The organism is Paeniglutamicibacter sp. GQ140, from assembly GCF_059759235.1.
The window spans coordinates 56,806-113,819 of record NZ_JCAXDW010000005.1 but is presented as its reverse complement, the minus strand read 5'-3'; the positions used below and the strand labels follow the sequence as shown (position 1 = coordinate 113,819).

The following is a 57,014-nucleotide window of genomic DNA, read 5'->3' as shown; positions in this document are numbered from 1 at the left end:
GACAGGACGAAGCGGTGCCCGGCGGGGATGGAACCGAACCCCAGTTCCGCCACCTCCCGCCCCCGGGAAATGCCCACCCCGCGGGTGATCGGCACCCCGGCTTCTAGTGCCGCGGCGCCGACGCCGAGGCGGTCCAGGACCGCAAGACCCGGAGGATGGATCCCGATGGCCCGCGAATGCTCCCCGATGGCGGTGCGGGACTCGAGCACGCGCACGCTGCGGCCGGCCTCCAGCAGCAGGATCGCCAGTGCCATCCCGCTGGGTCCGGCCCCGACCACGACGACGTCGATCATCTGTCCGCCGAATGTTCCCCGTGCCAGATGGCCAGGTTCCGGTACAGCCCCGCGGCGTGCGCATGCCAGCCGGGCGGCAGCACCCGGGCGAGCTCGTCGCGGGTGAAACTGCGCCTGATGGAGGTGAGCCCGTCGCGCCTGATGAACGAGCTGCCGGCCAAGGGCAGGGTGGCCAGCCCGAAGAACAGCAACGCGCTGCTGCGGCGCCGGATGTCGCTGTGGATCGCCAGCGAGCGGGCCAGCCGCCGGCTGTCGGCGAAAATGCCTGCAAGCGCGGGCGGGTCCAGGTGGTGCAGGACGTGGTTGGAGATGACCACGTCGAACACCTCGCCCCCGGCCACCAGGTCGGCACTTGCGGCCCGCCGGAATTCCAGCTCGCCGGGGCCGAACCCGGCTGCCGCGCCGGCCCGGGAGGCGAAGTCGTGGGCGCGCGGGTCCGGGTCGATGCCCGTCACCTTGACCCTGTAGCCGTCAGCCTGCGCCCAGCGCAGCAGCGCCAGGGCGATGTCCCCGCCGCCGCAGCCGATGTCCAGGATCGTGGCGGTCCGCCCGCGGGGCAGCGCGGGGCGCACCAGGCGCAGGTACACGTCCCGCCAGCCGGACACGCAGCGGTTCACCAGCGGGAACTGCGCGTACGTCCGCTCCAGCAGCACGGGGTCGGCATCGGGCCTGTCCATCTGCTCGATTGCCGCGATGTCCCGTTGCATGGCCGCCGCGCTCAGCCCCGCCGGCCGGAGACCAGGGTCATCAGGGAGGTCTCGACGGTCAGGCCGGGGCCGAAGGCCATGGAACACACGCGCTCGCCGGTGGCTGATGCGCGTCCGAGGTGCTCGTCCATGATGTCCTTGAGCACGAACATCACCGTGGCGCTGGACATGTTCCCGTAGTCGTTGAGGATCCGGCGCGCGGGCATCAATTGGCCGTCGCCCAGCCCGAGGCGTTTTTGCACGCGGTCAAGGATGGCCCGGCCCCCGGGGTGGATGCCCCAGTGCGGGATCTGAGCATAGTCCGCGCCCAGGGTGTCGTCGCGGGCCAGCAGCGGTTCCAGGGCGCCGACGATGTGTTCGTCGATGATGTGGGGGACATAGGTTCCCAGAACCATTTCAAAACCCTCGTCGCCGATGTTCCAGGCCATGGCCTCCTCGCCCACCGGGGTCAGCACCGTCTCGAAGTGGTCAAGCCGCAGGCCGGGCCCGGGGTGGGTGCGGGCCGTGACGATGGCGGCGGCAGCCCCGTCGGCGAAGAGCGCCGATCCCATGATGGTGTCGGGGTCGTTGGAGCTGCGTACGTGGATGGAACACAATTCGGCGCAAACGACCAACACCACGGCCTCCGGATCGGCCTCGCAAAAGCTCTTGGCGGCCCGCAGGGCCGGGAACGCGGCGTAGCATCCCATGAACCCCAGGTGGTAGCGCTGGGTTGCCGGACTCAACCCCAGCGCCCTGACCAGCTGGTAATCGGGCCCGGGGTTGTAGAAGCCGGTGCAGGACACCGTGATCACGTGGGTGATGTCGCCCGGTCCAAGATCGGCGCAGGCATCCAGGGCCTTTTGCGCCGAATCAATATAGAGCCCGGGGGCGGTGGCCGCAAAGACCTCGTTGCGTTCCCTGGTGCTGGGCCGCAGCAAAAGCCCGGAGTCGGCGTCGAAGAAGAGCGGGTTCTCGGCCACCGTTTCGGTGGTGAACTCGGTGACCGCGGTGTGCCGGGTCGATATTTGGGCCGAATCAAAAGACGTGTTGATCAGGCGCTGGCCCAGCCGGGTCAGGCCGGGTTGGGCGCCAAAGACGTCACGGGCCTTGTCCTGGTACAGGATGGTGGGCGGGACTGCTGTTTGGATGGTTCTCATCATCACCGGCATAGTGCCGAGCCTATGGCCCGATGCCCCCGCGGTAAAGGGTGTTGCGCATCGCCCCGGGCCGGCCAAGCCCGGCGGCGCCCCCGGCGGAAAGGGTCGAAAAAATTGCTGGCATCCTCTCGACCGCAGGAGTATCGTCTTTATGTGGGGAGACCAACCGCGGTCGTAAGTGATCCCCGACCCCAGGGTGAGAGGTAATTGATGCCAGACAAATCACCACATAGACACGAACACAAGAAGCCTGCAGGCAAGTCGATCAAGGCGCGACGCGCGGAGAAGCGCTCGAAGAACGCACCTGAGACAGAGACCGAGCAGGTAACCCACATCAAGAAACACTGAGCAACTTGATGATTGGAGATGGTTTCGCGGAAGCGGGGAAGAACAGACATCTTCCCCGCTTCTTCCATGTCCGGCGCAGGACCCGATCGCGGCCGGTTTCCGGCCCAAAAAGTTTTTTGGCATGTTTCCAATCCGTTTGCGGACCGGCACCGAATGCTCCATGACAGCCCGAACCAACAGTGGTCGGGACGGCGCGGAGGCCAAGGGGCCGACGCCAAGCAAGGAGCATGACATGAAGCGCATGAACAGCAAGTTTGCCGCAGCACTCGGACTGATTGCAGTTGCCACCGTGGGCCTGACCGCTTGCTCGGCGGGCACCGGTGCCAGCGAATCGATGGCACCGTCCTCCTCGGCCGCCTCCTCCAGCAGCGCGGCGGCCCCGAGCAGCTCGGCCGCGGCCATGGACCCGGCAGCCAACCTCGTGGGCTCCGGTTGCGCCGCCTACGCCGAGGCCGTCCCGAGCGGCGAGGGTTCGGTTGCCGGAATGGCGAAGGATCCGGTGGCGGTTGCGGCCTCGAACAACCCGCTGCTCAAGACCCTCACCGCGGCGGTGTCCGGCAAGCTCAACCCGAAGGTCGACCTGGTTGACACGCTCAACGGCGGCGAGTTCACCGTGTTCGCGCCTGTTGACGAGGCCTTCGCCGCCATCCCGGAAAAGGATCTCAACGCGGTGGTCGCCGACGCCGATACGTTGAGCACCATCCTGACGTACCACGTGATTCCGGGCCAGATCGCCCCGAGCGACATCGCCGGCAGTCACACCACCGTCGAAGGACAGGACGTGAAGGTCACCGGCAGCGGCGACAAGCTCATGGTCAACGGCGCATCGGTGATCTGCGGAGGCGTCCAGACCGCCAATGCAACCGTCTACCTGGTGGACACCGTGCTGATGCCCCCGGCCAAGAAGTAACGGCAGCGCCTCGCACTGCGGCAGGTCAACCCACCAGGGGGTTGGCAACCGGTGGAACGTTCCATCGGTTGCCGGCCCCCTGCGGTTTACTTGCCCCGGTCGGAAGCTTCGGCGGGCAGGGAACCTGGATTCCTGCCCGCCGCACCAGAAAGGATGAAGGACGGGGCCTGGAATGCATGAGACGCTTTATCGCATGAGCTCACACCTACCCGGTGGCACGGACCAAACTTCCGCCCCCACCACCGAAGAACTGATGCTCGGGATCGCCACAGGTGACGAGAACGCCTTTGAGGAACTCTACGACCGTCTCTCGCCCCAGGTCTTCGGCCTGATCCGGCGCATCCTGAAGGATCAGGCACAAAGCGAGGAAGTCACCCAGGAGGTGTTCGTCGAAGCCTGGCAGCAGGCGGCGCGCTATGACGCAGCCCGCGGCAAGGCGATCACCTGGCTGCTGACCTTGGCGCACCGCCGGGCGGTTGACAGGGTCCGCGCCAGCCAGGCCAGCAAGGACCGCGACCTGCGCGAAGGCATCAAGGACTTCCAGGCGAGCTACGATGACGTTGAGGAAACGGCCATCGCCCACGATGAGGGACAGCGCGTCACCCGGGCGCTGGAAAAGCTCAGCGCAAACCAACGCGATGCGATCCAACTGGCTTATTTTGGCGGCTATACACACCTTGAAGTCGCCGAGTTGCTCAAGATCCCGGTGGGAACGGCAAAGACACGAATACGCGACGGAATGAACAAACTTCGAGACCTGATGGGAGTGGCGTGATGGACAAGGACAAGAACGAGCTGACCGGCAGCTTCGCCCTGAACGCACTGGGCGACGCGGAACGCGAGGAACTCCTCCGCCATGCCGAAACCTCCGAAGAGGTCCGCAGGGAAGTGGATGCACTGCAGGAAACGGCTGCGCTTCTGGGCCTCTCCGCCGCCCCCGCGGCCCCGCCGGCCAGGGTCAAGGCCAGCATCATGGCCTCCATCCGCAACACCCCGCAGCTGCCGCCGGCCGTCTCAGCGCAGGACGTTCCGTCCGAGGCAACGCCTGGGTCCACCGCAGCGCAGGAGCCCTCGGTGTCCGTTGCTTCCGGGCACGGAAGCGAGGACGCCGCGGAACCCCCGGCCACAGCCGACCCGGTTCCCGGGAGGGCCGCGTCGCCGGCCCTCCCGGCGAAGTCAAGCCAACGGATGTTTGCCCTGGCGGCCAGCGTGCTGTTGGTGGCCGCCGGCGTGCTGAGCGGCGTGGTGGTCAACCAGAACGCACAGCAGCAAAAACTCGAGGAACAGTTGGCCGCGCTGACCACCCAGCAGTCCGAGTTGACCCGCATCCTGACAGCTTCTGACGCCCAGTCCAAGAGCCAGAAACTGGACGACGGGGCAACCGTCACCCTTGCCTATTCAGCATCGGAGGGCAAGATGGCGGTGACCACCGCCGGCCTGCCTGCCCTGCCCAGCGACAAGGGCTACGAACTCTGGTTGATCTCCGGCACCGGGGCAGTACCCGCAGGAATGGTCGACGGGTCACAGGCAGATGGCATGGTCATGGTTACCGGGGCGATGGAGGGCGTGACGCACTTCGGCATCACGGTGGAACCGGCCTCCGGTTCCCCGGCACCCACCACCGAGCCGATCCTCGTCCAGGAGCTTTAGGCTCCCGGGTGAAAAGCCGGTCTCCATCCAATCCGCTGGTGGTAGCGTTCCGAATACGTAGTGGTTAGTCGTTCCCCGCAGTCGCGGGGAGGAGGAATCACAACGTACGGGTGGGTGAAATCATGAACAAGTTAACAGCGAAAAGGCTGCGGGACCTGGGCGCCTTCGGGCTCGCGGGATTCGCGTCGGCTGCCGTGCTCTTTTCCGTGGCTCAATTTGTGTCGGCCTTTTTCGCCACATCTTCGGCACCCTTGGTGGCCATGGGTTCGGTGTTCATCGACCTGACGCCGCCATGGCTCAAGGACTTCGCCATTGCCGCCTTCGGCACCAATGACAAACTGGCACTCTTCATTTCCATCGGCGCGATAGCAGCCATCGCCGCGGTGCTGCTGGGGATCCTGGCCAGGCGCAGCTTTGCCTCGGCGGCCACCTGCATCGTCATCCTCGCCGTGGCAATCGGAGCGGCCGTGCTTTCCCGGCCGGCCACCGGACCGGTGGACGTGACCCCCATCATCTTGGGGGCGGTCGCAGGCCTGGCCGTGCTGCGGTGGCTCACGACCCTTGCCGGAAAGGCGCGGCCGACCGCGCCGGAAGCGGTTCCGTCCTCCGGCGCCTCGCGCCGGAACTTCCTCCTGGCCACGGCCGTGACGCTGGTGGGCGCCGCCGTGGCCACCGGTGTCGGCAAGTCCTTGGCAACGGCACGAAACCTCGCGGATGCGGCACGTTCGTCGCTGGGACTTCCAGCGGCCAAGGTGACGGCGAAGGCACCCCCGGCGGAGGCACAGGTCGATCTGGCGGGCATGCCCCGGTTCATAACGCCAAACAAGGATTTCTACCGGATCGACACGGCACTTTCGGTGCCGCGCATCAATCCGTCCGAGTGGTCATTGCGGGTCCACGGCATGGTGGAGAAGGAATTCACCATGGGCTTCGAGGAGCTGCTGGCCGAAGACCTGGTGGAAAGCTACCTGACCCTGACCTGTGTTTCGAACCCCGTCGGCGGCCAGCTGGTGGGCAACGCAAAGTGGCTGGGCTACCCGCTGCGCCTCCTCTTGGAGCGGGCGGTGCCCCAGGACGGCGCGGACATGGTGCTGTCGACCTCGATTGACGGCTTCAGCGCCTCCACTCCGCTGGAGGTCCTCACCGACGACCGCATGGCGCTGCTGGCGGTCGGCATGAACGGGGAACCCCTGCCGCTCGAGCACGGATTCCCGGTCCGCATGGTGGTTCCCGGTCTCTATGGATATGTCTCGGCCACCAAGTGGGTCGTGGACCTGGAGGTCACCCGTTTCGCGGACAAGGTCGCCTACTGGACCACGCGTGGATGGTCGGATCGCGGGCCCATCAAGCTCTCCTCGCGGGTGGACGTGCCGCGGTCCTTCGCCAGTGTTCCGTCCGGAAAAGTTGTCATGGGCGGAACCGCCTGGGCGCAGACCCGAGGCATCTCCAAGGTCCAGGTGCAAATCGACGACGGCGAGTGGATGGACACGGAACTGGGTGCCGAGGCCTCCGTGGACACCTGGCGCCAGTGGCGCTACGAATGGGACGGCGGATCCACCGGAAACCACGTGGTCAGCGTCCGTGCCTTTGACGGGCAAGGGGAAATGCAAACCAGCGAGAAGGCCGACCCCGTTCCCGACGGGGCCAGCGGCTGGCAGCGCGTCCAGTTCTCCGTTGAATAGGCCGCCGCTCGCCTGACTAGGTGTACATGAGCGAGCCCGGGGTGGTCAGTCGCTCGCCGGTCTCCAGCCAGGTCTTCATGCCGGAGAGGATCATGGGCCAGCCGCCGTATAGCTGCTGGTTTGCGTCGTCCCGGAGCCGGTCATGGGTGACCGTCAGCAGGCATGAATCCTCGATCTGGCTGATTTCGTAGGTTATCCGGGACTCGCCTTCGGCCTTCACCTCGTCGTCCCACAGCGCGGTCATGCTCATCACGAGCCTGCGGGGAGCGTCGACCTCCAAGACGGTTCCCTCGCCCAGCGGTCCCTGGGCATTGGGGTTTTGGGTGGCGTAAACGGACCCGGGTGTCCAGTCGGTGACGAAGGTGTTCCCGAAGTAGTAGACGGCCGTTTGCTCAGCGTCTGTCAGCGCCGCCCAGATCCTTTCCGGCGTGGACTTGATGTAGAACTCATAGATCTTTTCCATGTGCACAGGGTAGTCCCGATCCGCGGGGGCGTCCGGGTGCCGCAGTTACTTTCCTGAACACGGTCCGGCAGGAGAGCCAAGCCCCGGCCGTCCCGTTTCCCCGTTTCAGGTGCAGCTGGACGGTCGGCGTCTTGGCCGTGGCCGTGGGTTGGTCACCCGAAGCCATTTCTTGTCGTGAGAAGATCTTGAAGGCAGGTCGGGTGATGACCACACCCCGCTTTTGAAAGGATGGTGAGCATGCCTCGCGATTCTTCACCGTATCAACGCCAGCTCACCTCCGTGTTCGCATCCCTTGGTGAGCAAGGACGAGCCAAGCGCGTTGAAGACCGCATTGTCTCGGGCATTGCCGCAGGGATCCTGCTCGATGGTGACAGGCTTCCCAGCGAGGCCGAACTGGCGTCCTCCCTCGGAGTTGCCACCATGACCGCGCGCGAAGCCCTAGTTTCCCTGCGGTCCATGGGGTTGGTGAAGACCACCCGTGGCCGTGAAGGCGGAACGTTCATCACGCTGTCCGATGGCGATCGATGCGGCCTCCTGCAAGACCGACTGGGGTCCATGAGTCGGGTGGAACTACGCGACCTGGCAATCCACTACGCAGCCATCGCCTCCACCGCGGCAGAGCTTGCGGCAGGTGCCGCCGACGAGCGAGATGTCGGCAGCCTGCGCCGGCTTCTGGAAAGCCGGAGCGCGGGCAGCGGCACGGGCGGGTCCGTGGTCGGTGAGTTCCTGCTCGAGCTCGCCGCACTAAGCCAGTCGGCGAGGCTCACCCGTGAGCACGTCAGGCTGCACACGGATTTCGGTTCGCTGCTGGCCTTGGCCCACGCGGATCCCGCGTTCGATGCCCGGATGATCGGCCTGTGCGGTGACATCCTTGAAGCGATCTCCGGCACGGATCCGGCCCTGGCGCGAAAGCTGGTCAACGACTATGTCAGGGACGGCGTCATCTGGCTCATCGCTGACCAGGCCCGGGTCCGGATGCGGATCGAGAAGCAAGAGAGAACAAGGCCCGAAAGCCCCGTGCGGAGGATCTCATGACCGAAAACAATGCCACCGGCAACGGCGCCGACGTGTCCTATTTCTTCGAGTCCCTGCTGCTTGACCTGAATGCATGGGCGGAGCAGATAGGCAGGATTTTTGAATCCCGGGATGAAGCCCCCGGGCCACGGGAACTCGATGCGGCTTTCCATCCGCTGGTCGACCAGTTCCTGGACCGGGAGACCCATCCATTGGTCGGCGCGGGATTCGTCGCCGCCCGCGATGCACTTGCCGGGGCCCCCTGGCATATGGCCTGGTGGCAGGGCGAAGCCAAGGAACGACTGCTCAGGCTGACCATGGAATCGGCGGGCGAGACCTATTCGCGACGGGAGTGGTTTACCGTACCCATGGATACCGGTGAGGGACATATTGCCGGACCGTACGTCGATTTCCTCTGCACCGATGAATACACGTTGACGTTCACCGTCCCGGTGACGGCGAAAGGGAACTTCGTCGGTGTTGCCGGTGCCGACGTCTTGGTCGAGACCATCGAGCTGCTGCTCGTTGACCGACTCCGCGACATTGACCGGCGCGCCGCGCTGGTCAATGTCAATGGCCGCGTCGTCGTTTCGGCCGATCCGCAGCTGGCCGCCGGGAAGCTGCTGGTTCGTGGCTGGCAGGATTCACGGGATTCCACCCTGCCTGTTGCCGGTGGCGACCTTGGCTTTGACAAGGTTCTGCTCAGTCGCTGCGGAACGTTGCCGCTAGCCATCGCGGTGCCTGCCTGAACCCGGGTCCGTGGCATTTGAAACCGCTAGAAACAGCGGCGAATTCGGCGTAGTCTCAGGAGTAGGCGGAAGAACCGTAGATCGGAAGGCCGCCCAAGGGAATGCGGAGACTGCACATGGATAATGCACACAGCACGGTGCCGACGGCTGGCTTGCTCTAGGCAGGCAATGTGCGTCTCCTGCACGGGCATTCCAAGCGCGCAGTGACCTTGTAAAACCATTCTCCTTCGCGCGGCCCCCCTCATTGGCGGCAAGCCCTCAGTGGACGGGAACATCGGCAACCCCTGGCACCCGGAACCACGACCCTAAAATCATTGCCATTGCTTCGGCGACTAAGGAGCGCGTGATGAGCAAAGACACCAACGTCCAGCCAGACCTCGATGTCGAGGCCGACGACACCGTGGAGACAAGACCACGGAAACCATCCCCGGACGAGCTGCCCGATGGTTCAGGCAACGACGCGCACAGGCATCTCGATTCGGATGCAGAAGGCCGCTTCGACGCCGGGTAGGATCGGCAATTCGCCGGGCACCACCTCCGAACCATGGAGTGCCGGAGCCAAGCACGATCGAGGTGGCCGCGGGCCGGGTTGAGGGCCCGGGAGCCACCGGGTGGCGTGTGGGCACGCAGCCCCGCTAGAAACTTCAGGTCAAACACATTCGAAGGATGTGAATAGTCATGACACAGAATGCACATATTCCAGCACCGCGCGAGGAACCCAAGGCAAAGCTGAGGGTGTCGAGGATTCACCACGCCAACGGGTTGTTGATCGGTGGCGGATTGACCGCACTGCTCTTCTTGCTGTTTATCATCACCGGCGGCGTCACGCTGGGAACAGTGATCAGCCCGCTGTGGATTGGGTTCATCATCGGTGTCCTGGTCGCGCTTCTTGGGGCCTTCCGCATGGTTCGCGGCCCCGAAGCATTCGGCCTGGGCGACACGGAACACAAACACCCGGCCGCGTAAAACAACACGGGTGAAATCACGGAGGCCATCGTCTTGCCGCCCCCAGGGCAGACGGTGGCCTCCGTGTGCGCAGCGGACAGAAAAACATTCGTCGTATCGCCAAGGTGTCTTGGCCGTGGTGTAGGCACGCAGCCGATTAGGCTGAGGACCAGTACCAAGAAAGGGACCTGCACCTGATATGAGACGTGTCTTGGCCTACTTGCTGCGCATTGGCGGTTGCATTGCCATCGTTGCGGCCGTGGTCGCCCAATTGCAACAAAGCATCAAAAACGAAGGTTCGGGCCAGGGCGAAGTGGATTTTGTCATCCAGAATTTCTTCTCGTTCTTCACCATTGAATCCAATGTCTTGGCCGCGATTGTCTTGTTTGTGGGCATCTTTACGCTGTCTTCGAGGAGCGAGCCCCGCGGGTGGAGCATGATCCGGGCCTCGGTCGCCACCTATATGGCCACCACCGGCGTGGTCTACAACCTGTTGCTGCGGGGCATTGAACTGCCGCAAGGCACCACCGTTCCCTGGTCCAACGAGATTCTTCATGTCATTGCGCCCGCGATCATGGCGCTGGATTGGCTCATCGCGCCGGGACGCCGACCGCTGCACGCCAAGGTGCTGTGGGGGATTGTGGCCTTTCCCATTCTCTGGGCCGGCTATACCCTGGCCCGCGGTGTCATGGTGCTTGACCCGCGTACCGACCTGCCCTGGTATCCCTATCCCTTTCTGGACCCAAACACGAGTGCAAACGGATATTTCTCTGTCGGCTTCTACGTGGCACTCATCGCCATGGTCATCGGCGTCGTCGGCGCCGGGATGTTGTGGCTTAGCCGCGTGCGGCGCCGCACCCCGTAATACCGGCATAGCGGCCTGCGATAGCCTGGGGGCTTGGAGACCCCGGGAGTCCGGCGGTAGCCGCAAAGGCTGGTTGGACGGAGTGGAATGCGCGATCGCGTGATCTGGGTGGTTGTAGCAATGGTGCTTGCCGCCATGGGGATTTCGCTTTGGTCCGATGCCCCTGTCGCCGCGGTGGGCGCCTGTGCGGCCGCGGCGTACTCCTTGGTTTCGGCCATCCGCGGCCATTGCCTTGGGGGCACCTGCATACCGCCCGCTGCGGGCGAGGGAGACACGCAAAAAAATCAAGAGGCCGACCGGGAATGAATTGGCGACCCTCGGGGTTTTACATGCAAAGACATGTATTTCACGAGAGGGAGCAACACACCATGAGCCAAAACATCGTAGTCATCTCCGGCGGACTGGGCACGCCATCGACCTCCGGCCTGCTGGGTCGCCAACTCGGCGAATCCGCCGTCAGGGAACTTGCCGCCATGGGTATCCAGGCCGACCTTACGGTATTGGAGCTGCGCGACTATGCCGCCGACATCACCAACAACCTGCTCACCGGCTACGCGCCGCCGCGCCTGGCCGAGGCCATCGAATCGGTTCGCAACGCCGGCGGACTGATCGCCGTCTCCCCGGTCTTCACCGCATCGGTCTCCGGGCTCTTCAAGTCCTTCATCGATGTCCTTGACCCCACCTCGCTCGATGACAAGCCGATGATCCTGGCGGCCACGGGCGGAAGCGCACGGCACAACCTGGTCGTTGACTACGCGATGCGTCCGATATTCGCCTACCTGCGCGCCCGGATCATGCCCACCTCGATCTTTGCCTCACCCGAGGACTGGGGCGCCGACCAGGGCCACGGTGCCCTGGCCGAACGCGAGCGCCGGGCCGGAATCGAACTGGCCCAGGCCATCGCCGGACCCAACGGGGCCGCTGCGCAGACCCAGGACCTCGGCGATACCCGCTCCATTGCCCCGCGCGTGAGCGAAACCGCGAACCCGCGGGACAACATGACCTCCCTGCCCTTCGAGCAGCTGCTGGCCAACATCCAGCAGGGCTAGGCGCGCACCGGTGGCTATTGGGCAAACTCCGGATCGGTGACGTCCTTGTTGTCGCAGCCGTCGACAGCCGCCCCCATGCGGTGGATCATCCCGCCCAGGACCGGCTGCGGGGTGGCGAAGTTCAGCCGCACGAAGCCCTTCCCGCCGCTCCCGCAGGCGGTCCCGTTGATCAGTGCGACCTGGGCCTCCTTGAGAAAAAACTGGGCGGGTCCCGGGTCCAGGGCCAGGCGGGAGACATCCAGCCAGGCGAGGTACGTGCCCTGCGGGGGACGGTAGCGCACCTGTGGCAGGTGTTCCCTGATGATGTCGGAGAGCAGCATCCGGGAGTTGTCGAGGTAGCCGATGACCCCGTCGAGCCAGCCGGTGCCCGTGCGGTACGCGGCGGTGGTCGCCGCCAGCCCCACGTTGGCCGCGCCGTGTTCGGGGACCCCGCCCACCCGCTCCCACACGGTCCGGTCCGCGTCGTTGGTCAGGATGAGCTGGGCGCACTTGAGCCCGGGCAGGTTGAAGGCCTTGGTGGCGGCAACGGCGGTCACGGAGTGGGCCGCGGCCGCGGGCGAAACCGTAGCGTAGGGAACATGCGAGGAGCCGTCGAACACCAGGGGCGAATGGACCTCGTCGGCGAAGACCCTCGAGCCGGTGGCCTCGACCAGTTCGGAAATCGCCAGTAGTTCCCCGCGTGAATAGACCTTGCCGATGGGGTTGTGCGGATTCACCAGGACCAGCAGCGCGCCGCCGGCCAATGCCTGCCCCAGGGCGCTCCAGTCGATCTCCCATCCGGTGTCGGATTCAACCATGGCCACCTGGATGGAGTCGCGCCCAAAGCGCTCCGCCGTGGCGATGAAGGGCATGTAAGCGGGGGTGAGCAGCACCAGCGGAGCGTCGCGGCGGTGCCCGGGGGAGAAATGCATGATGGCCGCATCCAGTGCCGCCGCCACCGACCCCATGGGCCGCACCCGGTCGGGGTCGACCTTCCACTCAAACCTGTTGTCCAGCCAAGCCGCGGTCGCCTGCTGCATGTCGTGGACCAATGGCGTCGGCGCGTAGCCGATCAGGCCGTTGGCCAGGGTTTCCTGCGCCGCCGCAATGACGCCCGGGGCGGTCCCGAAATCCATTTCCGCCACCCATGCACCCAGCGATCCGCGGTATTCGGACCACTTCAGGGAGCCGGTCCGGCGCAATTGATCGACGGTCAGCAGGTCGAAGGGGTGGGCACTCATCTAGCCAGCTTAGACTCGTTCGGCAACGAAAGCCCCTGCGGTTTTTCTTTTCTTCTGCCCAAGGCGCAGGTTCTTCGGTAGGTTGGCTGGTGAAGCAGCATGCGTGAAGGTTCCCACCCGATGCCCCGGGAATCAACCCGGGCGTCGGTCAAGGGATGGATGCCGAACGGGGGAGCCATGGACGGGCGCAATGAAACGGTCGAGCAGCGATTGGACCGGAACTGGAACGAACTCATGCAGGAGCTGCGGGTCATGCAGACAGGGGCGCAGATCCTCGCCGCTTTCCTGGTGGTCCTGCCCTTCCAGGCCGGATTCACGGCGCTGGGCCAGGCGGAACGGACGTTCTACCTGATCCTGCTGGTGTTCTCCGCGCTGCTGATCATCCTGTTGGTCACGCCCGTTGCCGTGCACCGGCACCTCTTTGGCCAACGCGTCAAGATCACCACCGTGCACATGGGCCACGTCATTTCCAAGGTGGTCATCATCGGCGTGGGGGTGCTGGTGGCCGGGTGCGTGTGGTTCGTGGTCCAGGTCCTCTACGGCTGGGCGTTGGGCGCGCTCATCGGCGGGCTGGTGATGCTGGCTGCGGTTTTCCTGCTGGTGGTCCTGCCACGGATCATCAAACCGAAGTCCTCGATCCCCGAGGTGCCGAGCGGCGGGCCGGCATAGCGCCAGGGCCCTCCGAGGCGGGCGGTGTCGTCGCACGCCTCGGAGGGTGTCAGCCTGCGACGTGGAGCAGCGGCATCTGGTCGGCGAACCGGGACGCCCCGATGGCCACCGCGTCGGCACCCAGCTCGCTGCGCAGGACCCGGAGGGGGTTTCCCGAAATGGGCGGCGCCGCGTCGAGTGCACTCTGCATCGCAGGGTGCAGTAGATCCCACGCGGTTGCCACGCCGCCGCCGATGACCAGCGCGGATATGTCAAGAATTCCCGAGATCATGAGCGCGGCCCTGGCCAACCCGGCCCCGGCGCGTTCAAAAAGCTGCGAGGCAACGTCGTCCCCCTCCCGGGCGCGCCGGGCGACCTCCTTGGCGCTGTACCGGTTGCCGGTCTCATCGGCGTAAAGCGTCGAGATGGACCGTCCGGCAGCGATGGTTTCCAGGTGCCCGACGCGCCCGCAGCTGCACAAGCGATTGCCGAAACCCGGGATATGCCCGATCTCCGCGGCGGCGCCGTGCTCCCCGGTGTGCAGGACAGAATTCAGGACCAGGCCACCGCCGACACCCGTGCCCAGGGCGATGCCGAAGAAGTTTTCCAGGCCCCGCCCGGCTCCGAATCTTTGCTCGCCCAGGACGAAGGCTGCCACATCGTTGCCGACGTTCACCGGCATCTGGAGCGCCCCGGCGAGGCTGGCGCCCAGGGCGTAGCCCTGCCAGCCGGTGAACGAGTCACTGGCCGCAAGAACCACCCCGTTTGCGTCGATGACGCCCGCGGCACCGACGCCCGCGACCTTCGGGACCAGCCCCGAGAGCTCGGTGGCCCGGGTTGCCACCTGGAGACAGGATTCCACCATCGCATCGCCGCCGTGCTCGGCAGGTGTGTCGGTCGAGGCGCGGCCCCTCACTGTTCCTTCACTGTCCAAGATGACGGCGGAAATTCCGGTTCCGCCAATGTCGATTCCCAGTCTCGGATACACCGCTAGGAATCCTTGGAGGTGGACAGCAGGGCGAATCGGGCTTCACGCCGCTGCCTTTGCACGAGGGGGTTCGGCGAGGGCACGGATGCCAGGAGGTGTCGGGTGTAGGAAGCCTCGGGGCGCAGAAGCACCCTGGCGGTTCCCCCGCTCTCGATGACGTTCCCGTGCTGCATGACCGTCACGCGTCGGGACACGGCATGCACCACGGCAAGGTCGTGGCTGATGAACAGGCAGCCAAAGCCGTGCTCCTTTTGCAACTCCAGCAACAAGGCCAGCACCTCGTCCTGCACCGAGACATCCAATGCGCTGGTCGGCTCGTCGGCAATCAGCAATTCCGGGGCCAAGGCCAGTGCCCGGGCCAGGCCGATGCGCTGGCGCTGTCCGCCGGAGAGTTCGTGCGGGTAGCGGCTGGCGTTGGCGGCCGGGAGCCGAACGGCTTCCAGGAGCTCGCGCACGCGGACATCGCGTTCGGTACGGGCCGGGCGCCTGCCGTTGACACCGTGCATGACCAGCGGTTCGGCGATCGAGTCGCCCACGGTCATGCGCGGGTCGAGGGATCCGCCCGGATCCTGGAAAATGATGCCGATGCGCGAGCGCAACTTGCGGATCTCCCGGGTCGAGGCCTTCAGCAGGTCGGTGCCGAAGAGGGTGATCTCGCCTCCCGTCACCGGAACCAGGCCAAGCGGGGCGCGGCCGAGCGTTGACTTGCCCGATCCCGATTCGCCGACCAGGCCCACGATTTCGCCGCGGTTGATGACCAGGCCGGCCTGATTGACGGCGCGGAGCTTGCGTCCGCCGCTGGTGTAGTCCACGCAAATACCGCGCATCTCCAGCACCGGATCGATGCCCGGCACAACGTCCGGGGCATCTTCCGGGTGCGGTTCCGCGGCGCGTTCCCCGGCGGCGATGGCATCCCACCGTGCCACCGGGAGCGTCGGAACGGCGGCAAGCAGGGCCCGGGTGTAGGGCTCGGCCGGGTCGGTGAGCACCTGGACGGTGGTGCCTGTTTCGACGACCTCGCCGGCGTTCATGACGACCACGCGGTCCGACAAGTCGGCGACGACGCCCATGTTGTGGGTGATCAGCAGCAGCGCGGTGTTGGTTTCCTTCACCAGCTTGCGCAGCAGCTCCAGGATCTCGGCCTGGACCGTTACGTCGAGCGCCGTGGTCGGTTCGTCGGCGATGATCAGCGTGGGGTCGCAGGCCAGGGCGATGGCGATGACCACGCGCTGGCGCTGGCCGCCGGAAAGCTGGTGCGGGAAGTTCCTGGCCTTGACGGCGGGGTCCGGGATGCCGACCTTTTCCAGCAATGCCACGGCGCGTTCCATGGCCGCGGCATTGGAGACGCCGCGGTGGTTCAGGATGGCCTCGGCGACTTGCTTGCCGACCTTCATGGAGGGGTTCAGCGCGGTCATCGGCTCCTGGAAGACCATGGAAACCACGTTGCCGCGCATGGAGTCCATGACCGCATCCGAGGCGTTCAGGACATCCTTGCCGTCTACCTCCACCACGCCCGAGGTGTGTGCGGTGGAGGGCAGCAGGGCCATGGCGGTCAGCGAGGTGATGGTCTTGCCGCTGCCGGATTCGCCGACGACAGCCAGCACCTCGCCGCGGTCCACGGAGAAGGACACCCCGCGCACGGCGTTGACGGTGCCGTACTTGGCCTTGAAGTCCACCACGAGGTTTTCGATCTTGAGCGCCGGGACGGTTCGGGTGAGCAGGAGAGTGTTGGTCATGATTGGCCTCGTACATCAAACATGTCGCGCAGGCCGTCACCAATGAAGTTGAAGGCGCTGACGATCAAAACAATGGCAATGCCTGCGGGGAAGATCAGCCACCAGGCGCCGGAATACACGGAGGAAATGCCGTCGGTGAGCATGGCTCCCCAATCGGTGGCCGGCGGCTGCAGTCCCATGCCCAGGAAACTGACGTAGGCGATGAGCAGGATGGCATCGGCGACCTGGAAGGTCGCGTTGACCACCACGGTGCCGATGGTGTTGGGGATGATGTGGCGCAGGATCGCCCGGGAGTTGGAGCCGCCGGTGGCCTTGACGGCCAGCACGTAGTCGCGGCTTTTCAGCGACAGGGCCTCGGCGCGGGTCAGGCGGGCCGGGACCAGCCAGGACACGGCGCCGATGATCAGCACCATCATCCATTCACTAGGGCGGACGATCGCGGAGATGACCAGCAGCAGGAAGATGCCCGGGATGGCGATGCCGGCGTCGACGATGCGCATCATGGTGGCATCGACCCAGCCGCCCAGATAGCCGGCGACCGAGCCCCAGAGGGTTCCGAGGATGGTGGCGAGCACGCCCGCGGCAAGGCCAACCAGGATGGAGGTGCGGCCGGCGATCATCAGCCGGCCCAGCACGTCGTAGCCCAGGCCGTCGGTGCCCAGCAGGTGGCCGTCCTCGCCCGGCTTCAAATCCGCCTGCATGAGGTTGGTGGAGACCTGCTCCGTTTGGTAGACCAACGGCCCGATGAAGCTGAAGATCGTCAGGGCAACTACGATGACGACACCCAGGACTGCCAGCTTGTTCGAGAAGAACTGGCGCACCGCGCGGGCGGTCGGGGACTTCGGGGGAGCGGTTCGGCTCAGGGTTGTTGTACTCACTTGACACCTCCACGGGCGCGGGGATCGAGAATGAACTGGGTGATGTCTGCCAGCAGCGAGCCCATGACGGTCGCCACGGAAATGACCAGCACGCAGCCCAGCAACACCGGGAAGTCGGTGGTCTGCGCGGCGTTCCAGAAGAGCAGGCCCATGCCCGGGTAGTTGAACAGCTGCTCGACGACCAGCGCTCCGCCGAACATGACGGGCAGGTAGTAGCCGAGCATCGTCACCACGGGGGTCAACGAGTTGCGCAGCACGTGCCGGGAGATGACCTTCGCCATCGGGGTGCCCTTGGCGCGGGCGGTGCGGACGTAGTCCTCGTGCAGGTTGTCGATCGTCGACGAGCGCATGTAGCGCGAGAACGTCGCCACGCCAGCCAGGCCGCTGGTGAGGATCGGCAGGATCATCTCCCGCGGCTGGGACAGGACCTGCGCCACGGTGTCGCCCTGCGGCGCACCGGCCGGGAGCCAGCCGAGCAGCTGGGAGAAGAACATGATCAGCAACAGGCCCAGGAAGAAGCTCGGGGTGGAGTACACCACGAAGTTCAGCCCGGTCATCACGTAGTCGAAGGCTTTGTTGCGGCGCATCGCCTGGGCCATGCCCAGGGGGATGGCCACCAGCAGGGCGCCGATGATCGCGGCAACCGCCAGGACCATGGTCTTGGGAAGGCGCTGGGCGATGAGCGAGGAGACATCGGTGTTCATGACGAATGAACGACCCAGATCCCCTTGCAGCCACTGGCCCGCGTAGTTGAAGTACTGCTGGATGAGCGGCAGGTCGAAACCCTGCTCATGGTTGAAAGCCGCAATCTGGGCTTCCGTGGCCTGCTGCCCCAGGATGCCGCGGGCGGGTCCGCCGGGCAGGGCCTGGAGCAGCAGGAACACAATAACCGAGACGATCGCGATGACGACCGCCGCCTGCACAAGTCTTTTGGCCAGAAACCAACTGAACAGCCGAATCCCTGAGCCATCGCGAATGGCGGTGGTTGTACTCGACATCGACGATTCTCCCTTCTTGGTGGGCCGAAGCCCGGTTGTTGGACCGATTGGCCCGAATTACTTGTTCCAACCCCAACGCTGCGGGAAGAAGTTGGCGGTCGGATCCTGTGTGGTGCCGGTCATGCCGTCGCGGATGACCGACACCTGGTAGACCGGGTTCGGCAGCCACATCACCGGAAGCTGCTCGGCCAGCAGTGCCGAGTACTCCTGCATGGTCTTCGGGTCGTTGGTGGTCAATGCCGCGTCCATGAGCTTGTCGGCCTCGGTGTTCGAGTAGTTGCCGAAGTTGACCGAGGCCTTGGTCGCGAAGATGCGCTCACCGGTCGGGTAGGCCGGGAAGTACCAGGAGCCCGCGGCTCCGAAGTAGGAGAACTCCCAGTTGCAGTCGGCCGAATCGGCCTCGCATGGTGCGGTGCGGTTCAGCACGGTGTTCAGCGGGGCGCGGTCGAACGTGACGGCCACGCCGATGTCGCGGAAGGAGGACTGCATGGCGGCGAACTGCTTGTCCGCCTCGTCCGAGCCGGACTGGACCATCATGGTCATTTCCATCCTGGTGCCGGCCTTGACGCCTTCGCCGCACTGGTTCTCGGCGGTGCCTGCATCCTCACACACCAGCACGCCATCGGCTCCCGGCTTCCAGCCGTGGTCCGCGAAGAGGGTCTTGGCCTTTTCGGGATCGAACGGGTACGGGTTGTTCTTCTGGGCATCGGAGAGGTACGAGGACGGGATGTCCTGCGGGACCGGGCCGTAGACCGGGTTGGCCCCGTCCTTCCAGATCACCTTGGAGATGGTGGGCTGGTCGATGGCGGACTGCAGCGCCTGGCGCACGTAGAGCTGCTTGTAGGTGTCGCCCATCTTCGGGTTGTTGAAGTTGTAGGGCATGTAGGTCACCGCCCAGCCCTCCCAGGGGTCGATCTGGTAGTTGTTGGACTCGAACGAGGACTTCTGGTCCATCAGCGAGGTGGGGATGTAGCCGTAGTCGATGCCCTTGGAACGCAACAGGTTGACCTCTGCATCGGCCGAGGTGAACGGCAGCAGGTTCACGGTGGAGACCTGGGCGGCGTCCAGGCCGTCGTACTTGGCGTTCTTGCTCAGGGTGACCTTGCCGGAATTGTCGAAACCGCCCAGGGTGAACGGGCCGGAGACGACCTTCCACAGCGGGTTGGCGGCGTAGGAGGCCATGTCCTCGGAGGACTTGGCAAGGTACTCGAAGATCTTCTTGGCGCCGGCCTCGGTGCGGTCCCCGTCGCCGGCCTTGGCGTCGTCGGAGGTCTTGGCCCAGGCGTGTTGCGGCAGCGGCTTAATGCTGGTCAGCTGCGTGGAGGACATCCAGTCCTGGTTGTAGACCTTGTCGAAGGTCAGCGTGAAGGTCTTCTCATCGGTGTAGTCGATGTCGGTGATGTTGTCCGGAAGCCGGCCTTCCTTGTAGCCGCCCCAGGCCTCCTTGTTCGCCTTGACCAGGTTGAACCAGAACTCCACGTCGCGGGTGGTGATCGGCTCGCCGTCGGCCCAATGCATGTCGCGCATGTGGAAGGTGACCGACTTCCCGTCGGCCGAGTAATCCATCTTGTCGGCGATGCCGGTTTCCAAATCCAGCCTCATCTCGCCCTTGGACCCGTCGAAGGTCATCAGGGGGGACCAGAGCGCCTGGGCGATCGAGGAGTTGTGGGTGGCCATCTTGCCGGCGATGCCGATGGGAAGGATCCAGTTGGGGGTGGCGTTCGGGGGAAGTGCGTAGTTCACCGCGTCGGTGTCGACGCCGGCCGGGACGGTGGCGGCGCTGCCCGAGGTGGTTGGATCGTTGGCCGAGCCGCCGCCGGCGCAACCGGTGAGCAGCAATGCGAAAGCGGTGATGCCAGCGGCAAGCCCGACCTTCAAACGTTTGCGATCGTTGGACATTGGGTGGTCTCTCCTGAAGCTAGACGTGTTGGTGAGGAGGATGGAGCCAAAAACCTTTAATTCGATATCGAACAAAGTATCTTTCGCGATGAACGAACTATGTGTAATATAGAGCACAAGTGGCGGGTTGCGCATCTCGAGAAGGTAACGATTCCGATCGAGGGCGTACAAAGCCGCCACTGACAAGCCAAAGTCGGAATCATGACGAACAAGGGAGCGCGCCAATGAGCACCGGTGACCTAGCAGTGGACGTACTGCGGCGCATCGCCGTGGAGCCGGTGACCCGATCGGCGCTGGCCAAGGAAATCGGCCTGGCTCCCTCCACCATTTCGGCGAAGATCAACGACCTCATGGCCGCCGGGCTCGTCGAGGAGGGCGGTGCCGCGCCCTCGCGCGGGGGACGCCCCGGGCGGCTGCTGTCCCTCACCTACCGCACGGGCCGCGTGGCAGTGATCTCCATGGGGGCCAAACACGCCAACGTCGCGCTCGCCGACCTGGCCCGCGCCATCCATGTCACCTCGGCCATCACCATCGACGTGGCCCAGGGGCCCGAGGCGACGGTGGAACTCATCGCCGCCGAGGTGCGTGGCTTGCTGGCCAGCGCCGGGGGAGAGTTGCTGTCGGTGGGCATCTGCATCCCCGGGCCGGTGGACGTGGAGCGCCGCATCGTCATCGCGCCATCGCGGATGCCCGGCTGGCACAACCAAGACGTGGGGGCGCTGTTGGAAAGGGCACTGGGGGTTCCGGCCATCACCGACAACGACGCAAACCTGGCGGCCCTGGGCGAATACCTGTGCCGTCCCGATGCTGCGGCAAATTCCATCACGGTGCTGGCCGGCACAGGCGTGGGCACCGGCATCATTGCCGGCGGCGAACTCTACCGGGGTTCCACCTATGCTTCCGGGGACATCACGCACACCAAGGTCGAGGCCGCGGCCGACCGCATGTGCTCCTGCGGCAACCGCGGTTGCCTGGAAACCATTGCCTCGGGCGCCGCCATCGTGCGGGACTTGGGCAACGCCGGCATCGAGGCGAAGGACATCTTCGAGGTCCTCGAGATGGTGCGTGACGGCGACCCCACGGCCAACGGCGTGGTTCGCGAGGCGGGACGCCAGCTGGGTCTGGCCCTGAGCACCGTGGTTAATTTCTTCAACCCCGGGGACGTCTACCTCACCGGCGCGCTCTCGGCCGCCAGCGTGTACGTCGCGGCCGTCCGCTCGCAACTCTACGAACGATGCCTGCCCCTGGCCACGGCCGGGTTGCGCGTGGAGGCGACGCAGTCGGGCAACGAGGCCGGACTCATCGGCGCGGCCGAACTGGCCATCTTGCACCTGTTGAACCAGCCATCGCTTCCGGCCCGCTTCTCCGAACCGGCCGGCTGAACCGAACCGCTTTCCCGCCCACCGTCCCCTTACCCACCTTGGAACCAGGAGCCCCTTTCCCATGAGCGCAACAGCAATCCGTCCACGCATCGGCACCGGAGGCATGTCCATCGAGGCCTCCAACTTCTCCCCGCACCGCTCTGGATTCGAGGCCTTCAACTTCACACGGGGCGAGGTGCTGCTCTCTCGCTACACGGTGCTGGCGCCCGGGCACGGGAACTACGACGCGTCGGTGGCCAACGGTGCCAGCTGGGTGCCGCTGGTGCACGCCCGCTCGCTGCCCGGCGGCATGGTCGAACCGGTGGTCTACGAGTCCCTGAAGACCGAGCTGATCGAGATGATCCACGCACAGGGCCCCTTCGACGGCTTCTTCCTGGACATCCACGGCGCCATGACCGTGGTCGGCCGCCAGGACGCCGAGGCCGACCTGGCCCGCGCCGTGCGCACCGCGCTCGATGAGGTCAGCGCCAAGGCCGGCACTCCGCGCACGCTGGTTTCGGCCACCATGGACCTGCACGGCAACGTCACCGCCGACCTGGTTGAGCAGTGCGACCTGATCACCTGCTACCGCATGGCACCACACGAGGACGAGCAGGAAACCAAGACCCGTGCCATGGCCAACTTGATCACCAGGCTTCTCGAGGGGACCGGCGCACCGGCCAAGGCCTACGTGCGCATCCCGGTGCTGCTGCCCGGTGAAAAGACCTCCACCCGGCTGGAACCGGCCAAGGGAATCTACGAGGCGATCCTGCCCATCGAGTCCTCGACCGGCATTGTCGACGCCTCCATCTGGGTCGGCTACGCCTGGGCCGACGAGCCGCGCTGCTACGCCACCGTCGTGGTGACCGGGGACGACGCCGAGCTGGCCGGTGCCAAGGCCACCGAGCTGGCCACCAGCTACTGGGATGCCCGCTCCGACTTCGAGTTCGTGGCCCCCGCCGCGGACCTTGACACCTGCCTGGCCGCAGCCCTGGCACCTGGCGCCAAGCGACCCTACCTGCTCTCGGACTCGGGCGACAACCCGACCGCCGGCGGCTCCGGGGACGTCACCTGGACGCTGACCCGGTTGATCGACGACCCGCGCTTCGGCCAGGGTGGACCGCGCACCGTGGTGGCCTCTGTCTTCGACAAAGACGCGGTCGCCGCATGCTTCGCCGCCGGGACGGGCTCGGACATCGAGGTTGCCGCCGGCGCCCTGGTCGACCACGTGCACTCGGGACCGGCCATGCTCGCGGGCACCGTGCTGCACCTGGCCGAGGGCGATGACACCTCCGGCCGCGTCGCGGTGGTCAAGGTCGGCTCCGTCGAGGCCATCATCACCGAACGCCGCAAGCCCTACCACAGGATCTCCGACTTCGCCGCTGCCGGACTCACTGTCACAGACGCAGACATCGTCGTGGTGAAGATCGGCTACCTGGAGCCCGAGCTCTTCGACCTGGCCGCCGACTGGATGCTGATGCTCACCCCCGGCGGCGTGGACCAGGACCTGGTCCGCCTGGGGCACGGGAACATCGACCGCCCCATGTACCCGTTCGACACCGACATGGCCGTCCCGGACCTCACCGCCATCTTGTTCCCGGCAGTCCCCGCCGGAGCCTAGGCCATGACGAAACTTGAGATTGCGGTCCAGGATGCTGCAGGCGCGCGTATCGCCCTGGACCACGGCGCCGACCGCGTCGAGCTGTGCGCCGCGCTGGTCACCGGGGGGTTGACCCCGTCGATGGGAACCATCGAAGCGGCTGTTGCCACGGGCATCGGCGTGCACGTGCTGATCCGCCCGCGCGGAGGCGGGTACACCTACTCCCCGGCCGAGGTCGAACTGATGGCCGGCGACATCACCCACGCCGCCCACGCGGGCGTGGCCGGCGTCGTGATCGGCGCGCTGACCGAGGGCGATGCCGCACTGGACCTCGAGGTGCTCTCGACCCTGGCCGCCGCCGCGCACCTGGTCAACCAGGACGTCGAAATCACCGTCCACCGCTGCGTGGACGTGCTGCTGGAGAACGGGATGCCCGTCGCCGAACTCATCGGCCAGCTTCGCGCGGTGGGCGCACACCGGATCCTGACCTCGGGAGGCGCCACGGCGTCGGGCGCGGGTGCACAAACGCTGCACCGGCTGCGTGCCGAAGCCGCGGGAAGCCCGCAGATCCAGGCCGGCGGCGGCGTGAAGCTCGAGGACATCCCCGCCCTGGCCGGGCTGGACGGCATCCACCTCTCCGCGCGCACCCAGGCCACGCGGGGAGCCTCGGGTCCCGGCGGCGGGGACTCGGCGTTCGACGTGACCAGCGCGGAGCTGGTTGCCGCGGCCGCCGCGGCCCTGGCAGCATGCCGGTAGCGCCCCGGACGACTGGGGCGGTGCCGCGCGGCGCAGACACAAAGCCGGCGCGAATGTGACCCCGGTGACGTATTGGCTAACATGTTCAGGGTGCGACCCCGTGCCGGAAGGCCTTGGCCGGGGGAGCCACGTGACGTGCATCCAGAACTTCAGAAGGGGCCCAGGCCAGCATGCTCAACGATGAGACCATCACCCGGATAGCCGATGAACTCGTGCAGGCGGGCCACGACCGCGTGCCGGTCAAGCGCCTGACCGCCCGCTTCCCCGAAATGACGGTGGAGGACTCCTACCGGGTCCAGAACCTCTGGCGACAGCGCTCCGAGGCCAACGGCCGCGTCCTGGCCGGCCGCAAGATCGGCCTGACCTCCCGCGCCATGCAAATGGCCACCGGCATCACCGAACCCGACTACGGGATAATCTTCGATGACATGGTGCTCGACTCGGGCTGCACCATCGAGTGGGACAAGTACACCCACCCGCGCGTGGAGATGGAGCTCGCGTTCAAGCTCAACAAGGACGTGGAGGGCCCCAACGCCAACATCTTCGACGTCCTCAACGCCACCGAGTACGTCATCCCCGCCCTGGAGATCCTGGACTCGCGCATCGAGATGGAGGGCCGCACCATCGTGGACACCATTTCCGACAACGCGGCCATGGGCGCCATGGTCATCGGCGGCAACCCGATGAAGCCGCAGGACATCGACCTGCGCTGGGTCTCGGGCATCCTGTTCAAGAACCAGGTCGTCGAGGAGACCGGCGTCGCCGCCGGCGTGCTGAACCACCCGGCCGCCGGCGTCTACTGGCTGGCCAACAAGATCGCCGCCCACGGCGACAAGCTCAACGCCGGGGAAATCATCCTGGCCGGGTCCTTCACCCGCCCGATGTGGGTGGACAAGGGCGACACCGTCTTTGCCGACTACGGACGAATGGGGACCGTGACATGCCATTTCTCATAGAACCGGACCCGTCCTTCAAGGACGCGCTCAACCACGCCGACCACGCGCTGTCGGGGATCTGGGTGTGCTCCGGCTCCCCGCTGGTCGCCGAGATCTGCGCCGGCGCCGGATTCGACTGGATCTTCATTGACGCCGAGCATTCGCCCAACGGGCTTGAGTCGATCCTGGGCCAGTTGCAGTCGGTGCGCGGCTACCCGGTCATCCCGGTGGTCCGTCCGCCGGTCAACGACACCGTGGTCATCAAGCAGTACCTGGACCTGGGCGTGCAGTCGCTGATCATCCCCATGGTCAACAACGCCGAGCAGGCCCGCGCCGCGGTGGCAGCCTGCCACTACCCGCCGACGGGCGTGCGCGGCGTTGGGTCGGCGCTGGCCCGGTCGGCACGCTGGAACCGGATCCCGGACTACCTGGAACGCGCCGGGGAGACCCTGACGCTGATGGTGCAGATCGAATCGGCCGAGGCGGTGGCCAACGTCAAGGAAATCGTGGAAACCGAGGGCGTGGACGGCATTTTCATCGGCCCCTCCGACCTGGCCGCCTCGATGGGAGTGATCGGGCAGCAGGACCACCCCGACGTGGTCGCAGCGGTGGAGACCGCCATCGCCGCGGGCAAGGCGGCGGGCAAGTACGTCGGCGTCAACGCCTTCGCCGAAGCGCCAGCCAAGCGCTACATCGAGCTCGGCGCCCACTACGTGGGCGTCGGCGCTGACGTGGCGCTGCTGGCCCGCGGCACCGAGGCGCTGGCCGCAAGGTTCCGGCCCGGCGCCGCGGGCCCGGCGGGGACCCCCGCCAGCTACTGAGAACCGGGCCGCCGCCCGGGCATATGGCGAGCGGTCCTGTTCGGGGAGCGGTTCATTCACTCCTCGTGCGGGGCCGCTGGCCATTTGTCCCTGCAAGGCCGCCCGGAAGGTTTCCGGCCGCCGGCCGGCCGTCACGAGCGCGTGGCCAAAACCGATAGGCTCGCTTGAATGGACCTTTCCCTTATTTTGCTGGTGCTCGGCCTGGTCGTGGTCGGTGCAATCGCGCAGCGCGTGGCGGGGCTCGGGTTCGCGATGCTTGTCTCCCCGTTCCTGGTCATCGCCCTGGGCGCACACGAGGGCGTGTTCCTGGTGAACATCTGCGGCGTGCTTTCCTCGGCGATCATCATGCCGCGGGTGTGGAGGGATATCGACTGGTCGATGTTCCGCTGGCTGTGCTCCTTCAGCGTCTTCGGCTCGGTGGCCGGGGCGCTCATGGCCGGGGGACTGCCCTCGGCCCCGTTGTCGATCATCGTCGGCGCCACGGTGCTCGCCGCCCTGCTGCTGTCGCTGATCCTGGTGCGCGCCAACGTCACCGTCTCCGGACAGGTCCCCAAGGCCAGCGCCGGGTTCCTCTCCGGACTCACCAACTCGCTGGCCGGCGTGGGCGGACCGGCGGTGAGCGCCTATGCGGTGCTGGCCCGCTGGCCGCAGCGCCCCTTCGCCGCGACGCTGCAGCCCTTCTTCGTGGTGACCGGGATGGTCACCATCGCCATGAAGTTCGTCACCACCCCCGATGCCCTGCCGCCGCTTCCGGTGTGGGCCTGGATCGGGGTCGCCGTGTTCATCTGGGCGGGCGTGCTCATCGGCGAACAGGTGCAGCGCGTGGTCTCCGACCGGCACGCACGCTTCTTTGTGCTTTGCTGCGCCTTCTTCGGCGCCATCACCGCCCTGGTCAGCGGGCTGCGCGCGCTCTAGGAACGCGGTGCCCGCCGCGTCAATCAGTGGTGCGCAGGCACATCGGTGGGACGATGGAAAACAATGAGTGAGAAGAAAAAGCAGCCGCCCGCCGCGGCGGCACTGAACGCGGCGCGCCAGCGGCTGAGCACCGGCTGGCCCATGCCGCTATTCCTGCAGGGAGCCTTCGAGTTCATGCAGGCCGCCCTGTTCTCGGCCTTCCTGGTGGTCATCCCGTGGTTCGCCGTGTGGTTCAGCGGGGGCTTCGCCAACCGCAGCATCGAATCGGTGCTGCAGATGGGCGGGCAGATCTGGCTCCTGATCCACGCGGTCCCGCTGAACCTGTTGCAGGTGGGCACCGGGACCGACCCCTCGCAGGGCTCGGCCGTGCTGGATTTCATCCCGCTGGGGCTGACCCTCATCCCGTTCTTCCTGTGCTGGCGGGCCGGGCGGCGCATTGCGCGGGCCTCCTACACCGACTCGTTGTGGCAGGGCATCCTCGGGGCGCTGGGCATCTACCTGCTCTGCGGGCTGTTCACCGGCTTCCTGGTGAACAACGAGGAGGCCAGCGTCTCGCTGCTGGCCGCCACCCTCATCCCGCTGATCCCCGCCGGGGCGGGCGTGATCACCGGCGCCCGCCGCGAGTCCGGCTCCTGGGGTCGGCTGATCGGCTTCGACGCCGCGGCCTGGATCTCCAAGACCTCCCAGCACTCGCGGTGGGCGGGATCCTACGTCTGGGCGGTGCTCTGCGGCGGCACCCTGGCCTACCTGCTCACCTTCGCGCTGGCATCCCTGCTGCTGGCGATCAACCTCGCGGTGCACTGGGTCGATGTCTCCAACGTGTACCAGCAGCTGCGCCCCGGACCCATCGGATCGGCCGTGCTGACCCTGGGCCAGCTGGGCGTCATGCCGAACCTGGCCCTGTGGACCCTGGCGTGGATCACCGGTGGCGGCATCACCCTGGGCGTGGGCAGCACGCTGTCCACGCTGGAAACCACCGTGGGCCCGCTGCCGGCGGTGCCGGTGCTCGCGGCGCTGCCCTCCGGGGACCTTGACTACGCCTGGGCGTTCATGCTGCTGCCGGTGTTCGCCGGGTTCATGGCCGGCTGGTATTTCCTGCGGGTGGGGGAGAACCACCTGGACGACTGGGTGTCGCTGCGCATCCGCACCCGATGGCTGTCGCTCGGGCTCTCCACGGTCGCCCTGGGCGTGTTCGTCGGCACCTTTGCCGGTGCCCTGTCCCTGGTCGGTTCCTGGCTGGCCGGCGGGTCGCTGGGCATCGGGCGGTTCACCGAGGTGGGGCCCGACATCCTGTTGACGGCCGTGCTGCTTGCGGCGCAGGTGGCACTGGGCACCGCGATCGGGTACCTGGTCTCCCCGCTGCTCGAGCACGATCCGGTGCTCGACCGCTAGCGCGGCCTGCCGACGCCCAAATCGTGGTGCAGGTGGTGCGCCGCATCGTGCCACGCGTATTGGGCCAACGTGGCGGTGGTGAACACCGCGCCATTGGACCTCGTCCCCATCCGCGGCAGTTGCGCGTCGGTCAGCGCCTCCAGCGCGTCGGCAAAGGACGCCGCGGAGTCCTCCAGCCTCCGGGCCACCTCGGCGGCGGGGATCGCCGCGTAGTCCGCGCGCACCGCCGCCTCGTTCTGGTCCCAGCTGGCGAACGTCGGGGCGTCCGACTCCAGCATCAGGGCCAGCCGCGCGTTCATCACCTGGAGCATTTCCGCCACGTGCGCGCAATACTCGTGCGTGCTCCACACCCCGGGGTCCTTGCGCACCCCTGCATCCGGTGCCGCCAGCGCGCGGGTGTAGTGCGGGACGGATTCGCGCAGCAGCGCGGCGACCTGCCCGGGGTTCAGCGCCCGCACATCGATCCCGCATTCGCCGCAGGGCTCAGAGAGCACCACGGTCCAGTCCTTGGTGTCGGGGGTTGGCTGGTCATTCATGGGTCGATCCTCGATTCATTGGGGGCCAAGTGGTCCCGGAAATCCTGGGTGCAGGCGGTCTCGGAGCGCAGGGTCAGCGCATCGGCGCGGCACTGCTGGTACTGCAGCGACGGCCCGAGGAACACCAGCTGCCCTGCCAGCAGCACGGCAACGAGCCCGCAGGCGACCGTCGCCACGGGCACCGCCAGCCTCAGCATGCCGGCGGCGGGATTGCCGAACGCCTTCAGGGAAGTCAGCACGCCCAGGACGAATCCGGCCACGGCGAAGGGCAGCCCGGCGAGCCGAAACGGCAACGGCAGGTACCAGCCCGCCAGCGTGCAGGCCATGGCGACGACGGTGGCACCTACCCAGGGCAGCAGCGGGCGGGCTGCATCCGGTGCGTCCCGGCGGGTGTTGCTGGCCATGACACCCACACTAGCCCCCCGCTCCCGTTCGTTACATGGATTAGGTCGCCGCCGACAACCAATATTCCTCGAGATCGAACTCAAAGTTCGAATAACATATTCCAAAGCGTCCGAGGTGCCAGCCTATGAGCAAGTTATTCACAAAAATAGAAAATGGAGGGAATGCCTTGAAAGTAACTGGCTCTGGCCGCAGCACTTGTGCCCATCTTGCTTGCCGGATAGCAACCACCGCAACTTCCGGTGAGAGCGCTCCCGCGTTGGTCGAACTGTCGGTGTCACCTAGGGCAACTCTGGAACTTGAAACTTCTACAGTTGAAACCAGTGCTGCGGCACCAAAGAATCCGCCAATTCTTGCAGTTCTGAAGTGTTCAGCTGGTTGCAGAGAAGGCCGGCATGTGGTTAACGCAGTGGGTGGGGCCGGGTTAGCAGTCCAGTGGATATCTCATAGCTGTTGGACTGCTGACCGGGGCCCAGCCACTTCTGCATAGTCGATAAGTTCTCGGTGCGTGCAACGGCTGCATCAAGTTCAGCGTGATGCACCTGTTGTATGCGGTGGCCTACTATTTCATCTGAGTCAAGTTAGTGGTCATGGCTTGTATCTTTTCAGCCCAGGATTTATGTTCGGCCAGCGATTTGTCTGAAGCTTCCTTGGCTTCGCGCACCTGATCCATCTCAACGCGCATGGCGTCGATCTGGTTCTGTAGTCCGCTGATGAGCCTTTCCTGCTGGTCACGTTCTTCCTTGACAGCAATATCGGCGCCGAGGATGCGCCTGATTGCGTCGAGCTGCTCTTCCGGGGTCATCTCGCTTACCGTTGCATCATCGTCGTCATCGCGCTGTGGGTCTTGCGCGCGTGCCTCGATGATTGCGCTAGCAATGCTCTCAGGCGTAGTCAGACCTATTTCCATAGCCTTAGCGATTTCGTTGGCCAGACGGGTGATCCGGGTACTTTCTCGCGGTGTTGGTTCCCACGAAAGACCCATCACGACATTTCGGTTGGTCCTGGCTGCAGCTTTTTGGCGGTCTTCAACAGAATGCTTCCCCATGTGCCCGTTGATGCTGCGGTGGCTGTTGCGCTCAAAATCGCATAATGCGCAACGGAACCCTTTGTTACCGTCCGCGTATTCTACTTCGAGGATCGCGGAAGAGTCACGCAGAACACCATAGTTCTGGGTCTGGTATTCCTTCACTCCGTAGGGCTTGATGCTTTTCACCTTACGATTTTCCCCAGGAGCCGGTGGTAAAGGCGCTGTAGGCGATGCTGAGAGTAGTTCTGTCTCACCCGGTGTGCCATCGAAAGGGTCGGCAGGTGTTGATTCTTCCGGGGGTGCTGTCTTGTCTACTTCCAACGGCAAGTAGCCGTCACTTTCCGCGTGCTCATCGGCAAAGGAAAGACATACTTCAGCGTACTGCTCCCCTCGTTTCAGATATTCAATACGCTGATCCGGGCTTGGAAGGAACGCTTTGACGATCTGATTGAACGTGCTTCGGAATTGCGCGTCTTTGGGGATGGTGAACTTTTTTCCTTGTTCCGTCGCGGAAATGATCTGGAACTTGCTCTCAGATGTACGTTCTATCCGGCATTGGACAGAGTGCGCGTAGATCAACAGGGCGTATGTTTCGCGGGGAACTTCTGAAGCATTAACACGAAAAGCGGGGTTTTCTTCGACTTTTCGATTGAGAGCTTTTTCGACATGTGCCTTAGGGGTGGTTAAGGGCTTATTTCTGGTGGGCGTAGCCAAGGTAGATTCCTCTTAATTTGTGGATTTGTTGTCTAGGTGGGCGCCGATATAGCCGATTGTGACGAGCCCATTGGTTGCCCATGTGTCCTCAAAATGGAGGCGTGGTGAGCGCCCGCGTCCGGTTGCTAGCGGAACGTGCGCGTACATGATCAGCTGGCCTGAAGGGTCTATTTCCGCTGGAACAGTGAAGGTTCTCTGTTCGCGCATTCTTTGGTTCTGTTGAACTGTGTCGGATTCGTGGGCGCTGATCTGTCGAATACGCATGAAGTGTCCGTGTTCGGGGTTTCGCTGGTATTGGAAGATTCCACCGTCGAAGTCCTTGTTGGTTCGAGCCTGAGCGTATGCGTCGAAGGTGCGTAGTACTTCCCAGGTCTTTTGGACTACGCTGACCCCAAGATCGGTGAATTCGTCGAGTTCTCTGGTTGTCTCCGCATCACCACAGTAAAGAATTCCGGGAATCTCACCGATTCGATCTAGTAGTTCAGTGAAGGTCTGTGGCGGTTTCGCTGATTCAAGATGAGGTTCGGCGATGAGGTAGGCAGACTCGTCGCCTCCATCCCAGAGCTTTCTTTTAAGGACCCGGTTATCGGCATGGATGCGGTCTAACTGGTCTTGCTGGGAAGACAATTCAAGGTTGAGAAGTTCATTGTCTGCTATTAAGTTTTTGAGATGCTTCTCGGCATCCGCGGTGCGACTGCGTAGCTCGCTGTTCTCCTGATCCGACATTTCAAGAAGTTCGGCCAGTTCCTTGTTCTCATCCTGAAGTTCAGGGGATACCGAGTTGTTCTCAAGTCCAGCCGATGATTGGTGCTGTCGAACGACCTTGCGGAACGCCACATCAGCCTGACGCAAAACTTCCGGTAACTCCGCGCTGGCAAGTTCTGCGACAAGCGACCGACGAAGAATCAAGTTCAGCCTCTTGGAATGCTCACCCACGATTCGATGATGCTGCATGATTCGGTGAACATAACCGTCCAAAGGGTTCTCAAAATTTACCCCCGTCTTGTAGGTGCGAATTGCACCCGGCATGAGTCCGTGCGCTGTTCCCGCCCACTCATTGAAAGCGCCCAGCTTCTCAGGTGCGATCATGTGAACGCTGGTAAGCCCCTGCGTTCCACGTAGAACGTCTCGAAGGGTCTCTTGCCACCGCGCAGGCGTATGCTCAATTGGCGGACTGCTGACAAGTACCATGCCTCGCCGGTCAACGTCTTGAATCGAGTTCAGCACAAGGTCTAATGACTCTGCGGAATCAGCGAGCGAGTGAACAGTGGGAAGCAGGGTTTGCCCGTCATAGAATTCCACCGCGTCGAGCAAACTTTTTACAAAAGCTGGTGTGGCGGTATCGCGTGGTCTTTCTCCGTAACGGCCCTTTTCTAGTGGCGGGTGAATATCGGCTAAAAACCACACGGTTTCACCGTTTGTGGTGAGCGTAATGTGAGTTTTGGCTGTTTGGTTCAGTCCGTCTTCCTGCCACGGCGCTTTATCCCACTGCTCGGTGTATACCCAGCGGAAGGCTTTCGTGCCACCGTCGAGTAGGCGGTACTGATGTTGAAGCGTGTGGCCTTTATCGCTGTCAGACTTCCGTTCAGGTTCTGGCAGATCATCGAATCCTTTGGACTTGAACCAGCTTTCTAGGATGCCTGTAATCTTCCGCTCAGCGTCACGTGTGCTGGTAGACGCGAGCGTTCTAAACCCAATCAATGAATCCCTCATAATTTTGTGGTTTTATGTAACCTATTTATCCGTATTTACGGACATTTCTAGCTCTACTTTATCTGGGTCCACCTGGGCAAACTGTGTCACACCGTGGATTCTAGTTCACCCCATGGTCGGCGCCCAGTCCTTCGGACATTCAAACCGACTAGGGGCGGGGAAGCATGTTGGGACCGCAGGCCGAATAAAAACCCAGAAAATTTGGAGAAGATCTATGTTGGATCAACATGATCTTGCATCCTGCGCCTGGAGAAAATTGCCGTCATCAAGTGTCCTGCACGTAGGCCTGCGAAGAGCCGGAAACGGGTCTCGCTGACCGTTGCAGGCTTCGACGTATTGCGTGCGCAGAACTCACCGTTGCTGGTATTGCCACTGTTGGCCTCGAAAATGACAATCTTCGAATCGCCAATATCGAGGGCTGAAATCTGCGATGGCAGATGGAGCGTTGTGACTATGCGTCAAGATCATTGACTACGATAATGGTTAGTCACGGGTGCTTTTGCGCCCGCCGCGGCGCCGACGCCCAAGTACCGAAGGACTGATGGAACGATGCAGGCAACGCCAACGAGCCGACGCAGGAAAACCGGCGCATTGCTCGCCGCCGTGCTCGGCGCCACCCTGCTGCTTTCCGCCTGCAACGCCGGCGCCGGAACCGGTGCCCGGGACCCGCAGCAGCTAGTCGTCGCCTTGACGGGCGAACCGGTGAACCTCGACTTCACCACCACGGCCGGTGCGGCGATCCCGCAGGCCATGATGGCCAACGTGTACGAGGGGCTGGTGACGGTTGACCAGACCGGCGCGATCCAGCCGCTGCTCGCCACCGGCTGGGAAACCAGTGCCGACAACAAGTCCTACACCTTCACCCTGGTTCAGGGCGCCTCGTTCTCCAACGGGGCGGCCTTCGACGCCTCCGACGTGAAGTTCTCCATCGAGCGGGTCAAGTCCGACGCCTGGCTCAACGGGCTGAAGTCGAAGATGGACGTGGTCGACGACGTGGTGGTCAATTCACCGACCTCGGTCACGGTGAACCTTTCCCGGCCCTCGCAGGCGTGGCTGTACTCGATGACCACGCTGGTCGGCGCCATGTTCGACCCCTCCGGCGTGGACGACCTGGCCAACAAGCCGGTGGGCACCGGCCCCTACGCGCTCGAGTCCTGGGCCCGCGGGGAGTCGATCAGCCTGGCTGCCCGTCCCGACTACCGGGGCGCCGCGCCGGGCATTGCCCGCGTGACCCTGCGCTACTTCGCCGACGCCATCGCCACCACCAACGCCCTGTCCTCCGGCGACGTGGATGTCATCTACAACATGCAGGCACCCGAGCTGCTCTCCTCCTTTGAGTCGAACCCGGACTACCAGGTCATCGAGGGCACCTCCAACGGCGAGATCATCCTGTCGATGAACAACAAGGCCAAGCCGTTCAACGACAAGCGGGTCCGCCAGGCCGTGCTGTACGCCATCGACCGCAAGTCGGTGCGCGACACCGCCTGGAACGGGCTGGGCGCCCTGGTCGGCGGGCCGGTGCCGCCCACCGACCCCTACTACGAGGACCTCAACGAGGTCTACCCCTTCGACCCGGCCAAGGCTCGCGCCCTGCTGAAGGAGGCTGGCGCCGAGAACCTGAAAATCACCTTCACGGTGCCCACCCGCCCGTACGCCACCGCCGTCTCCGAGATCGTCCAGTCCCAGCTGCGCGACGTGGGGATCGATGCGAGGATCGCCTCCGCCGAATTCCCCGCCGTCTGGCTGGATACGGTGTTCAACCGCCACGACTACCAGATGTCGGTGGTCCTGGCCGTGGAGGCCCGCGACGTGCTGACGATGTTCAACAACCCCGACTACTACATCGGCTACGACAACTCCAAGATCAAGGCCGAGGCGGCGGCAGCGGACGCCGCGGACACGGCGAACTACGTGGCGGGCATGAAGAACGTGGTGCGCACCATCGTGGACGACGCGCCGGTGGACACGCTGTTCATCTTCCCGAACATCTCGGTGGCCAAGGCGGGGATCACCGGCCTGGGTGCCAACTCGGTCTCCGAGGCGCTGAACCTCGCCACCATCGCCTGGTCCTAGGGACAGGCGGTACGGATGCTGGTGCGCATTGCGGGGAACCTGGCCCGCTTCCTGCTGTCCCTGCTTGCAGCCACGGTTCTGGTCTTCGCCCTGATGCGCGTGCTGCCCGGGGACCCGGCAGTGATTGCCGCCGGGCAGAACGCCTCGCCGGAGATCGTCGCCTCCCTGGCCCGCCAGTTCGGGACCGACAGGCCGCTTCCCGTGCAGTACTGGGACTGGTTCTCCGGGCTCTGGCGCGGGGACTTCGGCGTGTCCTACGTGACGCGTGCGGACATCTCCCCGCTGGTGGCGGACAAGGTGCAGGTCTCCCTGATCCTTGTCTCAGCGGCCATGGTGCTCGCGCTGGCGATCGCGATCCCCGCCGGGACCCTCGCCGCGGTGCGGCACAACAAGCCCTCCGGCGCGCTGGTCTCCGCGGCCAGCCAGCTGGGCATCGCGATCCCCGGCTTCCTGCTGGGCATCGTGCTGGTCTCCTTCTTTGCCCTGCGCCTGGGCTGGCTGCCGGCCAACGGGTGGGTGGCCCCGGGCGTCGACTTCGCCGGCTTCCTCTCCCGCCTGGTGCTGCCGGTCATGGCGCTGGCCGGGGTGCAGTCGGCGATCCTGGTGCGCTACATCCGCTCCGCGGTGCTCGAGGTGATGCACGAGGACTACCTGCGCACCGCGCGGGCCAAGGGCCTGTCCCGGATGCGCGCGCTGGGGCGGCACGGGCTGCGCAATGCGGCGATCCCGGTGCTGACGGTCACCGGGGTGCAGTTCTCCGCGCTGATCATCGGCGCGGTGGTCATCGAGCGGGTCTTCGTGATCCCGGGCCTGGGCTCGATGCTGCTGGCCGCGGTGGGCAACCGCGACCTGCTCACCGTCCAGTCGGTGGTGATGGTGCTGGTGGCCATCACGCTGATCGTGAACCTGCTGGTGGACGTGCTCTACACCGTCCTTGACCCGCGCATCCGCGCCGCGGTCCGATGAGAACCCCGGAGCCGGAACCCATGACCCCAGGACCCGTGTCGCCCGAGACGCTGAAGCCGGGACCCGTGCGGCCCAGGCCGGTCCCCGCGCTGCTGATCGGCGGGGCGATCGTGGCCCTGATTGCCCTCACCGCGCTGCTCTCGCTCGTCTTCACCCCCTTCGATCCGCTGCAGGCCAACCCGCCGGTGCGGCTGCAGGGCCCCGGCCCCCAGCATTGGCTGGGCACCGACAACCTGGGCCGCGACCTGCTCTCGCGGATCCTGGTGGGAGCGCGCATCACGCTGCTGGTCGGCGTGGTCTCGGTGGGCATCGCGGTGCTCATCGGCACCCCGCTGGGCATCTGGGCGGGCATGCGGCGCGGGGCCGTGGAGGAAATCACCATGCGCGCCTCCGACATCCTGCTGGCCTTCCCCGCGCTGCTGCTGGCCATCATGTTCGCCGCGATCTACGGGGCCTCCACCGTCTCGGCGATGGCCGCGATCGGCCTGGCCTCGGTGCCCGGATTCGCCCGGGTGGCCCGCGCCGGGACGCTGCAGGTGATGAACGCCGAATACGTGCTCGCCGCCCGCGCCGCCGCCCAGCGCCCGCTGCGCATCGCGCTCCGCCACGTGCTGCCCAACATCACCGGGATGCTGCTGATCCAGTGCTCGGTGACCTTTGCGCTGGCGGTGCTGGCCGAGGCGGCGCTGTCCTTCCTGGGCCTGGGCACGCCCCCGCCGGTGCCCTCCTGGGGGCGGATGCTGCAGGAGTCCCAGCAGTACTGGGGCACCTTCCCGCTCATGGCGCTGTGGCCGGGGCTCGCGATCGCGCTGGCCGTCATGGGCTTCAACCTGCTCGGGGACGGGTTGCGCGACGCGCTGGATCCCAAGCTGGGGAGGGGCAAGGCATGAGGAACCGGGACACCGCGAGCGCCGGGGCGGGCACCGGGAACCTGCTGGAGGTGTCGGACCTGTCCGTTTCCGCCGGGAGCAAGGCCTTGGTGTCCTCGCTGTCCTTCTCCATGGCCGCCGGGGAGCGGATCGGGCTGATTGGGGAATCCGGATCCGGCAAGTCGCTGACTGCCACCGCGCTGCTGGGCCTGCTGCCCGACGAGCTCACGGTCTCCGGTTCCGCGCACCTGCGCGGCTTCGGGCCCGACCTGCTCACCGCCAGCGACAGGTCGATGCAGGATTTGCGCGGGAACGAGATCTCGATGGTCTTCCAGGAGCCGCTGTCGGCCCTGAACCCGCTGATGAAGGTCGGCGCGCAGGTCGCCGAGGTCATGCTCCAGCACCGCACCGTGCCGAACCGCGCCGCCGCGCGCCGGCGTGCCGTCGAGCTGCTGGCCTCGGTGAGGATCCCCGATCCGGCCCAGGCCGCCGGCGCCTACCCGCACCAGCTCTCCGGCGGGCAGCGCCAACGCGTCATGGTCGCCATGGCCCTGGCGAACGACCCGCAGCTGCTGCTGGCCGACGAACCGACCACTGCGCTGGATGTCACGGTGCAGTCCCAGGTCCTCGAGCTGATCTCCGCCCAGGTTTCCGAGCGCGGCACCGGGCTGCTGTTCATCACCCACGACCTCGCCGTGGTGGCGAACATGTGCACCCGCGTGCTGGTGCTCAACAAGGGCCGCTTGGTGGAATCCGGGGACCTCGACAAGATCTTCACCGCCCCCGAGCACCCCTACACCCGTGCGCTGCTGGCCGCCAGCGACCTGTCGGCCACCGACGGGCGCGGACGCCTGTTCACCGTGGAGACCGCCGCGGCCTACGTGCCCCCGGCACTGCGCGGGGGGACGCCGCCGGCCGCGCCGACCCCGCGGGCCGCGCGGAGCGAGGCGGCCGCCGGAGCGGCGCTGATCACCGCCGCGAATCTGGGCCGCACCTACCACCGCGCCCGCACCACCCCCTTCGGCCCGCGCCCCGTGGTCAACGCCCTGGCCGACGTCAGCTTCGCCGTGGCGCCCGGGGAACGGGTGGGCATCGTGGGGGAGTCGGGATCGGGCAAGTCGACGCTGCTGCGCATCCTGGCCGGGCTGGATGCGCCCACCAGCGGCCAGGCCACCGTCGCCGGAACCTCGATCGCAGGGGCCCGCGAATCCGACCTGGTCCCGCTGCGCAACGCCCTGCAGATCGTCTTCCAGGACCCGCTGGGCTCGCTGGACCCGCGGATGAAGGTCGCGGACATCATCGCCGAACCCCTGCTGGTGCCGGGGCGGAAGCTTGATGCGGCCGGGCGCCTGGCCGAGGTCCACCGGATGCTCGGGCTGGTGGGCCTGGACGCGGAATCGGCGTATCGCTACCCGCACCAGTTCTCCGGCGGGCAGCGCCAGCGCATCTCGATCGCCCGCGCCCTGGTGAACCGCCCGCGGATCCTGGTGGCCGACGAGCCGGTCTCCGCGCTGGATGTCTCGGTGCGCGCGCAGGTGCTGAACCTGATCGCCGACCTGGTCGACGAGTACGCGCTGACGCTGCTGCTGGTCTCCCACGACCTTTCGGTGGTGCGCCACCTCTGCGAGCGGGTGATCGTGATGAAGGACGGGCGCATCGTCGAATCCGGGGACACCGAGCAGATCTACAACAACCCCGCGCACCCCTACACGGCCCAGCTCATCTCCAGCTCCCTTGACCTGTCCGAGGAACTGGCGATGCCCAACTAAACTTGTACCCATGCGCATCGTAGTTCTTGTCTCCGGCACCGGGTCCAACCTCCAGTCAGTCATCGACGCCGTCGCCGACGGGTCGCTGAAAAACGTGGAAATCGCCGCCGTGGGCGCCGACAAGTACGGCACCTACGGGGTCGAACGCTCCGCGGCCGCCGGCCTCGAGACCTTCGTGGTGAACTTCAGGGACTACGAACAGCGCGCGGACTGGAACCACGCGCTGACCGAAAAGTGCCTGTCCTACGCACCGGACTACGTGGTCTCCTCGGGCTTCATGCGCATCGTCGGGGAGGAATTCATCAACGCCTTCGACGGCACCTACATCAACACGCACCCGGCCCTGCTGCCCTCCTTCCCGGGCGCCCACGGCGTGCGCGACGCGCTGGCCTACGGCGTCAAGGTCACCGGATGCACCGTCCACATCGCCGACGCCGGCGTTGACACCGGCCCGATCCTGCGCCAGGAAGCCGTCGCGATCGAGGACAACGACACCGAGGACACCCTGCACGAGCGCATCAAGGTGGTCGAGCGCCGCCTGCTCATCGCCACGCTGGCCGACCTGGCCGCTAAGTAGCGGGCGGGCCGCCGCGGCCCGACCGGCGGGCAGGGGATCAGTCGCCGAAGGCGTTCCAGCAAATGGCGTTGCGGAGCTTCTGGTCCTCGAGCACCAGCGCGCGGACCGCTTCGGGCAGCCGTTCCCGCTGCCACTGCCGTTCGGCCGCTCGGGCCGACGCGGCGTCCCGGTCATCGACGGCCGCCCCGGCCGCCCTGATGGCGTAGGCGGCTGCGCCCAGGTCGTGGGCCGCCACGTGGGCCACCGCGACCGCCTGACCGGCCGCCAGCGCCGCGAACTTCACCGCGTCGGGCATCCCGCGCCCGGCGGCGTTGGCCGTGAAGGCCTCCCGGTGCGCCTCGCGCATCGGCACCTCGCCGCGGATCCAGGCCCTGCCGACCTCGATCGCGTGCCGTGGCCGGCCGTCGCCCGGCTGCCGCTCCTCGAAGAGCGGCAGCACGTGTTCGGCGCAGTCCAGTGCCCAGCCGGCAAGCAGCCGGTGGTGTTCATCGCCCAGGGTGCCCCCGCGGCGGATGGTGACCAGGCGGGGGTCGCGTTCCCGGGGAAGGATTGGCATGGCCCCAATCTATCGCCAATGGATAGGATGCTCCGGTGACCACCATTGCCCTTGATGAGCCGACGGCCCCGGATGTCCGGCGGCTGCTGGACGAGCACCTCGCTGACATGTTCGCCACCTCCCCGCCCGACAGCGTCCACGCCCTGGGCCACGCGGCGCTCTGCGCCCCCGACATCACGTTCTGGACGGCGCGGGACGGCGGGACATTGCTCGCCTGCGGCGCACTGAGGGAGCTGGACCGCGCGCACGGGGAGATCAAGTCGATGCGCACCGCCGAACCGGCGCGGGGTCGAGGTCTCGCCGCCCGGATCCTGGCGTCAATGGTGGGCGAGGCGCGCCGCCGCGGCTACCTGCACCTGTACATGGAAACGGGAAGCGACGACTTCTTCGCCCCGGCGCGCAGGCTCTATCGGCGGCACGGATTCACGCAGTGCCCGCCCTTCGGCGCCTATGGCCCGGATCCCCACAGCGTCTTCATGGGCCTGGACCTGGGGGCATCCCCTGCCGTTTCCCTCGCCCCCCGGGTGGCGGCCTCGATCGCCGAACCGAGTGAGCCGACCGTGCCGGACCGGTGAGGTGCGCCGCCGCGCAAATATATGGCCGCCTGGGGGTTGCGCCGGCCCGGAGAGTACGGAACGATGGGGTAGATAAATCGATTTATCAGTTTCGTGTGAAGCCGTGTCGGGACGAAGCCTTGTCCGCGAAACAGGCGCCGCGACTGGTCGCCCTCGCGGTGGAAAAAGGGAACGGACCCCAGATGAGAGTATTGACAGAACTTCAGCGCCGCGGGGGCCCCGGCACTGCCGTCGCCGCGCGGAACGGAGTCGGCTTCACCTCGCTCGAGGCATTCAGGGCGGAGCTGGAGCAGGGATCCGGTACACGTCTGCTGGTGGTGCCCAGCGCCCTGGAGGGCCGCGTGATCCGGGCCGGGGAGGAACTCCAGTGGGTGGTCTTCCCCGAGGGAGCGGGCCCCGTGCCCCAGCTGTGGGACGCCACGGCGGCCGCCGTCGACTGTGAATTCACCGATGGAACCCGCCTCAGCGAGCTGGCCGCGACCGACCAGTACGGCGCCGGGATCGGCCCCGAGGCCCAGGCCGCGGCCAAGGCGATGTGGGTCGACCAGTGGAACCGCCGCGCGGTGGGGCTTGACGCGGCGATCGGCAAGCAGGTGGCCCGGGTCCTGGCGGTCATCCGGGGATCCGAGCGCACCGACATCCGCGTCTTCTTCGACGACATCGACATCCGGGCCTCCGCCCCGGTACCGGCCACGGCGCTGGACGCCGTGGTGACCACGCGCGGAACCCAGTCTTCCGACCGCTTCTCCCGCGGCAACAACGCCCCGCTGGTCGCAGTCCCGCACGGCGGGGTCTTCGGCCTGCCGATGACCAACGCCTCACGCGGAAACTGGCCCTACGCCTACCACGCCGACAATCGGACAACCGACAACAAGCCCACCATCCAGGCCTTCGCGACCTCCCACATCCCCAGCCCGTGGATGGGGGACCGCGGCGTCTTCCAGCTCATGCCGAGCCCCCATGCGGTCCCCGAGGTCTCCCGGGAGGCCCGCGCCCTGGGATTCACCCACGACGCGGAGCAGGCCGGCCCGCACCGCTACGCGGTCGATCTCGAGGGCGGGGTCAGCGCCGAGCTCACCGCCGCAGCCTTCGCGCTGGGCATGCGCTTTACCTTTTCGGGCGACACCGCCTCCATCATCGTCGACCACCACGGCACCGTCACCGACATGCGCACGCATGCCGACGGCGAAGACCTGGTGGTGGAGGCGCACCTGGATGACCGCGAAAACACGCCCCCGCACTACCTGCACGTGCGCATTCCCCGGTCAACCGGGAACCACCTGCAGCTTCTCGACGGCCGGCTGCGCGGCTACGTGGGCGCGACCCCGGATGCCCAGGGGCGCGTGGATGTGCTGCTGGGCATCTCGACCATCGACTACGCCCAGGCCGCGGCCAACCTGCGGGCCGCCGGCGGATTCGACGCCATGCTGGAATCCTGCCGTGCGCAGTGGGAGAACAAGCTTTCCACCCTCGAGGTTGCAGGGGCCAGCCCCGACCAGCTGACCTCGCTGTACTCGGGCCTGTACCGGCTTTTCCTGTACCCCAACCGGGCAGGGGAGCGCGGAGAAGACGGCGCCAAGCGCTACCGATCGCCCTACGGCGAGGTGCTCACCGAGCCGCTCCGCGAGGAACCGGGGGCCGAAATCATGGACGGGGAGCTCTCGGCCACCAACGGCTTCTGGGACACCTACCGCACCGCCTGGCCGCTGCTGGGTCTGCTCAGCCCGGCCGAGGCCGGCGAGCTGGCCCAGGGCTTCGTCCAGCACTTCCACGACGGCGGCTGGACCCCGCGCTGGAGCGCCCCGGGCGCCGAGGACTGCATGACCGGCACCACCAGCGACACCGTCTTCGCCGACCTGCTGGTCAAGAACGTGCCCGGCCTGGACCTGGAAGAGGCCTACGCCTCGGCGGTGAAGAACGCGACGGTGCCGGCCGCGAACAAGAAGGTCGGGCGCAAGGGCCTCCGCCCCGGCATCTTCCGCGGCTACACCGACACCGCCACCGGCGAGGGCATGTCCTGGACGCTGGACAATGCCATCAACGACTGGGCCCTGGCCCGAATGGCCGCGCTGCTGGCCGCCAAGGCACCCGCGGGCTCGGCGGCAGCCGCACGCCACGGGGCCGAACACGAGTACTTCGCCCGCCGTTCCCTTGCCTACAGGGCAGTGTTCGACACCGAGCGAGGCTTCTTCATAGGCAGGAAGCCCGACGGGGCCTGGCGCGTGGAAACCGGGTTCGACCCGGAGGAATGGGGGCACGACTACACCGAGACCAATGCCTGGGGCACCGCCTTCACGGTTCCCCACGACGGGGCGGGGCTGGCCGAGCTGCACGGCGGCGAGAATGCCCTGGGCCGTGCCCTGGACACCTTCTTTGGGACGCCGGAGACCGGTGACGCGGCCAAGTCCGGGTCATACGGGTACGCGATCCACGAGATGGCAGAGGCCCGCGACGTACGCATGGGCATGCTGGGCCTGTCCAACCAGCCGGCCCACCACATCCCGTTCATGTACATGTTCGCCGGGAGGCACGACGACGCGCACCGGATCGTGCGCGAGGCCGTTTCCCGGCTCTTTGTCGGCTCGGACATCGGCCAGGGCTATCCGGGCGACGAGGACAACGGGGAAATGAGCGGCTGGTACATCTTCGCCACCCTCGGCCTCTACCCGCTGGTCCCTGCCGCCGGCAGCTACGTGTTGGTCCCGCCCTCGGTCGACCGCGCGGTGCTGCGCCCCGCCGGGGGAGCGCCGATCACCATCGAGGTCACCAACCCGGAGGTGAACGGCGGCTACATCGAATCACTGCGCATCAACGGGCGCGAGTGGAACGAGATCTCGGTTCCGCACTCCCTGCTGGCGGCCGGCGCGCACCTGGAGTTCACGCTTCGCGCCGAGCCCGCGGGCTGGGCGTCGGATTCGCGACCTGCCTCGGCCTCGGCCCTGCACGGGTTCGGCTCGCTGCTGCGCGATGCCACGGCCGGTGCTCGCGTCGAATCCGGCGTGCCCGGTGCCGGAGCCCTGATTGACGACACCGGGGCAACGCCCGTGGCGCTGGCGGCGGGGGACAGCATCCGGATCGAATTCGTTGCCGGAACCGCAGTGGACCTGTATACGCTCACCGCGGCAGCCCCTGGCCGCCTCGGCTGGCGCATCGATTTGTTCGGCGCCGAGGGGAAGACCATCGCCGCCGAGCAGCGCACCGCCGAGGAATTCAGCTGGGCCGGACAGACCCGCGTGTTCCGCCTTGGCACGGATCCAGGCCAGGCATCCGGGGAAGTGGCCGGTTTGCGGTTCACGGCCGGCGGCGCGATGACACTTGGCCAACTGGAGTTCTTCGCGCCCGACGCCTAGCTAGCCACCGCCTCCCGAACCAAAAGCGTGCGGAATGCGGCCCCCGCCGAGGGGCCCACATTCCGCACCTTGGAGTTCGACCCCTTGTCGCGATATGCGGCGGGAGGCTGAATGTGCCCGCGCCCCCCGGCTCCTGGCCTCGCACTTCGTGGCCGGAAATCTGCTGCGAACCGCTCCGCGCCGGACCTGCGGTTGCTGCCTCCGGGCCGCCCTTTCTGTTGGCGCGGTCGCCGCACTTGCGCGGTTTGTTGCCCATGATGTGGCCCAAAGCGCGGGCGCGTTGTCCGGCAAACCCGTGTGGTCTGCAGCCAACGCGCCCGTTGCTATTTCCCGGAGGCTAGCCCCGGAGCTTGAAGCGCAGGGTGCGCACCTCGAAAGCGGTCAACGCAATGGCCACCGAGTCGCCGGTGAGCTCGGCAACGCCGGCCGCGCCCTCGAGGGGATCTTCCAGCAGGGTGTTCGCCGCGGCAACGGCCACCGGACGGTGCACGTTCACGGTCCCCTTGGCGCGGCGGCCCAGGGACTCGTAGATGCGCACGACCAGGTCGCCGCTCCTGTCCCCGGCCAGCTTGACGCTGGACAGCACGATGCCCGTCCCCTCGACGGAAACCAGCGGGTCGAACCCGTGGGCGCCGGTGATCGTGCGTGCATCGGAATTCAGCAGCGCACCTGCCTCGGTGGCCGCGGCGATGTCCGCGCCGATGACCAGCCCGTAGCGGTGCGTCTGGATGCCCTGGTCGGTTTCCGGATCCGGGAAGCGCGGGGCGCGCAGCAGCGACAGGCGCATGTTGGTCGTGACGCCGGCCTCGGTGGAGTCGCGGGTGACGTCGAAACCGTAGATGGAGTCGTTGACCAACGCGGCGCCAAAGCCCGGCTCCTCGGCCAGCACGAAGCGGTGCATCGAGGTCTCGAACTTCGCCGCCTCCCAGCTGGTGTTCACGTGGGTGACGCGCTTGTGGTAGCCGAACTGGGTCTCTGCAATAGCGTGCTCGGCACGGATGTCCAGCGGGAACGCGACCTTCAGGAACTTCTCGGTCTCGTGCCAGTCCGTGGTCTGCCCTATGTGCAGCACCTTCGAGCCCGGGGCCAGGGTGAGGTCCTGGCGCACCGTGGAGGCGGAGAAGCTGCGCTCGATGATGACGCGGGCGGTGCCATCCTCGTCGGTGGACAGTGTGAGCGAGTCCAGTTCGCGCAGGTCCGTGACCTGGTTGCGGTAGTACTTGTCCACATCCCAGGCATCCCACATGTTCGGGAAGTCCTGGTGCAGCTGCAACAGGTTGGCCTCGGCGCCGGCGGCAATGGTCTCGCGCCCGGTGGCGTGGTCCAGCGCCGAGGTGATCAGGCCCTCGGCCGAGATCGTGATCGTGACCAGCGCGTTGGACAGCACGATGCCGTCCGCGGATTCGGTGGCGGCGACCTTGTCGGCGGCCCGGGCCAGCTCGGCGGCTGGAGCGGCGGAACCGGTGCGCAGGCCCGACCGGGTGAACGGCGCGGCGTTCAGCGTGATCGGGGTGTCGCCTTCGCCGACCAGCAGCGCCTGGGCCGCGGCGATGATGGCCTCGGCCGCGGCGGTGACCCGGGCGTACTGGACGACCACTTCGCGGTGCACCCAGGCGATGGAGGTGCCCGGCAGGATGTCGTGGAACTGGTGCAGCAGCACCTGCTGCCACAGCTCGTCGATCTCCTCGTGCGGGTACTCGAAGCCGGCGTAGACCGCGGCCGTGGCGGCCCAGAGCTCGGCCTCCACCAGCAGGTGCTCGGTGCGGCGGTTGCCCTGCTTGGTCTGGTGCTGGGAAGTCAGCGTGGCGCGGTGCAGCTCCAGGTAGAGTTCGCCGACCCAGACCGGCGGGTTCTTCAGCTCGGTCTTGGCGCGCCTGAAAAACTCATCGGGGTGTTCCCACGCCACCTTGGCGCTGCCCTCGAGGTCGGCCAGGCGGCGAGCCTTGCCGGTCATCTCGCGGGTGGTGCCTCCGCCGCCGTCTCCCCAGCCCACCGGGGCAATGGAGCCGGTCGCGTGCCGGGATTCGCGGAACTGGCGCGAGGCGCGGGCCACCTCTTCGCCCGAAAGCTGCGAGTTGTAGGTGTCCATCGACGGGAAGTGGCTGAAGACGCGCGAACCGTCGATGCCCTCCCAGTTGAAGGTGTGGTGCGGGAACTTGTTCTGCTGGTTCCAGGAGATCTTCTGGGTGAAGAACCACTCGAAGCCGGCGCGGCGCATCAACTGCGGCAGGGCGGGGGAGTACCCGAAGGAATCCGGCAGCCACACCCCGGCGCAGGTGACGCCGAATTCCTCGCGGAAGAACTTCTGGCCGTAGTGGAACTGGCGGACCAGGGATTCGCCGGAGGGCATCACGGTGTCCGACTCGACCCACATGCCGCCCAGCGGCAGGAAGCGGCCGGCGGCCACTGCCTCCTTGACGCGGTCATAGACCTCGGGGCGGTTCTGCTTCATCCAGGCGTATTGCTGGGCGCTGGACATGCCGTAGAGGAAGTCCTCGTCAACGCCGAGCAGCTCGACCATGGAGGACGAGGTGCGGGAGACCTTGCGGATGGTCTCGCGCACCGGCCAGAGCCAGGCGGAGTCGATGTGGGCGTGGCCCACGGCGGAGATGCGGTGCGCGGATTCGTCCGCGCGCTTGGAGAGCACCTCGACGAGTTCGGCGCGGGCCGCCGGAGCGGTCTCGGTGATGCGCTGCAGATCCAGCACGTCCAGCGCGTTGTCCATGGCCTGCAGGATGCGCATGCGGCGCGGGCCCTCGGGCAGCTCGGCCTGGAGCTCGAGCAGGACCTCGAGGTCCAGCGAGAGTTCGTGGACCTCGGGCTCGAAAACCGCCAGGTCCATGCGGCGGGTGGTGTAGAGCTTGCGCGACGAGGAGGTCTGGATGTCGCCCTCGGTCGTGGGCAGGAACGGGTGGTAGTCAAGCAGCACAGGGTTGGCGGCTGCCTCGATGAAGTAGTCGATCGCCTCGCCGCCGGCGGCGGTGTCTGCGGCGGGGATCCACTGGTTGCGCGGGTTGATGGACTTCACCGTGATGCCGTCGGCGCCGTAGACCAGGCCCTCGCACTGGAAACCTGGCATGTTCTTGTCGAAGCCCAGATCGACCAAGACCTCGACGCGCTTGCCGGCCCAGTCGGCCGGGATGGTGCCGCGCAGGCGGAACCAGGTGGTGCCCCAGGCGGCGCCCCAGATGGTTCCAACGGAATAGTCGGTGTATTCAAGGCCCATGGCCTCGGCCGGGGCGATCGGCTCGCCGGGCAATTCATTCCACGTCACGGACATCGGGAGGGAAACCGGGTGGATTGCCGGGCGGATGCGTTCCTCGAGAACCCGCTTGACGCGTCCGAGGGTCAGGGGAATGTCGTCATGCATTGAGTGCCTTTCGTCGGACCGCGGCCCGGAGGGGATAGATCTGTTCTGGAAAGAAGGCTTGGGGGTCGCTCGGCCCGAGGGGCCGCAGGTCAGATGGCGCTGCCGGCTGGGACATCCCGGGGATTCAACACGGTGGTGATCCCGCGGGCCGCCAGGAAAGCGGCGTCGCCAGCTTGTGATGCAAGGATAACCGACGGGCGCGCCCCCTCCATGGCAAGGGCCATCCAGGCCTCGAAGAAGACCCCGCCGGGCTCGCAGGTCGCTCGTCCCGGGGCCAGCACTTCGTCGCCGACATCCAGCACCAGGGCGGTGCTGCGACGCGCGGGGGCGGGCGCGGTGCGCGCCTCTGCGGCCATGGCCGCAAAGGCGCGTCCCTGCGGCTTGACGCTACGGTCGTTGTCGATCAGGCCCAGCGAGTATTCCAGCGAAGGAAAGTCCGCCAGCGCGGTGTCCACGTCGTGGGAGGACCACCAGGTAACGCCCGAGAGGTTCTCGGTGTCCAGCGCGTACCTTAGCGATCCCTCGAGGAAGGCGGGGGCTTCCTCGGCCGAGACGTGCGGGGCCGGCGCGCCGATTTCCTGAAGCCAGATGGGGCGTTTCGGGTCGTCGGCCCAGCCGCGTCCCAGCTCGATGAGGTACTCGGCGAGGCGCAGGGATTGTTCGCTCATGCCGCCGTAGAGCTTGGAGGTGCCGTTGAAAATCCACGAATGCACCGTGGTGGAGTGACCGCGGCGCGCGGCCAGGGCCGGGGTGAAGCTGTGCTCCCCGCCGAACCAGCACATGTCGTATTCGGAGTGGTGGTGTTCCAGTCCCGGTGCCCCGGCCTCGCAGGCCGCGAGCATGGTGGTGATCCAGGTGTCGGCCTGGGCCACGGTGAGCTCGTTGCGGCCGGGGTGCAACGGCGAGGCGAACTGGCTGAACTCATTGCCGATGCTCATGCCCAGGAAGTTGGGGCGACCCGCCAGCGTGGAGGCGATGGCCTTCAGGTAGGCGGACTGCCCCTCGATCACGAGTTCCGAGGTGAAGAGGTTTTGCTGGTGCCAGGTCTGTGCCCAGGCCGGAACATAATCAAACGAGGACAGATGGCCCTGCAGCCCGTCGACGCTTACGTCCAAGCCGCGTTCCGCGGCCGCGTCGACGACGGAGGCCAGGTCTGCCAGCGCCTGCGGACGGATGAGGCCGCGGTTGGGCTGGAATACCGGCCACAGGGCAAAGGCCCGGATATGGTCGACTCCGAGCTTCGCAATGCTGTCCAGGTCGCGGGAGACCTGGTCGATGTCGAAGTCGAGCCAGTGGTGGAACCATCCGCGGGTGGGCGTGTAGTTCACGCCGAAGCGCAGCGGGGCCCCGCCCAGCTGCGAGGCCGAGGTGTCGGCAGAAAAATCCTGGAGAATCCTGTTGCGCAATGGGTGCCCTGTTCTGAGTGAAGGACGGTCAAATGGAGACATCGCGGATTTCGGGGCGGTGCGCCGGCGGCGGCGAGCCACCTGGCGTGGTTTTCCCCCACCCCAAACTAATGCGATTTAGTATGAACCGTACACGGGCCATCGGGAATCTGTAAAGGGAACCCTAGTCGTCGCGCCTGCTGGGCCCGGCGGTGCTGCCCCGAACCGTCAGCGTGGGAGCGGTCGCCGCAATGTCCAGCGGCACGTCCTTGCCGGATATGATCTCCAGCAACGAGCGGGCCACCTGCTCTCCCAAGGCGAAGGTGTCGCGGGTCAGGGAAGTGATTCCCGGGTAAACCAGGCTGGTGAGCGCCGAGTCGTCAAAGGCGACAATCGAGATGTCCTCGGGCACGGAAACGCCCATTTCCCGCGTCACCCCGGAGCCCGCGACTGCCATGACATCGCTGTCGTAGACGATGGCGGTGGGGCGGTCCCTGCGCTGGGACAGGATCCGCCGGGTGATCGAGGCACCCTGTGAATCGCTGAAGTCGGTGGGGTAGGAAACCGCTGATTGCAGGCCGAATTCCTCGATCGAGTCCTGCACCGCGGCCATGCGGCGCTGGGTGTGCAGGAAGCCCGGGATGCCCGCAACGTGGGCGATCCGGCGATGGCCCAGGGTGGCAAGATACGACATGATGGCCATCATGGCCTCGCGGTCATCAGTCCAAACCGCCGGGATGTTGCGGTGTTCGGTGGGTCCCCCAAGGAGGATCGCGGGCATCTGCTGCGCCTCCAGCACGGGAATTCGCGGGTCGTTCTCCAAGAGGTCGATTAGGATCCAGCCGTCGACGCGGTGTTCGTTCCACCAGTGCTTGTAGGTGCGGATTTCCGCCTCGGTGTCCTCGACGATCAGCATATGCAGGGCGATCTCCGACTGCGAGAGGGCCGCCTGGACGCCGGAAATCAATTGCGCGAAGAATGGTTCGACGCCCAGGGTCCGGGCGGGTCGGGCGATGACGAATCCCACGACGTCGCTTCGGGCATCGCGGAGGGCGCGGGCCGCGTTGTTCGGACGCCATTGCATTTCATCGGCGATGCGCAGGATCCGGGCGCGGGTTTCCTCGCTGACGCCGGGTCGTCCGTTCAGGGCAAAAGACACGGCCCCACTCGAAACGCCGGCTTGGCGGGCGATATCGCTGATGGTGGTGCGCTGTCTTGCCATGTATGTCGCGTCCTTCGTAAATCAACTTCACCGATTAGTAGCGGTGGGCCCCAAGTTTTAGTGGATTATTAGCTTGTTTGCTTATCCAACCATAAAATTGCGTGCGGATTAAGCCTTGACAGTCTCTGTGTGGTGTGGAAACTTTACTCAAGAGCTATACCGATTTACCACGAAGTATTCCATCGTTGGTGTTCTAGGTGTCCCTGGCCAACTGCCAGTCGCCTGACGTGTATAAATAGGAGATCCCCCTCATGCGACGACGCATATCGCTGGCCCTGGCCACAACCGCGGCATTGCTGGCCCTGACCGCCTGCACGGGTGGCGGCGGACAGGCCGCACCGATGCAGGCCGGCGGTGGAGAAATCACCGGCGAGGTCAGCCTCCAGACCTGGTCGCTGACGCCGAAGTTCACTGACTACCTCAACGAGACGGTCGCGGCATTCGAAAAGGAATACCCCGGAACCAAGGTCAAGCTCATTGACCAACCGGGCGACGGGTATTCCGACAAGGTGCTCACGCAGGCCGCCTCCGGCACCATGCCCGACGTGGTCAACCTTCCGCCGGACTTCACGTTGCCGCTTGTCGGACAGAAGATGCTGCTGGATATCTCCACGGTCGATCCGACCCTGGAGCAGACCTACGTGCCCGGATCCCTCGCGGCGTACCAATTCCGCGGTTCCGAAGGCACCTACGCCTACCCGTGGTACCTGAACACCGACGTGAACTACTGGAACACCGACAAGTTCGAAAAGTGCGGACTCGACCCGGCCAAGGTTCCGGCGACGACCGCCGAGCTCTTCGAGCAGGCAGAGGTCATGCACGAGGCCTGCCCCAAGGAATTCCTGCTCAGCCGCAAGCCGGGCCTCGGCGACCTGGCCCTGTCCGGTGCACCGATCCTGAGCGCTGACGGAACCAAGTTCGAGTTCAACACCCCGGAAGCCGCGGCTCTGGTCGACCAGTACGCCGAGGCCTTCAAGAAGGGCCTGATGCCGTCCTCGGTTCTCTCCAGCGACTATCTGGGGAACTCCTTGCTCTTCACCAAGGGCGAAGTTGCCTGGACCACCGGCGGCGCAACCTCCATCCCGGACTTCGAGCGTGACAACCCCAGCCTGAAGGGTTCGGTTGTTGCCAGCCCGGCCTTGGACATCTCCCCGCTATACGCCCAGGGCCTGGCGGTCTCCGCCAGCTCCAAGAACCAGGCGACCGCCGTGGCGCTGGCAAAGTGGATGACCAACTCCAAGAACCAGGCAGCCTTTGCCCACCTGGTCAACGTCTTCCCCTCCACCATCGAATCGGCCAAAGACCCGTTCTTCTCCGAGAGCAACGGAACCGCCTCCAGCGATGCCAAGGTCATTGCCTTCAAGGCACTCGAAACGGCGAAGAACATGCAGCCGTACGAGGTCAACAGCGCCATGAGCGACTATGCCGGACAGCAGATCGCCCTGGCCATCCGCGGCGACATCTCCAGCCAGGAAGCCCTGGACAAGGCAGTCAAGCGCCTGAACGAAATGCTCGAACGCCAGAAGTAGCAGCGTCCCTCCGATGGCGGGCCGACACCCCCAGGCCCGCCATCGGACGCCCTTGCCCTATAAGAAAGTCTGCACACCATGAAGACTAAAAGCTGGATCAGCCCCTGGCTGTTCGTCGCTCCCGCATTGGTTTGGCTCGGAGTATTCAGTTTCTGGCCGTCCATCAACACCATTATCCTTGCGTTCACCAACGCCAAGCCGCTCGGCGGGGATGTGGACTTTGTTGGGCTCAGCAACTTCTCATACATGTTCCGTGACCCGCAGCTGATGAATGCGCTGCTCAACAGCCTGGTCTTCATGCTTGTCTGCCTGCCACTGCTGACCATCCTGCCGTTGTTGATTGCCATGCTGCTGGAAAAAAAGATGAAGGGCATTGCCTTCTTCCGCACGGCCTTCTATACCCCGGTGATCGCCTCGGCCGTTGTCGTGGCGCTGATCTGGACCTGGCTGCTGGACGAGCAGGGAATGGTCAACAACCTCGCCCAGGCCCTGGGCGTCATCACCGAGCCCATCCCGTTCCTGACCGACCGCTGGCTGGTCATCTTCAGCGCCATCAGCCTGACGGTGTGGAAGGGACTGGGCTACTACATGATCATCTACCTGGCGGCCCTAGCCAACGTCAGCAAGGACCTGCACGAGGCGGCCGCCATGGACGGGGCCGGCCCGATCCGCCGCTTCTGGTCCGTCACGGTTCCCGGGGTGCGCAACACCATGGCCCTGATCGCCGTGTTGGTCTGCGTGTCGGCACTGCGCGTCTTCTCCGAGCTCTACATCCTCACCGGCGGCTCCGGAGGACCCGGCGGCGAGTCGATGTCGATCGTCATGTTGATCCAGCAGTACGCCCGCGGCTTCGCCGGCGACCTGGGATACGCCTCGGCCCTGAGCCTCCTGCTCTTTGCCGTGACGCTCGTGCCGCTGCTCATCCTGGGCAAAATCAACAAGAAGGTGAACGAGTCATGAGTGCCCCCAACAGCACCCTCGAGGAAACCCGGAACGCGCCCTGCGCCACGCAGGCCCCCGCCGGGAAGAAGCCGGGGCGCAAGCCCCGGCGCGGCTTCAGCAGCATCGGGACCATGTCCCCGACCGAGAAGTGGATACGCTACATCCTGCTGGTCGTCGTCCTGCTGATCTGCATCGGGCCGTTCCTGTGGGAGTTCTCCACCTCGCTCAAGGGCCCCGACGAGGACATCTACACCGATGTCCCCTCGTTCTTCCCGGCCGACCCCACGATCGACAACTACATCCGCGCCTTCTTGGCGGTACCGATCTTCTCCTTCATCGGCAACTCCCTGTTCGTCGCCGCGGTGGGCGTCACCGGAAACATCGTCTTCGCCACGCTGGCCGGCTACGCCCTGGCCCGCCTGAAGTTCCGCGGCTCCAAGATCGTGCTCGGCCTGTTGCTGGCTTCGCTGATCCTGCCGGGCGAGGCGACCATCGTTTCCCAGTTCCTGCTGGTCAGCGAGCTCGGCCTGGCCGACACGTTGATGGGTGTGGCGCTTCCGGGGATGGTCGCCCCGCTGAACGTGCTGCTGATGTACAACGCCTTCCGCGTCATGCCTGAGGAACTGGACCAGGCCGGGGTCATCGACGGCGCCAACGCCTGGCAGCGGTTGTGGCACATCGGCATCCCCTCGGTGAAGGGAACCATCGCCGTGGTGGCGATCTTCTCCTTCATCGGCGCGTGGGACGACTTCCTGTGGCCGCTGATCGTGCTGACCACCCCGGAAAACTTCACCCTGACCATCGGGCTGCAATACCTGGCCGGTACCTTCGCCACCGACCAGCGGCTCATCGCCGCCGGTGCGATGATCGCCTTCATCCCGATCGCCATTGTCTTTGCCCTTCTCCAGCGCCACTTCTTCAAGGGCGTCGAGGAAGGCGGGGTCAAGGGCTAGGCAAGTAGCACTCCGTTCCAAACCGGGACTGCCGCACCAAGTGGCAGTCCCGCTTTCCAACCAAAAGGAGTTAGACCCCAAATGTCACCGAAGCAAAACCTCGGGCGGATCACCGCCATCGCCTCCACCGCACTGCTCGCCGGAACCCTGGCCCTGGCCGCCCCGCTGGCCGCCAACGCCGGAACCCTTGCCGCGGCCCCCGCCGCAACCACGCAGCAGTCGGCACCGGGCGAAGGCACCGAAACCCGCCGCACGATCCTGTACTACCAGACGCAGTACCACGAGGGCACCTACGTATCCCCGCTGCCGTTGCTCCAGCGCCAGACCGGCCTGACCGACTTGATCGTCGGGGCCATCCACGTCAACGCGACGCCCGGGGAAATCCGGCTGAACGACGACCTGCCGGCCGACGCCAAGTTCGACACGATGTGGGACGAACTCGGAACCATGCAGGACCAGGGCGTCGATGTCATCGGCATGTTGGGAGGTGCCGCCCGCGGCACCTTCGACCGCCTGGACCTGGACACCTTCGACACCTACTACCCGCACCTGCGCGACCTGGTGGAGACCTACGGGCTGGACGGCCTGGACCTTGACGTCGAGGAAGACATGTCCCTCCCCGGGGTCATCAACCTCATCGACCAGCTGAGGGCCGACTTCGGCGAGGACTTCGTCATCACCCTGGCCCCGGTGGCCACCGCGCTGAAGGGCGGGACCAGCATCTCCGGGTTCAACTACGATGAGCTGTACGCCGCACGCGGCGCGGACATCGAGTGGTTCAACACCCAGTTCTACTGCGGCTGGGGAACCCTGGAAACCACCGCGGGCTACGACGCCATCATGGAGTACGGTGTGTACCCGGCAGACAAGGTTGTTGCCGGAACAATCACCGATCCGAGCCTGTGCAGGGGTTTTGTGGAGGTGGACGCGTTGGCCAAGACGGTCAGCGAGTTGAGTAATAAGTACCCGGAGTTCGGCGGGGTCATGGGGTGGGAGTACTTCACCTCCCAGCCCGGCGGCACCGAAAAGCCCTGGAAATGGGCCGAGATCATCACCAAGGCGATGCGCTAGCATCACGCACGACAGGAACCTTCATGAGCAACACCCGGCAGAAGCCGCTCGCCCTGGTGGGCCTGGACATCGGCGGAACCAAGACGCACGCCATGCGCTGGAACGGCGAGGCGAAGCTTGCCGAGGCCAGGAGCGGCAGCGCCAACGTGCAGAACGTCAGTGTCCAGACCGCCAAGGCCAACATCGCCGAGGTGTTCGCCGCGCTCGGGGCCGGGCACATTGACAGGGTCGTTGCAGGATCCGGGGGCATCGACACCGAGGCGGACGCCCAGTTCCTGCGGTCCATGATCGCCGTCCATGCCCCCGGCGCCGAGATCCTGGTGGTCCACGACACCCGGCTGATCCTTGCCGCTGGCCACGCCTCCACCGGCATGGCGGTCATCCTGGGCACCGGTTCGGCGGCCTGGGGCATCAATGGCTCGGGCCGAGAGGGCCGGGCCGGGGGCTGGGGGTACCTGCTGGGGGACGAAGCCAGCGGCTACTGGATGGGGCGCGAGGCGGTGCGCCACACGCTGCGCGAGTTCAACCGGGGACAGGCACCCGGCGAGCTGGGCCGCCGCGTGCTTGCTGCCAACAACGTGGAATCCCCGGACGAGCTGATTGCGCTGTTCCACGGCGATACGGACCGTCGCTACTGGGCGCAGCAGTCCCCGCTGGTCTTCGAGGCACTCGCGGCCGGGGACCCGGACAGCGCGGTGATCGTCGAGGATGCGGTCAAGCACGTGTGCCGGATGCTCGGAGACCTTTCGGTCCTCCTGGAGACCCGTGGCCCTGTCATCATCGGCGGCGGCGTGGGAACGCACCAGCCGGCCTTCCAGGAGAGGCTGCGGACTGCACTGGGTGCCCTCGGTCTCGCCGACATCCGCTTCCTGGATCTGGACCCGGTGGAAGGGACGAAATTCATTTCCGATCTCAGCCCCTTGCCCGCAGCATCCACCTAGCCGGGGGCGCCGTTGCGTGGTCTGATTCCCGGGCCACGCCTATTGCAGTTGGCGTCCCTTGGTCTCGGGGGCGAGGAATGCCATCAAGATGACCGCAGCCAGCACCAGCACCCCGGCAGACAGGAACAGGTTGCCGAGCCCCACCACCGGCCACAGCGCGGCGAAGGCCAGCGGACCGAAGCCGGCACCCAGGCGGCTGAACGAGGAGGCCCAGCCGAAGCCGGATCCGCGCAGCTCGGTTGGATACAGCTCGGAAACGTAGGCGTACAGCACCGGGATGGCGATCTGCACGACGACACCGAAGACCAGCAACCAGAAGAGGGACAGCGCGGGCGCGTTGATGGTCACCGCGACCATGACCAGGACGACGGCCGACAGGGGGCCGGTGATCCCCAGGAGCCATTTGCGGCCCACCCTTTCGACCAGCAGTGCTGCAATGACCACGCCGATCAGGCCCATCAGCGCCATCACCGAGGTCATGAAAAATGCCGTGGACTGCACCATGCCGGTGTCCGCCAGAATGGAGGGCATCCAGGTCAAGGCCAGGTAGTAGACCAACAGGATGGTCAGGAACAGCGACCACGACACCAGGGTGATCCGGGGACTGAAGCGCCAGATCTTCACCAGCTGCTCGAGCCATGAACCCGCGGACAGCCGCGGCGCGGCCTCCGGTTCCGGGAGCGTGTAGGCCTGGGCCGGGGTTCCGGTCCGTGTCACCAAATCGTCAATGACCTTCGCCGCTGCCTCGCGCTGGCCCTTGCGGACCAGGTAGAGCGGGGACTCCGGAACGCTGCGCCGCACCCAGAACACCAGCAGCGCGGGGAGCACCATGACGGCAAGGATGAGCCGCCAGTTTCCGGTGGTTGCCTGCACCCAACCGGAAATGAAGAAGGACAGTGCGGCGCCGACGGGCCACCATCCGTCCATGGCCGTGAGCACTCGGCCGCGCTGCTTGGACGGGGTGAACTCGCCGACCAGGGCGTAGTCCACCGGGATGCACCCGCCCAGGCCCACACCGGCAATGAAGCGGAAGGCAACGAACCACGCGAAGCTGGGGGCCAGTGCACCCGCGACCGTGAAGATCGAGAAGATCAACAGCGTCCAGGTGAAGGCCTTCTTGCGCCCGATCTTGTCGGCGATGGTTCCCCACAGGAACGCACCCAGCGCCATGCCCACCAGGTTTCCGGTGCCCAGCAGTGCGGCCGTGGTCCGGTCAAGCCCCCACTCCGCGGCGACCAGCGGGATCAGGGCCCCGTTGAGCGTGACATCCCAGGCATCGAACATGAACCCGAGCCCGCCGATGATGAAGATCTTGCCCTGCACGCCCCACTTCCACGGCAGGTTTTGGACGACCGACTCGCCGGTGGGTAGTTTCAGGAATTTGTTCATCAGGGATTGGCCTTTGGACAGGTGCGGGCTGACGCAGGACGGGAACGGTCTGGGCAAGAGTGGTGGAGCGGTGGCGCCGGAAGAAAACATGTTTCCGATCCATCGACAACGCTACGCGCTGGAACGGCAATCCACAGAATAACCCTTGACTTTTTGTGGCTTTGCGTTTCACCGATCGGCAGCTCCCGGGGCATCCGACATCGGGCGAAGCCCCTTGTGCCGGGGCTGTTCCGGTGCGGGGCAACCCGGGGTAGGCTCTGGATATGGGAGTAGATTGGACCGCTCTCGAAGAGGCGATACGGGTGTCGGCTCTTCGCCAGGCGGAAGAAATAATTCACCGTCACCCGGACGAAGTTTTCTATGCGATTGCCCTGGACGGGGTGAGCGCCGACGAGACCGACCATATCGATTTGCCCGTGCTTGCCCTGAACTCCGAGGAAGCCCTGACCCGTGCGTTCGCCGGCGGCGACGACGAAGGCGTTGACGAGGACTTCGACGACGAGGACGAAGAGGAATACTTCGAGGAACGTGCCGACGCCGACGATGACGGGTCCGACAGGGACGTGCATCTCCACGACGGTGAGGCCACGGACTCGGACGATGACGACGAGGATGACGACGTTGCCACGGACGAGGATGAGGACGACGAAGACATCGACGCGGTGCTCAAGGAATTCGACGCGCTGACCTCGGATGCCGAACAGGGCTACTACTCGTCGAAATGGAATCCGGCGGACTGGCAGTGGAGTCCGATCGAGCTCTTTGACGAATCGGCGTCGGTCCTGTGGAGCCAGGCGCTGACCAGTGTTGCCAAGGACCACGGGTGGGAAAAGACGAACCGCCTGTACTACGAGATGCTCATCCGCGTCACCGAGTCATTGCGCAACGCCTTGGCCACGGGACGAAACGCGGACGTGGTGGTCTACCTTTCCGACGAGGAGCACGGCGATGCATTGCTGCGCAGGTGCCTCACCGAATCCCAGCTGGCCAAGCACTTCCCGGAACTCGCGCATTAGGCATCAGCCGGGCAGGTCCGCAGCACCTTCCGGGAGGCTGAGTTCGGCGAGGATCCTGGAATCCAGGTCGCGCAGCTGGATCGCCGAGATGCGTCCCAGCTCCGT

At 65.9% G+C, this 57,014-nt stretch carries 50 protein-coding genes and 1 pseudogene (2 of these 51 only partly in view); 31 read left to right on the top strand and 20 right to left on the bottom strand.

What is annotated here, in order from left to right:
* The 3 genes in view from AC6CHY_RS08940 to AC6CHY_RS08930 are tightly spaced (at most 11 nt apart) and all read right to left on the bottom strand, a layout consistent with a single transcriptional unit that may run on beyond the window.
* A protein-coding gene (locus tag AC6CHY_RS08940; protein ID WP_498226555.1) for an FAD-dependent oxidoreductase crosses the window boundary here: on the bottom strand, positions 1-293 show its beginning. It extends 886 nt beyond the left edge of the window; the window shows 293 of its 1,179 coding nt (coding positions 1-293); the start codon lies at positions 291-293; its stop codon lies off the left edge, out of view.
* On the bottom strand, positions 290-1,000 hold the full coding sequence (locus AC6CHY_RS08935) for a methyltransferase domain-containing protein (RefSeq protein ID WP_498226554.1): 711 nt from the start codon (positions 998-1,000) through the stop codon (positions 290-292). Before AC6CHY_RS08935 ends, AC6CHY_RS08940 begins: the two co-directional genes overlap by 4 nt.
* 11 nt (positions 1,001-1,011) lie before the next feature.
* Positions 1,012-2,151 (bottom strand): type III polyketide synthase, encoded by a 1,140-nt coding sequence (locus AC6CHY_RS08930; protein ID WP_498226553.1) that lies wholly within the window; start codon positions 2,149-2,151, stop codon positions 1,012-1,014.
* 568 nt (positions 2,152-2,719) lie between these two features.
* Between AC6CHY_RS08930 and AC6CHY_RS08925 the strand changes: the two genes are divergently transcribed.
* From AC6CHY_RS08925 to AC6CHY_RS08910, 4 genes are all read left to right on the top strand, one after another.
* Complete coding sequence (locus tag AC6CHY_RS08925) at positions 2,720-3,397, top strand: fasciclin domain-containing protein (RefSeq protein WP_217388525.1); 678 nt, start codon at positions 2,720-2,722, stop codon at positions 3,395-3,397.
* A gap of 193 nt (positions 3,398-3,590) precedes the next feature.
* Positions 3,591-4,172, top strand: coding sequence for an ECF RNA polymerase sigma factor SigK (sigK, locus tag AC6CHY_RS08920; RefSeq protein WP_217388526.1), 582 nt, complete (start codon positions 3,591-3,593; stop codon positions 4,170-4,172).
* On the top strand, positions 4,172-5,047 hold the full coding sequence (locus tag AC6CHY_RS08915; protein ID WP_217388527.1) for an anti-sigma factor: 876 nt from the start codon (positions 4,172-4,174) through the stop codon (positions 5,045-5,047). Before sigK ends, AC6CHY_RS08915 begins: the two co-directional genes overlap by 1 nt.
* 122 nt (positions 5,048-5,169) lie before the next feature.
* Complete coding sequence (locus AC6CHY_RS08910) at positions 5,170-6,729, top strand: molybdopterin-dependent oxidoreductase (RefSeq protein ID WP_498226552.1); 1,560 nt, start codon at positions 5,170-5,172, stop codon at positions 6,727-6,729.
* A 16-nt stretch (positions 6,730-6,745) separates the two neighbouring features.
* Here the strand turns inward: AC6CHY_RS08910 and AC6CHY_RS08905 are convergent.
* A pseudogene (locus AC6CHY_RS08905) lies at positions 6,746-7,192 on the bottom strand (SRPBCC family protein); the annotation flags it as partial.
* A gap of 237 nt (positions 7,193-7,429) precedes the next feature.
* On the opposite strand from AC6CHY_RS08905, the gene AC6CHY_RS08900 reads away from it, so the two are divergent.
* From AC6CHY_RS08900 to AC6CHY_RS08875, 6 genes are all read left to right on the top strand, one after another.
* The gene (locus AC6CHY_RS08900) at positions 7,430-8,227 is read left to right on the top strand and encodes a FadR/GntR family transcriptional regulator (protein WP_498226551.1); all 798 of its coding nucleotides are present in this window, start codon (positions 7,430-7,432) and stop codon (positions 8,225-8,227) included.
* Positions 8,224-8,955, top strand: a complete 732-nt coding sequence (locus AC6CHY_RS08895; RefSeq protein WP_498226550.1) for a cache domain-containing protein — start codon at positions 8,224-8,226, stop codon at positions 8,953-8,955. The genes AC6CHY_RS08900 and AC6CHY_RS08895 overlap by 4 nt, the downstream gene beginning before the upstream one ends.
* A 346-nt stretch (positions 8,956-9,301) precedes the next feature.
* Entirely contained in the window at positions 9,302-9,466 is a 165-nt protein-coding gene (locus AC6CHY_RS08890; RefSeq protein WP_217388532.1) for a hypothetical protein, read from the top strand.
* 167 nt (positions 9,467-9,633) lie between these two features.
* Entirely contained in the window at positions 9,634-9,921 is a 288-nt protein-coding gene (locus tag AC6CHY_RS08885; RefSeq protein WP_498226549.1) for a hypothetical protein, read from the top strand.
* 190 nt (positions 9,922-10,111) lie between these two features.
* Positions 10,112-10,765 (top strand): Pr6Pr family membrane protein, encoded by a 654-nt coding sequence (locus tag AC6CHY_RS08880; protein ID WP_498226548.1) that lies wholly within the window; start codon positions 10,112-10,114, stop codon positions 10,763-10,765.
* 368 nt (positions 10,766-11,133) lie between these two features.
* Positions 11,134-11,814 (top strand): CE1759 family FMN reductase, encoded by a 681-nt coding sequence (locus AC6CHY_RS08875; RefSeq protein WP_217388535.1) that lies wholly within the window; start codon positions 11,134-11,136, stop codon positions 11,812-11,814.
* 14 nt (positions 11,815-11,828) lie between these two features.
* Here AC6CHY_RS08875 and AC6CHY_RS08870 read toward each other — a convergent pair whose 3' ends face one another.
* On the bottom strand, positions 11,829-13,034 hold the full coding sequence (locus AC6CHY_RS08870) for a MalY/PatB family protein (RefSeq protein WP_498226547.1): 1,206 nt from the start codon (positions 13,032-13,034) through the stop codon (positions 11,829-11,831).
* Positions 13,035-13,154: 120 nt separating this feature from the next.
* On the opposite strand from AC6CHY_RS08870, the gene AC6CHY_RS08865 reads away from it, so the two are divergent.
* Entirely contained in the window at positions 13,155-13,703 is a 549-nt protein-coding gene (locus AC6CHY_RS08865; RefSeq protein WP_498226546.1) for a DUF6328 family protein, read from the top strand.
* A gap of 49 nt (positions 13,704-13,752) precedes the next feature.
* Here the strand turns inward: AC6CHY_RS08865 and AC6CHY_RS08860 are convergent, their stop codons facing one another.
* The 5 genes from AC6CHY_RS08860 to AC6CHY_RS08840 are packed head-to-tail and all read right to left on the bottom strand — an operon-like array spanning position 13,753 to position 20,181.
* Positions 13,753-14,670 (bottom strand): ROK family protein, encoded by a 918-nt coding sequence (locus tag AC6CHY_RS08860; RefSeq protein ID WP_498226545.1) that lies wholly within the window; start codon positions 14,668-14,670, stop codon positions 13,753-13,755.
* 2 nt (positions 14,671-14,672) lie between these two features.
* Positions 14,673-16,406: an ABC transporter ATP-binding protein gene (locus AC6CHY_RS08855; protein ID WP_498226544.1), complete on the bottom strand. Its 1,734-nt coding sequence runs from the start codon at positions 16,404-16,406 to the stop codon at positions 14,673-14,675.
* Positions 16,403-17,284, bottom strand: a complete 882-nt coding sequence (locus AC6CHY_RS08850; protein ID WP_498226543.1) for an ABC transporter permease — start codon at positions 17,282-17,284, stop codon at positions 16,403-16,405. The genes AC6CHY_RS08855 and AC6CHY_RS08850 overlap by 4 nt, the downstream gene beginning before the upstream one ends.
* On the bottom strand, positions 17,281-18,282 hold the full coding sequence (locus AC6CHY_RS08845) for an ABC transporter permease (RefSeq protein ID WP_498226542.1): 1,002 nt from the start codon (positions 18,280-18,282) through the stop codon (positions 17,281-17,283). Before AC6CHY_RS08845 ends, AC6CHY_RS08850 begins: the two co-directional genes overlap by 4 nt.
* A 57-nt stretch (positions 18,283-18,339) precedes the next feature.
* A complete protein-coding gene (locus tag AC6CHY_RS08840) occupies positions 18,340-20,181 on the bottom strand; it encodes a peptide ABC transporter substrate-binding protein (protein ID WP_498226541.1) in 1,842 nt (613 codons plus the stop codon).
* Between the two features lie 224 nt (positions 20,182-20,405).
* Here AC6CHY_RS08840 and AC6CHY_RS08835 point away from each other — a divergent pair, with 224 nt between their 5' ends.
* The 7 genes from AC6CHY_RS08835 (at position 20,406) to AC6CHY_RS08805 (ending at position 27,961) form a co-directional block, all read left to right on the top strand.
* Positions 20,406-21,563 (top strand): ROK family protein, encoded by a 1,158-nt coding sequence (locus AC6CHY_RS08835; RefSeq protein ID WP_498226540.1) that lies wholly within the window; start codon positions 20,406-20,408, stop codon positions 21,561-21,563.
* 61 nt (positions 21,564-21,624) lie between these two features.
* Positions 21,625-23,163, top strand: a complete 1,539-nt coding sequence (locus tag AC6CHY_RS08830; RefSeq protein ID WP_498226539.1) for a M81 family metallopeptidase — start codon at positions 21,625-21,627, stop codon at positions 23,161-23,163.
* A 3-nt stretch (positions 23,164-23,166) separates the two neighbouring features.
* Positions 23,167-23,898 (top strand): copper homeostasis protein CutC, encoded by a 732-nt coding sequence (locus tag AC6CHY_RS08825; RefSeq protein WP_498226538.1) that lies wholly within the window; start codon positions 23,167-23,169, stop codon positions 23,896-23,898.
* Between the two features lie 170 nt (positions 23,899-24,068).
* Positions 24,069-24,854: a 2-oxo-hept-4-ene-1,7-dioate hydratase gene (gene hpaH / locus AC6CHY_RS08820; RefSeq protein ID WP_217388537.1), complete on the top strand. Its 786-nt coding sequence runs from the start codon at positions 24,069-24,071 to the stop codon at positions 24,852-24,854.
* Positions 24,839-25,654 (top strand): aldolase/citrate lyase family protein, encoded by an 816-nt coding sequence (locus AC6CHY_RS08815; RefSeq protein WP_498226537.1) that lies wholly within the window; start codon positions 24,839-24,841, stop codon positions 25,652-25,654. The genes hpaH and AC6CHY_RS08815 overlap by 16 nt, the downstream gene beginning before the upstream one ends.
* Positions 25,655-25,822: 168 nt before the next feature.
* Positions 25,823-26,569, top strand: coding sequence for a sulfite exporter TauE/SafE family protein (locus AC6CHY_RS08810; protein ID WP_217388539.1), 747 nt, complete (start codon positions 25,823-25,825; stop codon positions 26,567-26,569).
* A 63-nt stretch (positions 26,570-26,632) separates the two neighbouring features.
* The gene (locus tag AC6CHY_RS08805) at positions 26,633-27,961 is read left to right on the top strand and encodes a cell division protein PerM (protein ID WP_498226536.1); all 1,329 of its coding nucleotides are present in this window, start codon (positions 26,633-26,635) and stop codon (positions 27,959-27,961) included.
* On the opposite strand, the gene AC6CHY_RS08800 is transcribed toward AC6CHY_RS08805, so the two are convergent.
* The 4 genes from AC6CHY_RS08800 to AC6CHY_RS08785 all read right to left on the bottom strand — a co-directional run bounded on the left by AC6CHY_RS08800 (position 27,958) and on the right by AC6CHY_RS08785 (position 32,356).
* A complete protein-coding gene (locus AC6CHY_RS08800) occupies positions 27,958-28,497 on the bottom strand; it encodes a DinB family protein (RefSeq protein ID WP_498226535.1) in 540 nt (179 codons plus the stop codon). The genes AC6CHY_RS08805 and AC6CHY_RS08800 overlap by 4 nt on opposite strands.
* A complete protein-coding gene (locus AC6CHY_RS08795; protein ID WP_498226534.1) occupies positions 28,494-28,901 on the bottom strand; it encodes a hypothetical protein in 408 nt (135 codons plus the stop codon). The genes AC6CHY_RS08800 and AC6CHY_RS08795 overlap by 4 nt, the downstream gene beginning before the upstream one ends.
* A gap of 560 nt (positions 28,902-29,461) precedes the next feature.
* A complete protein-coding gene (locus AC6CHY_RS08790) occupies positions 29,462-30,643 on the bottom strand; it encodes a hypothetical protein (RefSeq protein ID WP_498226533.1) in 1,182 nt (393 codons plus the stop codon).
* 12 nt (positions 30,644-30,655) lie between these two features.
* Positions 30,656-32,356 (bottom strand): hypothetical protein, encoded by a 1,701-nt coding sequence (locus AC6CHY_RS08785; protein WP_498226532.1) that lies wholly within the window; start codon positions 32,354-32,356, stop codon positions 30,656-30,658.
* Between the two features lie 549 nt (positions 32,357-32,905).
* Between AC6CHY_RS08785 and AC6CHY_RS08780 the strand changes: the two genes are divergently transcribed.
* Genes AC6CHY_RS08780 through purN form a run of 5 tightly spaced genes read left to right on the top strand, consistent with a single transcriptional unit; the run spans position 32,906 to position 38,610 of the window.
* On the top strand, positions 32,906-34,429 hold the full coding sequence (locus AC6CHY_RS08780; RefSeq protein WP_498226531.1) for an ABC transporter substrate-binding protein: 1,524 nt from the start codon (positions 32,906-32,908) through the stop codon (positions 34,427-34,429).
* 15 nt (positions 34,430-34,444) lie between these two features.
* On the top strand, positions 34,445-35,395 hold the full coding sequence (locus tag AC6CHY_RS08775; protein WP_217388544.1) for an ABC transporter permease: 951 nt from the start codon (positions 34,445-34,447) through the stop codon (positions 35,393-35,395).
* 20 nt (positions 35,396-35,415) lie between these two features.
* Positions 35,416-36,285, top strand: a complete 870-nt coding sequence (locus AC6CHY_RS08770) for an ABC transporter permease (RefSeq protein ID WP_498226530.1) — start codon at positions 35,416-35,418, stop codon at positions 36,283-36,285.
* Positions 36,282-38,033 carry a dipeptide ABC transporter ATP-binding protein gene (locus AC6CHY_RS08765; protein WP_498226529.1) on the top strand — a complete coding sequence of 584 codons (1,752 nt, stop codon included), beginning with the start codon at positions 36,282-36,284 and terminating at the stop codon, positions 38,031-38,033. Before AC6CHY_RS08770 ends, AC6CHY_RS08765 begins: the two co-directional genes overlap by 4 nt.
* Positions 38,034-38,043: 10 nt before the next feature.
* The gene (gene purN / locus AC6CHY_RS08760) at positions 38,044-38,610 is read left to right on the top strand and encodes a phosphoribosylglycinamide formyltransferase (protein ID WP_498226528.1); all 567 of its coding nucleotides are present in this window, start codon (positions 38,044-38,046) and stop codon (positions 38,608-38,610) included.
* 37 nt (positions 38,611-38,647) lie between these two features.
* Here the strand turns inward: purN and AC6CHY_RS08755 are convergent, their stop codons facing one another.
* Positions 38,648-39,166 (bottom strand): putative immunity protein, encoded by a 519-nt coding sequence (locus AC6CHY_RS08755; RefSeq protein WP_498226527.1) that lies wholly within the window; start codon positions 39,164-39,166, stop codon positions 38,648-38,650.
* Positions 39,167-39,201: 35 nt separating this feature from the next.
* Here AC6CHY_RS08755 and AC6CHY_RS08750 point away from each other — a divergent pair, with 35 nt between their 5' ends.
* Both AC6CHY_RS08750 and AC6CHY_RS08745 read left to right on the top strand, forming a co-directional pair.
* Positions 39,202-39,741 carry a GNAT family N-acetyltransferase gene (locus AC6CHY_RS08750; RefSeq protein ID WP_498226526.1) on the top strand — a complete coding sequence of 180 codons (540 nt, stop codon included), beginning with the start codon at positions 39,202-39,204 and terminating at the stop codon, positions 39,739-39,741.
* Positions 39,742-39,923: 182 nt separating this feature from the next.
* Positions 39,924-43,091, top strand: a complete 3,168-nt coding sequence (locus tag AC6CHY_RS08745) for a GH92 family glycosyl hydrolase (protein WP_498226525.1) — start codon at positions 39,924-39,926, stop codon at positions 43,089-43,091.
* Positions 43,092-43,428: 337 nt separating this feature from the next.
* Here AC6CHY_RS08745 and AC6CHY_RS08740 read toward each other — a convergent pair whose 3' ends face one another.
* The 3 genes from AC6CHY_RS08740 to AC6CHY_RS08730 all read right to left on the bottom strand — a co-directional run bounded on the left by AC6CHY_RS08740 (position 43,429) and on the right by AC6CHY_RS08730 (position 49,068).
* The gene (locus AC6CHY_RS08740) at positions 43,429-46,461 is read right to left on the bottom strand and encodes an alpha-mannosidase (RefSeq protein ID WP_498226524.1); all 3,033 of its coding nucleotides are present in this window, start codon (positions 46,459-46,461) and stop codon (positions 43,429-43,431) included.
* 89 nt (positions 46,462-46,550) lie between these two features.
* A complete protein-coding gene (locus AC6CHY_RS08735; protein WP_498226523.1) occupies positions 46,551-47,867 on the bottom strand; it encodes a glycoside hydrolase 5 family protein in 1,317 nt (438 codons plus the stop codon).
* 163 nt (positions 47,868-48,030) lie between these two features.
* Positions 48,031-49,068 (bottom strand): LacI family DNA-binding transcriptional regulator, encoded by a 1,038-nt coding sequence (locus tag AC6CHY_RS08730; protein WP_498226522.1) that lies wholly within the window; start codon positions 49,066-49,068, stop codon positions 48,031-48,033.
* A gap of 251 nt (positions 49,069-49,319) precedes the next feature.
* Between AC6CHY_RS08730 and AC6CHY_RS08725 the strand changes: the two genes are divergently transcribed.
* From AC6CHY_RS08725 to AC6CHY_RS08705, 5 genes are all read left to right on the top strand, one after another.
* Positions 49,320-50,597 (top strand): ABC transporter substrate-binding protein, encoded by a 1,278-nt coding sequence (locus AC6CHY_RS08725; RefSeq protein WP_498226521.1) that lies wholly within the window; start codon positions 49,320-49,322, stop codon positions 50,595-50,597.
* Between the two features lie 78 nt (positions 50,598-50,675).
* Complete coding sequence (locus AC6CHY_RS08720; RefSeq protein WP_498226520.1) at positions 50,676-51,557, top strand: carbohydrate ABC transporter permease; 882 nt, start codon at positions 50,676-50,678, stop codon at positions 51,555-51,557.
* Positions 51,554-52,492, top strand: a complete 939-nt coding sequence (locus tag AC6CHY_RS08715; protein WP_498226519.1) for a carbohydrate ABC transporter permease — start codon at positions 51,554-51,556, stop codon at positions 52,490-52,492. Before AC6CHY_RS08720 ends, AC6CHY_RS08715 begins: the two co-directional genes overlap by 4 nt.
* 81 nt (positions 52,493-52,573) lie before the next feature.
* Positions 52,574-53,563: a glycosyl hydrolase family 18 protein gene (locus tag AC6CHY_RS08710; RefSeq protein ID WP_498226518.1), complete on the top strand. Its 990-nt coding sequence runs from the start codon at positions 52,574-52,576 to the stop codon at positions 53,561-53,563.
* 23 nt (positions 53,564-53,586) lie between these two features.
* Positions 53,587-54,504 carry an N-acetylglucosamine kinase gene (locus AC6CHY_RS08705; RefSeq protein WP_498226517.1) on the top strand — a complete coding sequence of 306 codons (918 nt, stop codon included), beginning with the start codon at positions 53,587-53,589 and terminating at the stop codon, positions 54,502-54,504.
* Positions 54,505-54,543: 39 nt separating this feature from the next.
* Here the strand turns inward: AC6CHY_RS08705 and AC6CHY_RS08700 are convergent, their stop codons facing one another.
* Positions 54,544-55,893, bottom strand: a complete 1,350-nt coding sequence (locus AC6CHY_RS08700; RefSeq protein ID WP_498226516.1) for an MFS transporter — start codon at positions 55,891-55,893, stop codon at positions 54,544-54,546.
* A 263-nt stretch (positions 55,894-56,156) separates the two neighbouring features.
* Here AC6CHY_RS08700 and AC6CHY_RS08695 point away from each other — a divergent pair, with 263 nt between their 5' ends.
* Entirely contained in the window at positions 56,157-56,909 is a 753-nt protein-coding gene (locus AC6CHY_RS08695; RefSeq protein WP_217388552.1) for a DUF4303 domain-containing protein, read from the top strand.
* 3 nt (positions 56,910-56,912) lie between these two features.
* On the opposite strand, the gene AC6CHY_RS08690 is transcribed toward AC6CHY_RS08695, so the two are convergent.
* Positions 56,913-57,014: the final stretch of an anti-sigma factor family protein gene (locus AC6CHY_RS08690; RefSeq protein ID WP_498226515.1), read on the bottom strand. Its footprint extends 567 nt past the window's final position; only the last 102 of its 669 coding nucleotides appear in the window; its start codon lies beyond the right edge, outside the window; its stop codon occupies positions 56,913-56,915.

Coding starts and splice junctions, on each gene's coding strand:
- AC6CHY_RS08765 (WP_498226529.1), top strand. CDS start 36,282: ATGAGGAACCGGGACACCGCGAGCGCCGGGGCGGGCACCGGGAACCTG.
- AC6CHY_RS08810 (WP_217388539.1), top strand. CDS start 25,823: ATGGACCTTTCCCTTATTTTGCTGGTGCTCGGCCTGGTCGTGGTCGGT.
- AC6CHY_RS08715 (WP_498226519.1), top strand. CDS start 51,554: ATGAGTGCCCCCAACAGCACCCTCGAGGAAACCCGGAACGCGCCCTGC.
- AC6CHY_RS08775 (WP_217388544.1), top strand. CDS start 34,445: ATGCTGGTGCGCATTGCGGGGAACCTGGCCCGCTTCCTGCTGTCCCTG.
- AC6CHY_RS08935 (WP_498226554.1), bottom strand. CDS start 1,000: ATGCAACGGGACATCGCGGCAATCGAGCAGATGGACAGGCCCGATGCC.
- AC6CHY_RS08930 (WP_498226553.1), bottom strand. CDS start 2,151: ATGCCGGTGATGATGAGAACCATCCAAACAGCAGTCCCGCCCACCATC.
- AC6CHY_RS08890 (WP_217388532.1), top strand. CDS start 9,302: ATGAGCAAAGACACCAACGTCCAGCCAGACCTCGATGTCGAGGCCGAC.
- AC6CHY_RS08795 (WP_498226534.1), bottom strand. CDS start 28,901: ATGGCCAGCAACACCCGCCGGGACGCACCGGATGCAGCCCGCCCGCTG.
- AC6CHY_RS08740 (WP_498226524.1), bottom strand. CDS start 46,461: ATGCATGACGACATTCCCCTGACCCTCGGACGCGTCAAGCGGGTTCTC.
- AC6CHY_RS08915 (WP_217388527.1), top strand. CDS start 4,172: ATGGACAAGGACAAGAACGAGCTGACCGGCAGCTTCGCCCTGAACGCA.
- AC6CHY_RS08705 (WP_498226517.1), top strand. CDS start 53,587: ATGAGCAACACCCGGCAGAAGCCGCTCGCCCTGGTGGGCCTGGACATC.
- AC6CHY_RS08710 (WP_498226518.1), top strand. CDS start 52,574: ATGTCACCGAAGCAAAACCTCGGGCGGATCACCGCCATCGCCTCCACC.
- AC6CHY_RS08835 (WP_498226540.1), top strand. CDS start 20,406: ATGAGCACCGGTGACCTAGCAGTGGACGTACTGCGGCGCATCGCCGTG.
- AC6CHY_RS08815 (WP_498226537.1), top strand. CDS start 24,839: ATGCCATTTCTCATAGAACCGGACCCGTCCTTCAAGGACGCGCTCAAC.
- AC6CHY_RS08895 (WP_498226550.1), top strand. CDS start 8,224: ATGACCGAAAACAATGCCACCGGCAACGGCGCCGACGTGTCCTATTTC.
- AC6CHY_RS08925 (WP_217388525.1), top strand. CDS start 2,720: ATGAAGCGCATGAACAGCAAGTTTGCCGCAGCACTCGGACTGATTGCA.
- AC6CHY_RS08730 (WP_498226522.1), bottom strand. CDS start 49,068: ATGGCAAGACAGCGCACCACCATCAGCGATATCGCCCGCCAAGCCGGC.
- AC6CHY_RS08825 (WP_498226538.1), top strand. CDS start 23,167: ATGACGAAACTTGAGATTGCGGTCCAGGATGCTGCAGGCGCGCGTATC.
- AC6CHY_RS08845 (WP_498226542.1), bottom strand. CDS start 18,282: ATGTCGAGTACAACCACCGCCATTCGCGATGGCTCAGGGATTCGGCTG.
- AC6CHY_RS08865 (WP_498226546.1), top strand. CDS start 13,155: ATGCCCCGGGAATCAACCCGGGCGTCGGTCAAGGGATGGATGCCGAAC.
- AC6CHY_RS08785 (WP_498226532.1), bottom strand. CDS start 32,356: ATGAGGGATTCATTGATTGGGTTTAGAACGCTCGCGTCTACCAGCACA.
- sigK (WP_217388526.1), top strand. CDS start 3,591: ATGAGCTCACACCTACCCGGTGGCACGGACCAAACTTCCGCCCCCACC.
- hpaH (WP_217388537.1), top strand. CDS start 24,069: ATGCTCAACGATGAGACCATCACCCGGATAGCCGATGAACTCGTGCAG.
- AC6CHY_RS08700 (WP_498226516.1), bottom strand. CDS start 55,893: ATGAACAAATTCCTGAAACTACCCACCGGCGAGTCGGTCGTCCAAAAC.
- AC6CHY_RS08770 (WP_498226530.1), top strand. CDS start 35,416: ATGACCCCAGGACCCGTGTCGCCCGAGACGCTGAAGCCGGGACCCGTG.
- AC6CHY_RS08800 (WP_498226535.1), bottom strand. CDS start 28,497: ATGAATGACCAGCCAACCCCCGACACCAAGGACTGGACCGTGGTGCTC.
- AC6CHY_RS08870 (WP_498226547.1), bottom strand. CDS start 13,034: ATGAGTGCCCACCCCTTCGACCTGCTGACCGTCGATCAATTGCGCCGG.
- AC6CHY_RS08720 (WP_498226520.1), top strand. CDS start 50,676: ATGAAGACTAAAAGCTGGATCAGCCCCTGGCTGTTCGTCGCTCCCGCA.
- AC6CHY_RS08805 (WP_498226536.1), top strand. CDS start 26,633: ATGAGTGAGAAGAAAAAGCAGCCGCCCGCCGCGGCGGCACTGAACGCG.
- AC6CHY_RS08695 (WP_217388552.1), top strand. CDS start 56,157: ATGGGAGTAGATTGGACCGCTCTCGAAGAGGCGATACGGGTGTCGGCT.
- AC6CHY_RS08725 (WP_498226521.1), top strand. CDS start 49,320: ATGCGACGACGCATATCGCTGGCCCTGGCCACAACCGCGGCATTGCTG.
- AC6CHY_RS08900 (WP_498226551.1), top strand. CDS start 7,430: ATGCCTCGCGATTCTTCACCGTATCAACGCCAGCTCACCTCCGTGTTC.
- AC6CHY_RS08755 (WP_498226527.1), bottom strand. CDS start 39,166: ATGCCAATCCTTCCCCGGGAACGCGACCCCCGCCTGGTCACCATCCGC.
- AC6CHY_RS08830 (WP_498226539.1), top strand. CDS start 21,625: ATGAGCGCAACAGCAATCCGTCCACGCATCGGCACCGGAGGCATGTCC.
- AC6CHY_RS08745 (WP_498226525.1), top strand. CDS start 39,924: ATGAGAGTATTGACAGAACTTCAGCGCCGCGGGGGCCCCGGCACTGCC.
- AC6CHY_RS08840 (WP_498226541.1), bottom strand. CDS start 20,181: ATGTCCAACGATCGCAAACGTTTGAAGGTCGGGCTTGCCGCTGGCATC.
- purN (WP_498226528.1), top strand. CDS start 38,044: ATGCGCATCGTAGTTCTTGTCTCCGGCACCGGGTCCAACCTCCAGTCA.
- AC6CHY_RS08910 (WP_498226552.1), top strand. CDS start 5,170: ATGAACAAGTTAACAGCGAAAAGGCTGCGGGACCTGGGCGCCTTCGGG.
- AC6CHY_RS08855 (WP_498226544.1), bottom strand. CDS start 16,406: ATGACCAACACTCTCCTGCTCACCCGAACCGTCCCGGCGCTCAAGATC.
- AC6CHY_RS08875 (WP_217388535.1), top strand. CDS start 11,134: ATGAGCCAAAACATCGTAGTCATCTCCGGCGGACTGGGCACGCCATCG.
- AC6CHY_RS08780 (WP_498226531.1), top strand. CDS start 32,906: ATGCAGGCAACGCCAACGAGCCGACGCAGGAAAACCGGCGCATTGCTC.
- AC6CHY_RS08885 (WP_498226549.1), top strand. CDS start 9,634: ATGACACAGAATGCACATATTCCAGCACCGCGCGAGGAACCCAAGGCA.